Consider the following 55,245-nt stretch of genomic DNA (forward strand, 5'->3'; position numbering starts at 1 on the left):
TTTTAAGACAAGTTCCCGCGTCCAGGGTTGTGCCACCGCCAATGCGCCACATGCCACCGAGCGCCGAAGCCGACAAGGGCTTGACTTCAGCGGTGGACGTTTAACTTCATGGCATTGGCTCTAGAGCCCCTGCGGGTCAGGCTGCCCGGCGTAGTAGGCGGCCAGCGTGGAGGCCTTGAGCTCGGCGAAGGTGCCGTCCTCGATCGCCTCGCGCGCCCGGTCCACCAACGAGACGACGAAGCGCTCGTTGTGGATGGAGATCAGCGTGTGGCTGAGCAGCTCCTTGGCCTTGAACAGGTGGTGGATGTAGGCGCGCGTGTAGTGCGTGCAGGTGTAGCAGTCGCAGCCGGCCTGCAGCGGGGTGAAGTCGTCGCGGTACCGGGTGCCGGAGAGGTTGAACCGGCCGTGGGCGGTGTAGAACGCCGAGTTGCGGGCCACCCGGGTGGGGGAGACGCAGTCGAAGGTGTCGGCGCCGTTCTCGATGGCGGTGAAGATGTCGTCCGGTTCGGAGATGCCCAGCAGGTGCCGCGGCTTGTCCTCGGGCAGCTCCCCGGCACACCAGCCGACGATGGTGCCCAGGTTCTCCTTCTCCAGCGCGCCACCGATGCCGAAGCCGTCGAAGGGCATGGCCGCGAGGTCGGTGCAGGCCTTGCGGCGCAGGTCCTCGTACTGGGCGCCCTGGATGACCCCGAAGAGGGCCTGGTAGGGCTTGCCGGCGCGTTCGTCGGTGAGGCGGAAGTGCTCGGCGAGGCAGCGTTCGGCCCAGCGGCGGGTGCGCTCGAGCGATTCGACCTGGTAGCCGCGGGAGTTGTGCAGCGTGGTCAGCTCGTCAAAGGCGAACATGATGTCCGCGCCGATGCGGTGCTGCACGCCCATCGAGATCTCCGGGGAGAAGCGGTGCCGGTCGCCGTTGATGTGGGACTTGAACCAGACGCCGTCCTCGTCCACGTTGGCCAGGCGTTCCTTGCCGGGGGCGACGGTGTCATCCCCGCCGTCGGCGGTGGAGACCTGCATGTCGATGACCTTCTTGAACCCCGAGCCCAGCGACATGACCTGGAAGCCGCCGGAATCGGTGAAGGTCGGGCCCGGCCAGTTCATGAAGGCTCCCAGGCCGCCGGCGGCATCGAGGATGTCGGCACCGGGCTGCAGGTAGAGGTGGTAGGCGTTGGCCAGCACCGCCTGGGCGCCGAGCTCGGCGACGGATTCGGGTAGCACGGCCTTGACGGTGGCCTTGGTCCCCACGGCGATGAACGCCGGCGTCCGGATGTCCCCGTGCGGGGTGCGGATGACACCGGTGCGGCCGAGCCCGGGGGAGCCGTCGGCGCGTGCCATGCGGGTGCCGACCTCGAAGGAGAAGTCCTTCTGGCGGGGATGCCCGGCGGGTTCGGGGGCGGCGGTGGTCACATCGGCGGTGGGATCGGTGGCAGGCACCCCACCATTTTGCCCCATCCCACGCGGTGACTGTGACGAACGGACCGTCGAATTGGGGTCCGCGGCAGGGGCACGGGTCATAGGGTGGAAGGGAAGGCGAGGCACCGCCGTCGTGCCCCATCCCAACCAGCCGGCCCATGGGCCGAAGCCAATGAACTTGACCATGAACCGAAAGGTGGCCCGTGGACAACCCGTTGACGCTGCGCCGCCTGCTGGTGCTGGGGCCGGGCGACAAGGACCCGTGGATCGGGGTGCGCTGCGGGCTCGGGGTGTTCCTGCCGCTGGCCGTGCTGCTGGCCGCCGACCGCCTGGACCTGGCGATCTTCGCCATCTTCGGCGCGTTCACCAACATCTTCGGCCGCGTTCCCGCCCACCGCGACAGGCTGCGGGCCCAGACCCGCGCCGGCGCGCTCTTCCTGGCCGTCATGGCCGCGTCCTGGGCGTCCAACGAATTCCTCATCGACCACGACACGGTGGCTGGCGGGTGGGTGGTGGTCGGACTGACCACGCTGGTGGCCTGGGCGTGCTCGTTGGCGACCGGGTTCCTGCAACTGCGCCCGTCCGGCTCGCTGTTCCACATCTTCTGCTTCGCCGCCATCGCCTCCATCCCCAGCGTGCCGGGTTTCGGACTCTCGATGGCGACGGCGATCGGCACGATCGTGCTGGGCATCTGCATCGGCCAGCTCGGGCAGATCGCCCCCTCCCGGCGCACCGGCTGGACCGGCTCGGGGCCGCGGCCGCTGACCCCCGGGGTGCGCACGGCCATCCGGATCGAATCGGTGGGCTACCTGCTGGCCGCCGGGCTGGCCGGCGGCGCGGCCCTGCTGATGTCCGGGGTGCTGAGCACGGGGCACCCCTACTGGGCGATGGTCGCCGCCGTCGTCCCGCTGGTGGGGCACACGACCCGCCACCGCATCGCCCGGGGCCTGCACCGTGTGCTCGGCACGATCGCCGGGCTGGCGGTCATGGCGGTGATCATCGTCGCGAACCCCAACCCGTGGGCGATCATCCTCTTCCTCGGGCTCGCCCAGTTCTGCGCCGAAATGCTGATCACCCGCAACTACTTCTGGGCACAGGTCTGCGTCACCCCGCTGGCGTTGGTCGGCACCGCGCTGATGGCGGGGATGAGCACCCAGCTGCTCTACGACCGGATGCTCGAGACCGTGATCGGCTCCGTCATCGGCGTGGCCGTCGCCTTGGCCGGATCCGCGTTGCGGCGCCGGATGCAGGCAGGCGAAGTCGCCACCTGAGCCGCCGCCGGCTGAGCCGAGGCCGCGGCGACGGAGCAGCGTCAGCCGCGTGCCCCGCCGTCGTCCTCGGTGTCCTGCGGATCCGCGTCGTCCGGGGCATCGAGGGACCTCAGCGTCGCCAGTTCGTGGTCGATCATCCGCTGCAGCTCCTCGCGCCCGAGGGTGCGCGAGCCGCCATGGGCCAGCAGATACAGCAGGGCATCGAGCCGCTGGATCCGCCACGAGCGGATGGCCGCTGCATCCCGGGCGGCAGTGGCCCGGTGGATCTCCCGATCGAACAGGTTCGGCTCGTCGAGCTGGCGCTGGCGCAGCTCCGCGGTGAGCTTGGCCTTGAGCGGGTCCTCCTCGAGGTGGTCGGCGACCCGCAGCGACTCGGAGTAGCGGCGGGCCGCCTCGAGATCGCCGTCGGAGGCGGAGAGGTACGCGGCGATCGCCAGGGCCGACTGGATGGACTTCCAGCGCCCGAAGTTCCCGTCGAAGGGCAGCTCGGTCAGCACACCGAGGGCCCGCCAGACATTGGGCCGGTCGTCGAGCTCGACGAAGAGCAGGTGGGCCAGGTCGCGGACGTCCTCCAGCTGCGCCCCGGACTTCTGGTTGAAGCCGCGGGACAGCTTGGCGATGGGGGCGAGCACGCGCTGGTCCCACGGGTATTCGCGGGCGATCTCGATCAGGACGGACTCCGGGGAGCCCTCCTCCACCGGGATCACCGTCAACTCGTCCAGGGTGGCCTCGGGCGGCGGCTCGGCGGTGTGCACGCGGATGGTGGAGCCGCAGGCGATGGTGACCTTCTGGCCGCTCTCCAGCGTGGCCTCCACGAAGGCCGGGGTGCCGAAGCTGTCGGGGACGGTCCGGGTGCTGGCCACCGGCAGGCTCGGGGTGCCCGTGCGGGTGATGAACCGGTTGCCGGGGCCGACCTTCTCGGCGCGGATGGCACGGATGTAGTCGTGCTGCACTGCCACCTCCTACTCGCACCAGCCCGCATGGGCCAGCGCCTGCCGGAGGATGTTGGCGCGCCCACCGGCGAACTCGTCGCGGATCGCCGGGCTCAGCGCCTCGCTCGGGGTCAGCCAGGTCAGTTCGAGGGCGTCCTGGCGGGGGCTGCAGTCGCCGCGGACGGGGATGACGTAGGCCAGCGAGACGGCATGCTGGCGCTCGTCGGTCAGGCCGGTCTCCGAGGGGGAGGGGAAGTACTCACCGACCGTGAACGGGACAGGGCTCAGCGGCAGCTGCGGCATGGCCATCGGGCCCAGGTCCTTCTCCATGTGCCTCACCAGGGCGGCGCGGATCGTCTCGCGGTACATGACCCGGCCCGAGACGAAGGTGCGGGTGAACTGCCCGGCGTCGTCGGCGGTGTAGAGCAGGCCGACCTCGTTGACGTATCCCAGCGGGTCCAACCGGACGGGGATCGCCTCCACGTAGAGGATGGGCAGGCGCTGGCGGGCCTCGAAGAGATCCTCGTCGGAGAGCCAGCCGGGGTAGGGGTCCGGGGTGCGCACGTTCATACCCCCATGTCTATCGCATCCGCCGGTGCACTTCACGGTCCCATCCCGGGCGGAGCCGGATTGGCGGAAACGGGCGTGTGGGATGCGCCACCGGGGAATACCGGCGGCCACCGGCTGGTTTATGGTGGTTTGGAAGACCCGATCACTTTCCCGGGCATCCTCCCACCGTCGATGTACCTCGGCCACGGCTTCGTCCGCGGACGACCAACCAGAGGACCTCTTGTGCTTTCCGATGACCACCCGGTGACCCCGGGACAACCTGCCGCCGCGGGCGCCGCCGTCGTACCCGAAGGACGCCTGGATCCGGCTGCCAAGATGACGATCGGCGTGCTGCTGGTCTCCGCGTTCGTCGTGATCCTCAACGAGACGATCATGAACGTTGCCCTGCCCCAGTTGATGGTCGCCTTCGGTGTCAGCGCCGATGCCGTGCAGTGGCTCGCCACGGCCTTCATGCTGACCATGGCCGTGGTGATCCCGACCACCGGCTACCTGTTGCAGCGCTTCTCCATGCGCACCGTGTACCTGATGGCCATGGGCTTGTTCTCCGCCGGGACCCTGTTGGCCGGCATTGCGCCGGGTTTCGGGGTCCTGCTCGGGGCCCGCGTGGTCCAGGCCTGCGGCACGGCCATCATGCTGCCGTTGCTGATGACGACCATCCTGAACCTGGTCCCGCCCACGCGGCGCGGGACGGTGATGGGCAACGTGTCGATCGTGATCTCCGTGGCCCCGGCCATCGGCCCGACGATTTCCGGGCTGATCCTGCAATACCTGCCGTGGCGGTTCATGTTCCTGATCGTGCTGCCGATCGCCCTGGTGGCCCTGTTCGCCGGAGCCCGCCGCCTGCCGCGGCTCGCCGAAGCCGGCAGCTCGCCGCTGTCGATCCCCTCGATCCTGCTGGCCATCCCCGGCTTCGGCGGACTGGTCTACGGGCTGAGCAAGATCGGCGGCGGCCATGAGGGCGCAGGTCAAGGGCCCGACGCCGGTGCCCTGGTCGCGCTGGCCGTGGCGGTCGTGGCGCTGGCCGCCTTCACCCTCCTGCAGCTGCGCCTGCAGCGCACGGACCGCGCCCTGCTGGACCTGCGCCCGTTCACCTACCGCAACTTCACGCTCGCGTTGATCCTGATGGTCCTGGCCATGGTCTCGCTGTTCGGGGTGATCATCCTGCTGCCGATCTACCTGCAGAACGTGCGCGGGCTCGACACCCTGGGCACCGGGCTGCTCCTGCTGCCCGGCGGCCTGCTGATGGGGCTGCTCGCCCCGTTCGTGGGGCGGATGTACGACAAGGTCGGTCCGCGTCCGCTGATGATCCCCGGGGCCGTGCTGCTGGCCGCCGTGATGTTCTCCTACTCGCAGCTGGCCAGCGACACCCCGATCTGGTGGCTGCTGGTGCTGCACCTGGCGATGTCGCTGAGCTTCGCGTTCATCTTTACCCCGGCGTTCACCACCGGCCTGAACCCGCTGCCGCACCGCCTGCACTCGCACGGCTCGGCCGTGCTGAGCACCTTGCAGCAGCTCGGAGGAGCGGCCGGCACGGCCCTGTTGGTGGGCATCATGGCCTCCTCGACGGCGGGCGCAGCGCTGGGCGGTGCGTCGGCCGTGGAAGCCGAGGTGCAGGGTTTCCGGCACGGGTTCCTCGCCGCGGCAATCGTGAGCCTGTCGCTGATCGTGCTGAGCCTGTTCCTGCGGCGGACGAAGGAGACGGAGGGCGCCGAGTAGCCCGGGCCGGCCGGCCGGCGGGGGCCTGCCGGCGCACGGAGCGCACGGGCCCCAGGCGCCGGCCCGCGGCGGAGGCGGCTGTCCGGGTTTCCGTCGTTAAACGCGCGGCGAAGCGACGGAAACCCGGGCAGCTGTGCCGCCTGCCGGGCAGGGTGGCGCGCAGCCGGTACCTGCCCGGTCCGGCATCTACCAGGCGGCGCGCCAGTACTGCGGTGCCCGGGGGTTTTCGTCCCGGCCGATCCCCAGGTCGCGGGCGGCGATGGCGGGCCAGTACGGCTCGACCAGTGCAGCGCGCCCGATGCTGACCCCGTCGGCCTGCCCGGTGACCAGGATGTGCTCGGCCTGGGCGGGCTCGGTGATCATCCCGACGGCGGTCACGAACGCATCCGTGCCCGCCAGCGCCTCCTTCACGGCGGTGGCCAGCGACACCTGGTAGCCCGGTCCGCTGGGGCCGTGGAAGGCGCCGATGCCGCCGCTGGAGAGATCGAAGGTGCTGGCGCCCAGCTCGCGTGCCTGCCCGGCGAACCGGACGGTGTCGGCGATCCGCCAGCCGCCCTCGACCCAGTCCTCGCCGGAGATCCGCAGGCCCAGGACCTTGTGGGCCGGCCACACCTCGCGCACGGCGGCGATGACCTCGCGGGCGTAGCGCGTGCGGTTCTCGAAGCTTCCGCCGTACTGGTCGGTGCGGTGGTTCGTCAGCGGGGAGAGGAACTGGTGGATCAGGTAGCCGTGCGCTGCGTGCAGCTGCGCGACGTCGAAGCCGGCCTCGTCCGCGCGGCGGGCAGCATCGGCCCAGTCGCGCACCGAGGCCTGGATCTGTTCGACCGTCATCTCGGCAGGTGCGTCCAGCCCGTGGGCGTCGGTTACCGAGGGGGCCAGGGTCTGCCAGCCGCCCTCGGCGGCGGGAACGGTCCCGCGGGCGGCCCCGGGCAGTGCCGGATAGGTCGAGGCCTTGGCGCCGGCGTGCGCCAGCTGGATGCCGGCGGCGGCGCCCTGTGAGTGGATGAAGTCGACGATCGGGGCCCAGGCGTCGCGCTGCGCGTCGTTCCAGATGCCGGTGTCCTGGTCGGAAATGCGGCCTTCCGGGGAGACTGCGGTGGCCTCGGTGTAGACCAGCCCGAAGCCGCCGACGGCCCGCGCTCCCAGGTGCACCATGTGCCAGGCGTGGGGGATGCCGTCCTTTGCGGTGACCGAGTACTCGCACATCGGGGCGAGCACGGTGCGGTTGCGCAGGTCCAGGCCGGGGCCCTCGGGGGTGGACAGGGTCACGGGTTCGAAGAGTCTAGTCACGTCCATGGGCAACCCCGGCCCCGGTGGCGCTATTCCCCCGGCGCCTCCCGGCTGCCCCTGGCTTTCCCGGCAGCTACCCGTCGACGCGGTGGTATCCGTACAGGTCCTGCTGGGCCTCATTCACCCACAGGTCCTCCCCGCCGTCCGGGTGGGGGACCCGGAGGGTGCGCCCATATGATTCGTCGACGAGGTCCGCAGCCAGCCCGGCGGTCAGGAGCCGTGCGTGCAGGACCTGAACGTCGCCGTCGTACTGGAAGCTGGGGACGGCGGCGGCGGTGGAGCCGGAATGCGTGGCGACCAGGCCGCCGTTCTTGGCCCGGAACTGCATCCAGCCGCCGGTGTCGCTGGCGATCTCGGGTCGGGCGCCGATGGCCCGCAGGATGGCTGCGGAGCCGTCGGGGTCCGGCGTCATCCACAGGGCGAGCACCCGCAGTGCAGGATCGGCGGTCGCCGGTTCCGGGCGGGCGGCCTCGACGGTGGCGATGAAGGAGAGCCCGTCGGGGCCGGTGATGGTGGCAGTGCGGCCGTGGCCTTCCTCGGAGAGCACGACGGCGGTGCCCGCTTCCCGGGTGCGCCGGGTGAACTCGTCGAGGTCGCCGACCTCGAAGGCCAGGCGGGCGGTGCCGGCGGGATGTGAGGCGTCGGGGGCGTGGAGGCGGAGGCGGCCGGAGGCGGCGTCGAATTCCTGCCAGCCGGCGGCCTGCACTGCCGCCTCGAGGCCGAGGGCAGCGAGCAGGGCGGCCCAGTCGTCGGGGTGGTCGGTGAACAGGATGGGGGCGACGCGCAGCATCAGTTCTTCTCCTTCAGGTGGTCGGACAGGACGTCGGCGACGTACGCGGAAAGCGAGGTACCGGCGTCGATCGCGGCGTGCTTGACCTCGCGGACCAGGTCGGCGGGCAGGTAGACGTTGAACTGGACCTTGCGGTCCGGATCGGGTGACGGGTCGTGGATCATGGTTAGGATGCTAGCAACCTAGTTGGTCGTCGTCTAGACCTGCTGGCGTCCGTTCTGCTGGAATGGTGCGCATGGCCACCCCACTGCCCGAACTGCTGCTTCCCGACGCTGCCACTTGGCGGACATGGCTCGAGGAGCACCATGCTTCCAGCCCCGGCGTCCGGCTGGTGCTGCACAAGAAGGGCGGGACGGTGACCGGGTTGACCCGGGCCGCGGCGCTGGACGAGGCCCTGTGTTTCGGCTGGATCGATGGCCAGGCCGGCAGCCGGGACGAGGAGAGCTACCTGCTGCGGTTCACCCCGCGGCGACCCGGCAGCGCCTGGTCGGCCATCAACGTCCGGCTCGTCGACCGGTTGGCCGGTGAAGGGCGGATGACCGCTGCCGGGACCGCCGAGGTGCAGGCTGCCCGCACGGACGGGCGCTGGGAGGCCGCCTACTCCGGGCCTGCCAGTGCCCAGCTGCCCCCGGAACTCGTCGAGGCCCTGGAGGGACACCCGGTGGCCCAAGAGGCCTGCGGGCGGCTCAACGGGACCAACCGGTATGCCCTCTACTACCGGATCCACACGTTGAAGCGCCCCGAATCCAAGGTCCGCAAGGCCGCCGAGTTCGTGGAGATGCTTGAGCGCGGGCAGGCGCCGTACGCCCAGCCAGGATTCACCGAGGCGCCGAAACGGACGCGGAAAGGGGTCTAGACACGTCCGGGACAACTACAGCGCTACGCATCCAGCCAGGGAAATCCGCTGGGGTCGGCGTCCATGGCGGCGCTGACCCGGTCGTGGTCATGGGTGCGGACGGCGAAAGGCATGTCCAGGGGCTCCACGACTATTTCCACCATCACCGGGACCGGATCGGTGGCGATCCACTGGCACTCGACGATGGAGCCCAGGGCGGGATCGTCATGCGGGGGCATCCGGGTGAAAGGTCCGCGCGGGACCGCGTAGACCACGCCCCGCGACAGGGGTGGCGTCCCGCTGGCCGGACGCGCATAGGACAAGAAGATCCGTCGCGGTCCCCACGAACCGTCGGCAGCCAAAGGGTGGAAACACGCGTTGAGCAGCCGGAGACAGGACTCGTCCCGCAGTGCGTAGCCCATCGCCCACGTGGGGTCCTCGGTGGCGAAAACAGCCGTGGACTTCGAGTAGACATCGGGCCCGCGGTCCAACGGCGCGGCCGGCTCCAGCGTGGCCAGCCCCGGCGTCCGGGATCCATGTAGCAGCAGGCCGCGTTGATCGACCAGCCGGGCCAGCCGTTCCCACACGGGGCTGCCCGCTGTCGGGACGTCCCGCGTCCATGGCACCTCCACCGGCCACTGCCTCCAGCGTCCTAGCACCGGTAGCGCCGGACGAAGTTCTGCAGCACCCGTGAGGGCCAGGAGACCTCGGCAGATCGGGCGAGCCGGGCGAGCCCGTCGGCCTGGTCCGCCGGGAAGTACCCGGCGTCGCGGTAGACCGCAATGCGGGTGGCCAGCCCGTCGCCGTCGAGTTCGGGGTGGAACTGCGTGGCGTACAGGTTCGTGCGGACCCGGAACATCTGCACCGGGCAGGTGGCCGAGGTCGCCAGCAGCACGGCGTCGGCGGGCAATCGCGACAGGGCCTCCTTGTGGCCCACGAAGGCCTCGAAGCGCCGCGGCATGCCGGCGGTGATCGGATCCGCCGCGCCGGCCGCGGTCAGCTCCACCCGCGTCGTCCCCACGGGTTCGGCGTGGGCGCGGTCGACGGTTCCTCCCTGGTGCGTCCCCAGCGTCCCGACCCCGTAGCAGGCACCCAGGAACGGGAAGTCCCGCTCGACGAGCACATCCAACAGCGCCGCGAGCTCTGATTCAACGCGCAGCTGGGTCATGGACTTGCTGGCTGGATCGTCCGAGGAGTTGAACGGGCCGCCACCCAGCAGGATGCCGGAGTAGTCGCCCGGATCGAGGTCCTGCGGCAGGGGCGCGGCATCCAGGGCGTGGACGGCCAGCTCGCCGGCCGAGAGTCCGGAGGCGGCCAGGAAGCCCCGCACCTCGTCCTCGGCGGCGACCGGGTCGTCGCGGGTGGAGATCAACAGGAACGGCCGGCCGCCGGATGAGGATTCCATGCACGCATCCTACGACCCGTGGGGGTGGAGTGTCGGCGGCCGAGCCACTACAGTGTGATTTGAGTTAGCAACCATTAACCGGTCGGCGTCAGCCGCCCGTTGGGAGGATCAATGCAGATCGCCGGGGCCTCGGCCCTCATCACCGGTGGGGCGTCCGGCCTCGGTGCCGCCACCGCCCGGAAACTCCACGACGCCGGGGCACATGTGGTCCTGCTCGACCTGCCCGGCTCCGCCGGCGAGGACGTCGCCGCCGGACTGGGGGAGCGCGCCCGGTTCGCCGGCGCCGACGTCACCGACGAGGACCAGGTCCGTGCCGCCGTGCAGGCCGCCTCCGACCTCGCGCCGCTGCGCCTGGTGGTCAACTGCGCCGGTGTCGCCACCCCGGGCAAGGTCCTGGGCCGCGACGGGGTCCTGCCCCTGGCCGCCTTCCAGCAGGTCGTGTCCATCAACCTCATTGGCACGTTCAACGTCATCCGACTGGCCGCCGAGGCCATGGCCTCGACCGAACCGCTCACCGATGAGGCCACCGGCACCGCTGAACGCGGGGTCATCGTCAACACCGCTTCCGTCGCCGCCTTCGACGGCCAGATCGGCCAGCCGGCCTACGCCGCCTCCAAGGGCGGGGTCGCCGCGATGACCCTGCCGTTGGCCCGCGAGCTCGCCCGCCAGCAGATCCGCGTCATGGCCATCGCCCCGGGCATCTTCGAGACGCCCATGCTCGCCGGCTTGCCCCAGGAAGCCCAGGACTCGCTCGGCGCCCAGGTCCCGCATCCCTCGCGGCTGGGCAAGCCGGCCGAATACGCGGCCCTGGTCGAGCACATCGTGGCCAACCAGATGCTCAACGGCGAGACCATCAGGCTCGACGGCGCCATCCGCATGGCCCCGAAATAGGCCGCCCCCCATGTCCCTACAGCACGACGCCGGTCCCTCCTCCCGGGCGGAACGCCCGCTTCCGGGGCCCGACTTCCTCGACATCGAGGCCCAACTCGACGAGCGCGAGCGCACCAAGCTCGCCGAGGTCCGCGCCTTCGTGGCCGAACACGTCGCCCCGCATGCCGGGCAGTGGTGGACCGCCGAGCAGTTTCCCTTCCACCTGTTGCCCGGGCTCGGCGCACTGGGCGTGAGCACGCCGACCCGCCACGGGTACTCGCACCTCTTCCACGGCCTGCTCATCGCCGAGCTGGCCCGGGCCGATGCCTCGCTGGCGACGTTCTTCATGATCCACCACGACCTCTTCGTCGAATCGCTCTACGACTTCGGCACCGAGGACCAACGCGCACGCTACCTGGCCGACGCCGCGGCGCTGCGCACCACCGGTGCCTTCGCCCTGACCGAACCCGACCACGGCTCGGACGTGGCCAAGGGGATGGAGACCCGGGCCCGCCGGGAGGGCGAGACGTGGGTGGTCAACGGGGCCAAGCGCTGGATCGGCAACGGCACGTTCTGCGAGCACATGCTCCTCTGGGCCCTCGACGAGGACACCGGCACCGTGCGCGGGTTCATCCTGGACACGTCGCTGCCGGGGGTGACCACGTCCCGGATCGAGAACAAGATCTCGCTGCGCACCGTCCAGAACGCCGACGTCCGGCTCCAGGACGTGCGCATCCCGGAAGCGGACCGCTTCCCCGGGATCGAATCCTTCGCCGACACCAACCAGCTGCTGCGCTCCAGCCGCATCATGGTCGGCTGGCTCGCCGTCGGGCAACAACTGGCCGCGTTCGATGTGGCCCGCGCCTATGTGTTGGAGCGGGAACAATTCGGCCGCCCGCTGGCCGCCTTCCAATTGATCCAGCAGAAGCTGGCGACCATGCTGGGCAACGCCACCGCGTCGATGGCGCTGATGGTCCAGGTCGCCCACGCCCAGGCACGCGGCACCGAGCGGATGGACCAGGCGGCGCTGGCCAAGGCCTTCACGACCGAGCGGATGCGAGAATCGGTCGCGCTGGGCCGTGCTGCGTTGGGCGGCAACGGGATCGTCACCGATCACCGCATGGCCCGGATCTTCTCCGATGCCGAGGCCGTCTACACCTACGAGGGCACCCACGACGTCAACCAGCTCATCGTCGGCCGCGCGGTCACGGGCATCTCGGCCATCGCCTGACGCCGCCCCCGGGTAGCCCGCCCGGGCATCGGGGTTTTGCCCGGAAGGCGACGCCGCGCATTACGCTGGGGCGGTGCCTTCCTTCCGCGTCCAGTTGAACATCCTCGCGCTGCGCCCCGGCCACCCGCCGGAGGCGGTCATGGACACGGCCGTCGCCACCTTGGCCTCCCGCCACCATGTGGAGGCGAACCAGCTCGACATCGTCGGCGGCGTCCCGCGCATCACCCTGCGCTTCACCGTTGAGGAGGAGGAGGAGTACGACGCCGAGTCAGGGCTCGCGCGCTCGGCTGCGGCCCTGATGCGGGCCGGGGTCGAGCAGGTGGCGCGGACGCGGAACCTGGTGGTGCTGCGCCGGGTCCGCGGGCGCTGGTCGCCGGTCTAGAACTCGGTGCGCTGGCCGCGGGCGGCACGGCGCTCGGCGTGGCCGATCTGGTAGCGGCGGTTCTCGGTGGCCAGCAGGACGATGAACGCGCACAACCCGCAGATCAGGGCCACCGGGGTGGAGAACAGCGGGCCGATCAGGCGGTCGAGCATGATCCAGAACAGTCCCCAGGCGTACCCCAGCGCCAGCACGATGCGGCCGCGCTCGGACATCGACAGGGTCGTCGCCGCCCACGTGCAGCCCACGACCGCCAGGACGCCCCACCACGATGCCGGCAGCAACAGGCGGACCCCCGCCTCGGTCAGCGCAATGCTCAAGGTGGCCGGCACCAGCACGAGCGCCCAGCCCATGTACAACGCGGCCGGGCCGTCGACGAAGACGCGCTCCAGGGTCGAGCGGGCGGTGCGCTGGTTCATGCGCCGCACGGCATAGACGAGCACGGCGGCCAGCGCCAGGGAGAGCACCACGGGCACGAAGACCAGTGAGGCCCGGGCACACACCAGCCACAGGGCCCCGAGCAGGCCGGCCCCGGCGGTGAGGTAGCCGATCTCGCGCTGCCGGTAGGACGAGCGCTGGCTGGGATGCCACTGGTAGATCGCATACAGCACGATCCAGATGAACAGCACGCCCCAGATCATGAACGAGTCGATGCCCGGTGCCAGCAGGGCATGGCGCGGCCGGAAGGGCGAGTCGGCGGCGGAGTGCGCGGTGGCCCCGCCGAACCACCCCAGTCCCAGGAAGCCCAGGATCAGGGACACGACGGCCGTGGCCGAGACGACGACGCGCCGGATGAGGTCCTGCCGGGTCTCCTCGGGGTCCGGATCGCGCGAGGGCAGGTTGTAGGGCGGGACGTAGATGGGGCCCTCGTCGTCGACCCAGTAGGGGCTGGTGTTGCGCAGCTCCTCGGAGGTACGGGAAATCGGGTGTGCCGCGGCATCGACGATGGCCTCGCGGGCACTTTCCACCAGTGATTCCAAGTCGGCTCCGGAAGCGGCCTTGCGGGCGGCGGCTTCCTCGGCGGCCTGTTGCGCGGCGGCCTCCTCGGCGGCCAGGCGTGCCGCTTCCTCCGCGGCGCGCTGGCGCTCGGCCGCGGCGTCCGCCTCGGCACGTTCGGCGGCCTCGCGCTCGGCCCGGGTCCGGGACTTCTCCTGGCGGGCCTGTTCGCGGGTGGCGGCCCGCCGACGGGCGTTGCCCCGCTGGGCGGAGATGGCCTTCCGGGCCCGGGCCCGTGTGCGGCCCGCCAGTGCCTTCCAGTTCGGGGCCTCCAGCCCGTCGAGCCAGGAATTCAACCGGACGGTGGCGTTCTCGTCCTCGACGCGGCCATGTGTACCGGGAGCAGCCATGTGCCGGGAGGCAGCGGCGGACTCGTCGACGGTCCCCTCCGGGGCGTGCAGGGGTTTGGGCGGCAGCCCCGTGTGTTCAACCCGGGCCGGCGCCGTCGTCTCCGGGGCCGCCTTCCCGTCAGCGGTGGATTGGGTGGCTTTTCCCGGGGCGTCGTCCGGGGAGGCGTTCGAGGAGGGGGCTGCGTCGGCGGAAGCGGCCGCGGTGGGGGTGGCCGGCTGGGTGGCACGCAGTCGCTGCAGCGCCTCGGAGGCGGCGGACGTCTCCTGGCGTGTTTCTGTCATGACGTGGAATCCCCTTATTGACCGCTGAACTTCATGGCAATGATTCCTCCCCATACCACCGCTCCAAGCGTACCCAATGGGACCGACGCGAAGGAGCAGGCGCAACGCCGCCGCCCCCCGGCTGTGGCCGGATTGTGACCCCCACCAGCACCTTGTCCTCCGGCACCGTGGGGTAACACGGGCGACATCTGCCGTGTTCAGGCGGGGCGACCCGGGAATTCGCACAGGTTCCGTTCGGAGGTGAACGACACCGGCTGCCCGGAGAGCGGGTCCGTGAACGAGATCGAGTGCGCCAGCAGCTGCAGCGGGCGTGCGTAGTCGTCGGGAGCCTGGTCCAGCAGCACCGGGTAGAACGGATCGTTGACGATGCCCAGGCCCAGGGCCGCCATGTGCACGCGCAGCTGGTGCGTCTTGCCCGAATGCGGGCGCAGGCGGAACAGCCCGACGGCGGTTCCTGCGTGGGTGCCCCCGCTCACCCCGGTGCGCAGCAGGTCGATCCGCGTCTCGGCATTCGGTTCGCCCGGCTGGGTCAACGCGAGCAGGTGCCCCTTTTCCTTGGCCATCCTGTTGCGGTACTCCAGCGGGAAGTCGGCGGCGGTGGCCCGGTGGTCCCCGGTGACGTGCCGGACGTCCTCGCCGTGGCGGCCCGGGCGGGAGGTGCCGGAAGCGCCCAGCGAGGTGCCGGAAGCACCGTCGGGGGCACCGGCGTCGTGCCCGGAGCCGGGAACCGTCTCGCCCCATCCGGTGGGCAGCGCCGAGACGCAGCGGTATTCCTTCTCGATCCGGCGGTGTTCGAACAGGATCTGGTAGGCACCGCGGGTGGCGGGGTTGGTGGAGAAGAGGATGACCCCGGCGGTGGCGCGGTCGAGGCGGTGCATGGGGATCAGGTCCGGCCGGCCCAGCCGGTTGCGCAGCCGCACCAGCGCCGATTCCTGCACGAACCGTCCGCCCGGGGTGGTGGGCAGGAAATGCGGCTTGTCCACCACCAGCAGGTTCTCGTCCTGGAACAGGATGGTCTCGGTGACCGGCAGGCGCGGTTCGTCGGGCAGGTTGCGGTAGTACCAGAGGAAGTCGTGCACGCCCAGCGGGGTGGTGGGGGTCAGCGGTTCGGCGCCGAGGCCCACGACTTCCCCGTTCTGGAAGCGCCGGATGATGCCTTCGGGGTCCACGTGGCCGAAGCGCTCGAGCATGTAGTCCATGACGCTCGCCCACGGGCCTTCCCGGGGGATGCGCAGGCGGGTCGCGTTGACGCCGTTGCGCACGGGAAGCGGGGATTGCATGGCCATCCCGCCATTTTCCCACGCGCCGCGGCGTCCCGGGACCGCGCGGGAGACAGCGCGGGAGCCGGACGTGAAGCGGGCGCCGCCGGGGGCGGGCCCGGTCAGGCCCGGGGGTCGGGCTGGCAGACCGGGCAGAAGTACACGTCGCGCTCGTTCAGGTCCATGCCGCGGTCCCGGGGGTCCTGGACCGCCTGCTGGGGCCGGGGCTTGAGCTGGAGGTTGCCCGGGTCGCCGTCGTGCACGATCCCGGGGGTGCGGCCCAGCGGCACGGCCGCGTCGAGCCGGCCCAGCCCGGCGGGCGGGCGCGGCTGGCCGATCTTGCGGTGCTCGACGGTGCCGCCGCAGCGCAGGCACGGCCGGCCGGCCCGCCCGTAGACCCAGTACTGCTCGCGCATCGGCGGGGTCGTGGTCACGCGGCGGGAACGGTCCTTGTTGGCGTGCAGCAGCTGGTGGGACAGGTCGATCAGGTGGTCGGCGTCGGGCACCTGCCCGGTGGGGGTGCGCGGGTGCAGGCGCAGCAGGAACATCAGCTCGGAGCGATAGATGTTGCCCAGCCCGGCGATGACCCGCTGGTCCAGCAGGGTCAGGGCGATGGGCCGCTCCGGCATGGTCTCCAGCCGGCGCCGCACTTCGTCGGCATCCCACGAGGCACCGAGCGGATCGGGGCCCAAGTGCCCGACGGCCTCCTGCTCGTCGACGGTGCGGATGACCCGCAGGAAGCCGAGCTCGAACCCGACCGCCTGGAAGTCGGCGTTCTTGAGCACGCAGCGTGCCTTGAAGGCCGGGGCCCGCCACCGCTCACCGGGGGCGTAGACGTCCCAGTGCCCGTCCATTGACAGGTGGGAGTGGATGCTCACGTCCGCGACGCGGATGAGCAGGTGCTTGCCGCGGGAGATCACCGAGCTGACCGTGTGCGAGGCCAGGTTCAACGTGGCGAAGGCCGGAACCCGGAAATCGCTGGATTGCAGGGGGCGGTTGCTCAGCGCCGCATCGAGCCGGCGCGCCGCACGATAGACACTGTCGCCTTCTGGCACAGCCGGTCACATCCTTCGTCGCCTCACGTTTTTGTGGAGTGGATCACACTATACCGGTCCCCGCCGGACGACTCACGGGCGGAACCGCAGCCCGTTGGGCGAGGAGTGGAAACCGGCGTCCAGCAGCGCCACTGCCAGCGGGGTCTCCGGGATCCGCTGGCCGTTGACCTTCTCCAGCGCGATCCGCTCCACTCGCGCGGTGCGCAGGGCCGCCACGAGGGCGCGGGCGGCGGCGGCCAGTTCGGCGGGGTCGTCGGTGAAGGCAAGCGCGGTCTTGCCGCCGCGCTCCAGGTAGAGGCCCAGCCGCCCGTCCAAGAGCACGACGACGGCACCGGCCTTGCGCCCGGGCCGCTGGCCCGTGGGGGAGACCTCGGAGCCGTCCCCGGGGGCGAGCCCGGGCCAGGCCAGGGCGGCGCCATAGGGGTTGGCGGGATCGGTGGCGGCCAGGGCGACGGCGGCCGGCACCCGCGCCCCGCCGCCGGCCGCCAGTCCCGCCGCGTCCAGTTCGGCATCGCGGACGTGCCCGCGCAGCCGGTCGACGGTGGCGGGGACGGAGAACTGGGCGGCCCCGAGGTGCTCGATGAAGTAGCCGCGCCGGGTCCGCCCGGCCTCCTCCAGCCGGGCCAGGACCCGGTAGAGCATGCCGAAGCCGCCGGGCACGTTCTCGGCCACGACCGACCCGCGGGTGAGCACCCCGTAGCGGTCCAGCAGGAACTCGGCCCCGGCGTGGGCACGCACCGTCGGGTCGGTTTCGGCGGCCGGCAGCAACGACCAGCGCCCGGCCGCCGCGGGCAGGGACGGCACCGCCGCCTGCGCTCCCGGCCCCGTCGGGCGCAGGCCCCCGGCGCCGGCGGCAGTGTGGTGCATCCCGGGCCCGCGCGGGGTGCGCATCCTCCCCAGCCGCGGGGAGCGGGCCCGTGGGGCGGCACCGCGCGGCTTGTGGGCGGTCTTCCCGCCCCCGAGCAGCCCGCGGACCGGGGCGAACGTGTCGTTGCCGATCCGCCCGGCCCACACCAGCTCCCACAACGCGGCCAGCACCGGGGCGTCCTCGCCGGTCACCCCGAGCCCCTCGGTGATCTGCCGGAAGAAGTAGGCCCCGCCGGTGCCGAGCACCCCGAGGATCCGTTCCTGCAGGCCGGTCGGTTCGAAATCCGCGTCCGGGGTGAGCGTCAGCGCCGCATCGGCGGCCGGGTGCAGGCTGATCCAGCCGTCGTTGCCGGCCAGCGACCCGGCCCCGGACCACAGCACCTCGCCGGTGGCCATCAGCTCATCCAGCATGCCCGGCCGGTAGTCTCGCACCCGCGCAGGCAGCACGAACGACTCCCACGCGCTCGCCGGCACCGGCACCCCGGCCAGCTGGTCGATCACGGTGGCCACGCCGTCGAGCCCGCGCAGTTCCTCGCCCACGAACTGCCACGCCGGCAGGAACCGCCCGAACGTGGCGTCGTCCACGGGTTCGACCTCGGCCCGCAGTGCCGCCAGCGACCGCCGCCGGATCCGCCGCAGCACCTCGGCATCGCACCATTCGCTCGCTGCCGGGGTCCCCGCCGCCCGGTTGCCGTCGGCGGGACGGAACTCGCCCTCGACAACCCGCGATTCGGTGGCCAGCCGCTTGAGCACCGAGAGCACGACGGCGGTGCCCAGACCCAGCCGGGCCGCGGCTTCGGGCACGGTGAAGGGGCCGTGGGTGCGTGCATAGCGCCCGACGAGGTCGCCCAGCGGGTCGGCGACCGGTTCGATGAAGGCCAGCGGGACGCCCATCGGCAGCGGGACGCCGAGCCCGTCCCGCAACCGGGCGGCGTCCTCGATGGCGGCCAGCACGGGCTCTCCGGCCAGGTTCAGCCGCAGGGCGCGGTTGGTGCGCACCAACGTGTCCGAGATTTCGCCGGTTTCGGCCACGGATAACGGCGGAAACTCAGGCGCCGACGGCCCGTCCCCGGGGGAATCGGCGTCTGCTGCAGCGGTCTCCGCCCGCAACCGCGCAGCCAGCCCCTCCACGCTCAGCGGCCCGAGCAGCCGCAACAGGTCCGCGGCCCCCTCGACGCCGCGCAGCCGGCGGCCCGGGACCAGGCGCTGCAGTTCGGCCTCCGTCTGCGCGATGACGTTCGGGTCCAGCAGGTCGCGCAGTTCGGTGCGGCCCAGCAGGTCGCCCAGCAGCGTCGGGTCGATCGACAGGGCCGCGGCCCGGCGCTCGGCCAGGGGGGAGTCGCCCTCGTAGAGGAACTGGGCGACGTAGCCGAAGAGCAGCGTCTGGGAGAACGGCGACGGCTGGCGCGTCATCGTCTCCACGATCCGCAGCCCCCGCCCCTCCAGGTCGGTGGCGATGGACCGCAGGGCGGGCAGGTCGTAGACGTCCTGCAGGCATTCGCGGACCGTTTCCAGGATGACCGGGAAGGACGGGTACTTCCGGGCGACGTCCAGCAGCTGGGCCGAGCGCTGGCGCTGCTGCCACAGCGGGGTGCGCTTGGCGGGGTTCTGCCGCGGCAACAGCAGGGCGCGGGCGGCGCATTCGCGGAACCGCGAGGCGAACAGGGCGGATCCGCCGACCTCGTTGGTGACGATCCGTTCCACGTCGTCCGGGTCGAAGAGGAACAACTCTGCCCCGGGCGGCTCGTCGTCCATCATCGGCACGCGCAGCACGATCCCGTCGTCGGCGGCCATCGCCGAACCGTCCAGCCCGTAGCGCTCGTGCAGCCGGGCGCCGACGGCCAGCGCCCACGGAGCGTGCACGGGCAGTCCGAACGGGGAGTGCAGCACCACCCGCCAGTCGCCGAGCTCGTCCTGGAACCGCTCGACCACCAGCGTCGTGTCGCTGGGGATGACCCCGGTGGCCTCCTGCTGTTCGCGGAGGTAGCCGGACAGGTTCGCCGCGGCCCACGCGTCCAGCCCAATCGTGCCCAACCGCCCCGCCGCATCCTCCTCCGATGCCCCGGCGACCTCGCGGCGGAACCGCCCCAGCGCGCGCCCCAGCTCCACGGGCCGGCCCAGGGAGTCGCCCTTCCAGAACGGCAGCTTGCCGGGTTGGCCGAACGCGGGGGAGACCAGGACCCGGTCGTGGGTGATGTCCTCGATCTTCCAGCTGGTCGCCCCGAGCGCGAAGACGTCGCCGACCCGGGATTCGTAGACCATCTCCTCGTCGAGCTCGCCCACGCGCCGCCCGCCGTTGGCCTGCTCCTCGGTGCCGATGAGGAAGACGCCGAACAGCCCGCGGTCCGGGATGGTGCCGCCGGAGGTCACCGCCAGGCGTTGGGTGCCGGGCCGTCCGGCCAGGGTCCCGGCATCGCGGTCCCAGACGATCCGCGGGCGCAGCTCGGCGAACTCGTCGGAGGGGTACTTCCCGGCCAGCAGGTCCAGGGTGGCGTCGAACGCGGAGCGCGGCAACGCGGCGAACGGGGCGGAACGGCGCACGACGTCGAACCACTCCTCCACGTCGACCTCGCCCAGCGCGGCGGCAGCGACGGTCTGCTGCGCCAGGATGTCCAGCGGGTTCGCCGGGATGGACAGCGCCTCGATCTCCCCGGCCCGCATCCGCTCCACCGTGATCGCCGTATTGACCAGATCCGAGCGGTGCTTGGGGAAGAACACGCCGGTGGACACCTCGCCGACCTGGTGTCCGGCGCGGCCCACCCGCTGCAGCCCGGAGGCCACCGACTGCGGGGACTCGACCTGGATGACCAGGTCCACCAGCCCCATGTCGATGCCCAGCTCCAGCGACGACGTCGCCACCACGCAGCGCAGCCGCCCGGACTTCAGATCGTCCTCGATCATCGCGCGCTGGTCCTTGGACACGGACCCGTGGTGGGCGCGCGCCAGCACCGGATCCGCCCCGGAGGACGTCCCGGCCTGCGCCATGATCTGCGCCGGAGCCTGCTTCGGCGGGGTTGCAGGCGCGGGCGGGGGTGCGGCCGCACCGGCCTTCCCCTGCACGACGGCGGTGCCCCCGAAGCCGCTCCCGTCGCCTTCCACCGGCCTCGCCCACGGGTCGAAGCCCTCGAGCTCCTGCCGGCCCTCGTGGATCTCGTTGAGGTTCGCGGTCAGCCGTTCGGCCAGCCGCCGCGAGTTCGCGAAGACGATCGTGGAGCGGTTCGCCTCGATGAGGTCGACGATCTTCTCCTCCACGTGCGGCCAGATGCTCGCCTGCGGCTGCAGCCCGGAGGCCTCGCCGAGGTCGTGGGCCGCCGCCGCGGCCGGCAGGTCCGTCATGTCCTCCACCGGGACCGTGACCGTCAGGTCCCAGGTCTTCTCCGAGGGTGGGGCAACGATCTCCACGGGCCGGTTCCCGCCGAGGAACCGGGCCACCTCGTTCCGCGGTTCCACGGTCGCCGAGAGCCCGATCCGCTGCGCCGGCTTCGCCAGCAGCGCGTCGAGGCGCTCGAGCGAGACGGCCAGATGTGCGCCGCGCTTGGTCCCGGCCACGGCGTGCACCTCGTCGAGGATCACCGTGTCGACGGACGCCAGGGTCTCCCTCGCCCGGGAGGTGAGCATGAGGAAGAGCGATTCCGGGGTCGTGATGAGGATGTCCGGTGGGGTGGAGAGCAGCTTGCGCCGCTCGTTCTGCGGGGTGTCCCCGGAGCGGACGCCGACGGTGATCTCGGGGGCGGGCAGCCCGAGCCGCTTGGCCATCTGGGTGATGCCGATCAGCGGGGCGCGCAGGTTGCGTTCGACGTCCACTCCGAGGGCCTTCAGCGGTGAGATGTACAGGACCCGCGTCTGGCGTTTGGGGACCTTGGGCTTCTTCCCGGCCGCCGTCGGCCCGGCGGGCGCTTCCAACGGCAGCTCGGCCTGCCCGGTGCCGTGCCGGATGAACCCGTCCAGGGCCCACAGGAACGCCGAGAGGGTCTTGCCGGAGCCGGTGGGCGCGACCACCAGGGCGTTCCCGCCGCTGGAGACGGCATCCCAGGCCCCCAGCTGCGCGGTCGTTGGCGCGGCAAAGGCGCCCGTGAACCACTCGCGGGTGGCGGGCGTGAACCTCTCGAGGACCTGGGCTGCCGGGGGCTGATCTGCCATCGCTGAAAGCCTACGCCGAAGCACCGACGGGTTGGCCCCTTCCCGTGGCCGAGGGCGGCCCGCCGCCCTACGAGTGGTGGTACGGCCGCCCCCCGGCGATCTCCTGCGCGCGGTACAGCTGCTCGGCCAGCATGAGCCGCACCAGCTGGTGGGGGAAGACCAGCTTCGACAGGCTCCAGGTGAAGTCCGCCCGCCGGTGCACCGGGGTGTCCACTCCGTAGGCCCCGCCGATGACCAGTACCACGGTGCGGGAGGTGTCCAGCGGCCGCTGCAGGGTCCGCGCCAGGGCGGGGGAGTCGATGTTCGTCCCCCGCTCATCCAGCAGCACGAGGTAGTCCTGGGCGGAGACCTTGGCGAGGATGCGCGCGGATTCCTCGGTCCGGGCGGCATCGCCCTCGCGGGACGAATGCGGAAGCAGCTGCCAGGAGACGTCGAAGGGCTTCTTCATCCGCTTGCCGTAGCGCTCGATCCCGTCCGCCACCCACGACTCGTGCTTCTTCCCGATGGCCAGAATGCGCAGTGTCATGCGACTAGTCTTTCAGCATGGCCCCACCTCCAGCGTCCCCACGGGACGGGCGCCCCACAGGTCCACTGAGGACGACGGCGGAGCACCTCCTGTCCCGACTCGGCCCGTACGGGGCCATGTGGATCACGCTGGCCATCGGTGCCGCCTTCGTCGTCGTCATGACAGCGCTGGCAGCGGAGATCTACGAGGGCGTCGCGGAAGCCGACGACCTGGCAGGATTCGACCACCCCCTGCTCGCCTGGGTCATGACCTGGAGATCCCCGGAACTGAACACGGTCATCACCTGGTTCACGGACACCGGAGGCACCATCGGCATGCCGATCCTCGCCGTGGTCGCGATCATCGCCCTGACCTTCTCCTCCCGGTCCTGGCGTCCGGCGCTGCTCATCATCGCCGCCGCCCTGGGCTCGCTGGCCATGACGGTCGCCGGCAAGAACCTCATCGGCCGCGCCCGACCCGAACTGGCCGATGCCGTCCCGCCCTACGAGACCTCGCCCTCGTTCCCCAGCGGACACACGCTCAACGCCACCGCCATCATCGCGGTCATCGCCTATCTGTGGTTCCTGGAACTGGAGAAGCGGGCGGCCCGGGCATTGATGATCGCCGGGTGTGCCGCCTACATCGTGCTCATCGGGCTCAGCCGCGTCTACCTCGGCCACCATTGGCTCACCGACGTTGCCGTCGCCTGGGTCCTCGGCCTGGCATGGGCCGCCCTGGTCGCCCTGGCCCACCGGGTCTTCCACACGGTCAGACACGTCCGCCGGGACCGCCTGGCGGCCCCCGCGCCCGGCACGACCACCGATCGACAGGACGGACCATGACACCCGCGGCACCACCGGAGACCACCTACACCTTCGACGTGTCGGGGCTGGTCCCCGCTGATCTGCCTGGCGGGTTCTTCGTCGGGTGGCCGTCGCCGCCGTCGCCGGAGAAGCACCTGCAGGTGCTGCGCGGCAGCTACCGGGCGCTGGTGGCGCTGGAGGCGGGCCGGGTGGTCGGCTTCATCACGGCGATTTCCGACGGTGTGGCCACCGCGTTCATCCCCTGGCTCGAGGTCCTTCCCGAGGCCCAGGGGCGGGGAATCGGCAGCGTGCTCGTGCGGCGGATGCAGGACGAACTTGCCGACCTGTACTCGATCGACCTGGTATGCGACGACGGCGTGGCCCCCTTCTATGACCAGCTGGGGTGGCACCGGGCGCAGGCGATGATCCAGCGGAATCCGGGCTACCTCTGAACCACGACCCTCCCCGATGTGCCCTGGATCACAACCGGTTTGATCGGGCAGGTAGGATGGCGCCAGGAGGTCGACGATGAAGAAGCTTTCGCTCACCGCGCTGGGGCGCGAGCACCTGGAGACGGCGAACCGTGTGGCCAGCGGGCGCAGCGCCAGCACCGTCTACGGCGGTCATGAGCAGGTCCTGCGGCAAACGGTGATCGCGCTAACCGCCGGTCAGGAGCTGGACGACCACGTGAACCCCGGCGAAGCCACGGTCATGGTGTTGAAGGGGCGCGTCTGCCTGGTCGCCGAAAAGCAGAAGTGGGAGGGACGGGACCAGGACCTGATCGTCGTTCCCCCGGGGGTGAACTCCATCGAGGCACTCGAGGACTCGGTCCTGTTGCTCACGGTCGCGAAGCTCGACCGGTAAAACGACCGCCGGGAGGTCTTGCCCGGATTCCGGCCTACCTGGACTCGTCGCGCTGAAGCGGGCGCTGGAAGTCGTCGCCCGGCGTCATCCTCGCGCTGGACTCCCAGGCCCTCGCCTATGCTGCGACGTATTCCTGGCGAACGACTCCGCCCGTGGCGGCCGCGATGTAGCCGAAGTCCTGGTCGCAGTTCAGGACGACGGCGTCGTTGGCGACGGCGTACGCCGCGATGAGGCAATCGAATGCCGCCGCAGCGCGCATCAGCCCGTTGGCGCATAGGGCCTGCTGGACGTCGAGTGCGGCTGTTTCGGCCGGGTGCTCCCATGCAGCCAGCAGCTCGTCCATGTCCCCTCTGAGCTCCAGGTACTCCTCGTGCGATCGTGCCGAATGGCAGTACTCCAGCACCTGGGGCGGGCAGGTGATGATGAGGTGTTGAGTGGAGATTTCCCTGAGCCGCTGCGCGATAGCGGCACTGGTGCCGGCCTGCTGCCAGATGCTGTTGTCGACCAGGTAGGTCGTCACGCAGCGCCGTTTTCAGAAGGCGCAGGTGACTGGGCAGGCGGGCTTACTGTTGGGGCGTCGATCTGGCTCGGCTCGAAACGGCGGGAGATGATGCGCTCAACGGCGGCAGGTTGCCGGCGGACTGCGATCAGTGTCCGGAGGGCAAGATCAACGGTCTCACGGTTCGAGGTGGTCCCAGCTAGCTGCTTGGCCTGCTTGAGCTCGTCCCGGTCGATGTCGATAGAGGTGAGGGCCATGATGCCTCCTTGGGTTTATATAAACCACTATATAACTTCGCGGCGAGCGATGTACAGATGCTACTTCGTCGCCGACAAGCATCTGTGGGAAGCGCATTGGATCACGCTGCATCACAACGAGTGGTGCTCAAACTGCGTTCAAACACGTAATCCGGCAAAGCGAAAGGCGCCTACAACGCTGTGCATTCAACGATGTAGACGCCTTTTCAGTGGCGGTGACGGTGGGATTTGAACCCACGTTGGCTTTCACCAAACAACATTTCGAGTGTTGCACCTTCGGCCGCTCGGACACGTCACCAGACTGCACTACTGTAGCGGACGACGTCGGGTCAGCCCAAAACGGGTTCCGCTCTGCCTGCAGCAGAATGGGGTGACATGCCGGGGCCTGCCGGGCCTACGGTGAGGCATGGACCTGCAACGAGATGCCACCTTCCGCACCGGACGCCACATCAATGACGAACAAGGGTCGCCCGAACCGCTGTGGCGGGTGGTTCTGGGCCGGCGCCTCCGGCTGCTGCGTACCGTTCGCGGCGACCGGTTGGCCGATATCGCGCGTCTCGCCGGCATCTCCCCGCAATACCTCTCGGAGATCGAGCGCGGAATCAAGGAACCCTCAAGTGAGATGATCGCCGCGGTCGCCGGCGCGCTCGGCACGACCCTGCTGGACCTGACCTGGCAGGTAGCCGCCGAGCTCCACGCCTCGGCACCGGTCCAGGTCCTGACCTCCACCGGACAGCGGGGCTATTCCACCGTGGCTTACCCGGCCTTTGGATCCTCCGCGGGTACGACGGCAGATCTCGGTTCCCAGCCGGTCCTCGCCCTGGCAGCCTGACCTGCATGGCGCACTGCCCCACCTACCGGCCCAGCTCCAGGGGAGCCGACAGCTGCCGGTCCAGCACCTCGTCCACGAGGCCGTAGGCGAGCGCATCCTCCGCGGTGAACACCCGTTCCCGGTCCGTATCAGCGCGTAGCACCGAGACGTCCTTGCCGGTATGACGGGCCAGCACCCGCTCGGCGGCACCGCGGGTCCGCAACAGTTCATCGGCCTGCAGGATGAGATCCGGAATCGTGCCGCGCCCTTGGCCCGCGGGCTGGTGCAGCACCACGCGGGCGTGCGGGAGCATCATGCGCCGCCCGGCGGCACCGCCGGTGAGCAGCACGGCACCGGCACCGATCGCCTGGCCGACGCAGATGGTGGACACCGGGGACTTCAGGTACTGCATGGTGTCGTAGACGGCCAGCATCGACGGCAGGTCGCCGCCCTCGGAGTTGATGTACAGGTCGATCGGCGTGCCGGGGGAGTCGGAGTCCAGGTGCAGCAGCTGGGCGATCAGCGCGTTCGCCACCCCAGGATCGATGGCCGTGCCCAGGTAGACGATCCGCTCCGTCAGCAGATGGGAGTAGACGTCCATGATGCGCTCGCCGTTGGCGTTGCGGGCCACGACGTTGGGGATCGTGTAGCTGCTCATCGTTCCACCCCCAGCCCCGCATGGCGGTTCCGCGCCAGTGCGATCGTCGCATAGGAGTCCGCCACCTCGTCGATGAAGCCGTACTCGAGGGCCTCGGCAGCGGTGTACCAGCGGTCGTGCAGCGAATCCTCGAAGATCCGCTCCACCCGCTGGCCCGTGTCCTCGGCGATCAGCCCCAGGACGGTATCCCGGGTGTGGCGCAGGTCGTTGGCCTGGACCTCCACCTCGGCCGAGGACCCGCCGATGCCCGCCGAGCCCTGGTGCATCAGGATCCGTGCCCGCGGCAGGGCCCGTCGCTTGCCCGGCGTTCCGGCGGAGAGCAGGAACTGCCCGGCGGAGCAGGCCAGCCCGAGGGCCAGCGTGGAGACGTCGCACGGGATGATCCGCATGATGTCGCGCAGTGCCAACATGGAGGGGACGGAACCGCCGGGGGAGTTGATCCACAGCGAGATGTCCGATTGGTTGTCGTCGGCCAGGGCCATCAGCTGGCCGGCGAGCATGGTGCCGTTGTCGTCGTCGAGGGGGCCGTCGAGGACCAGGACACGGTGCATCAACAGGTGCTGGCGCATGTGGCGGTCGAAGAGGCTGCGGGCTTCTGGTTGTTCACTCATGCCACCAGCGTGCTGCGCGGCCGGTGTTCCTGTCGCCGCCGTGCTGCCGGGAGCAGCAGCGTGCCGCCACCGGCAGAACGACCGCCACGTGGGGGTCCTATGCGCCGGCCAACGTCGGCGGGATGTTGTGGTTCAGCCGCAGCAGGTTCGCCGGATCGTACGCGAGCTTGACGTCCCGCAACCTGGCCAGCTGCGCCTCACCGTAGACCGACGGCTGGTTCGCCGGGGCGCCGGGGACCAGCGGGTTGTCGGCTTCGGCCCCCATGAAGTTCAGGTACTGCGCCCCGCTGGAAAAGGGGCGCATCGCCGTGTCCAGGGACCTGATGAAATCGACGTGGTGCGCATCGTCGGCGGCTTCGTTCCAGAAACCGTAGATGTTGATCCAGTAGCGGGCGTTCCGCGACGGGAACGACGACGAGTGTTCGTCGACGCGCCCGAATGCCCCACCCATGTGGTGGATGTCGAAGGCCGTGCCCAGCCAGGTCTGTTGGGAGGCGAAACGGGTGATGACGTCGACGGCGTCCCCATCCAGCCGGTTGAGGCCGGTGTTCCTCCAGTAGGCCCGGACTCCCCGGGGGAAGAACGCGTCCAGGGACGACTGCCACTGCGGCCACGGCAGGCGGGCGACGTCCGGGACGTCCGGCGGGGCGGCGGCAAGGAGGCGGTCCAGGCAGTCCTGGCCGGCCTGGTGTTCGCTGCCCGCCCACGCGAAACCGACAACGACGACCGGTTCGGCGCCCAGCTCCCAGTCCGGCGGCGGCGTCAGCGACGTGACGATGGAGGTCATCTCATCGGGCACGTCCTCCGTCCAGCGGGCGTAGGCCCGCAGGGCCCGCGTCCAGTTCGCCGCGGAGTACACGAGGTTCCCGCACAACACGGAGGTGGGCAACGGGTGGGCACTGAACGAAAAGGATGTCACGACGCCGAAATTCCCGCCGCCGCCCTTCAGCGCCCACAAGAGGTCGGGGTTCTCCGTGGCGCTGGCCCTGACGGTGCGGCCGTCAACGGTGACGACCTCGGCGGCCACGAGGTTGTCGGCCGTCAGCCCATGCGCGCGGGTCAGCCACCCGAAGCCGCCGCCGAGTGCCAGCCCGGCGATTCCGGTGGCGGAGATGACGCCGACGGGGACCGCCAGTCCGTGCGGTGCGGTGGCGGCGTCGAGATCGGCCAGGGTGGCACCGGGACCGGCGGTCACGATCCGGGTGTCGGGGTCAACGTGCACGTCGTTGCAGGCGGCGAGGTCCAGCACCAGGCCGCCGTCCACCGTGCCGTGGCCGGCGACGTTGTGCCCGCCGCCGCGGATGGCGATCAGCAGGTCGTGATCGCGCGCGAAGGCCAGCGCCGGGGCGACATCGGCCACGGATCCGGCGCGGACGATCACCGCCGGCCGCTTGTCGATCATGGCGTTCCAGACCGCGCGCGCGTCGTCGTAGTCGGCATCATCGGGCAGGACAATGCCGCCGCCGATCGTTTCCCCCAGCTGCCGGTAGTCGGACACGTCAATCGCGTGCTGCGCCATGGCTCCACCTCAGGCAGTGGCCGGGACCCTTCGCCCGGTCCTGTGTCGCATTTTCCGCCGTGGCGGGCCGCCGGTCAATGGCGGGAAGGCTACTTTCTGAGGTCAGCGAAGAAGCCGGTCAGCAGGGCCGCGCACTCGGCCTCGCGGACGCGGGGGAAGACCTCGACCCAGTGGTTCAGGCGCGGCTCGCGCAGCACGTCGAACACCGACCCGGAGGCGCCGGCCTTCTCATCCCAGGCACCGAAGACGACGCGCGGGATGCGGGAGAGCACGATCGCCCCGGCGCACATCGCACACGGTTCCAGGGTCACCACCAGGGTGCACTCGGAGAGCCGCCAGCCGTCGTCGTGCCCGGAATCCCGGAGGGCCCTGGCGGCGGAGCGGATCGCGACGACCTCCGCGTGGGCGGTGGGGTCCCCGGTCGCCTCGCGTTCGTTGCGGCCGGTGGCGACGACCGTTCCGTCGGGGCCGATGACGACCGCGCCGATGGGCACGTCGCCGGTTGCCAGCGCCGCGCGGGCCTCCTCGAGGGCCAGCCCCATCCACCGCGCGTGGTGCGCATCATCTCGGATCACGCTCCCACAGTAGCCGAGCGCCCGGGGCGGGCTGGTAGTTTTAGGGCATGCGCGTACAGGTAGTCGACCACCCGCTGGTGGCCCACAAGGTCTCGGTTCTCCGCGACAAGAACACCCCGTCCCCGGTCTTCCGGCAGCTCACCGACGAACTGGTGACCCTGCTGGCCTACGAGGCCACGCGCGAGGTGCGCACCGTCCAGGTGGAGGTCGACACCCCGGTCGCCACCACCACCGGCACGGCCTTCGCCAAGCCCACCCCGTTGGTCGTGCCGATCCTGCGCGCCGGCCTGGGGATGCTCGAGGGCATGACGCGTCTGGTGCCCACCGCCGAGGTCGGGTTCCTGGGCATGGCCCGCAACGAGAAGACCCTGGACATCGTCACCTACGCCGAGCGCCTGCCCGAGGACCTCACCGGCCGCCAGGTGTTCGTGCTGGACCCGATGCTCGCCACCGGCGGCACGCTGATCGAGTCCATCAAGTTCCTCTTCGACCGCGGCGCCTCCGACGTCACCTGCATCTGCCTCATCGCCGCGCCCGAGGGCCTGGACCGGCTCGAGGAGTCCTACGGCGACGACTCCCGCGTTCACCTGGTGCTCGCCGCCCTCGACGAGAAGCTCGACGAGAACGCCTACATCGTCCCGGGCCTCGGCGACGCCGGCGACCGGCTCTACGGGCTGGCCCACTAGAAAACCGCGCCCACTAGAAAACACTGTACGACGGCGGTGCCTCCTAGCGTCCCAGAGCGCGTTTCTGCTTCATGGCGCCGAGCTGGTTGTCGAAGGGAACTCCCGGCGTCGAGGCTGGACGAGATTCTTGATTCCGTTGTCGCCGACCATGCGGAACTCCTGCGCCGCCTGGAAGATGCGTGACGCGGGATCTGAGTCTCGACGACGCCCTGCATGTGGTCAACCGATTCGGTTTCCACGTGCGCGACGCCGGAATGCTCTCTTCGGCTTTGGCCCGGCCTGCGACGCGGATCATCGGGGAAGAGACTTCCCCGTTCTTGGGGATGAAGGCCGCCGTTCTCCTCGAGTCCGTCCTCAGAAGCCAGCCGCTGCTGGACGGCAACAAGCGGACAGGCCTGACCGTGATGATCATGTTCCTCCGGATGAACGAACACGTTGAGAGGGCTTCTGAGGCGGCGCTTTTCGATTTGGCGGTAGGAGTAGCTGCCGGCGAGATCGGCTCCGAGGAGTCCGCTGCGATCATCAAGCCCCGCCCGGGAACTCGGACAGGGCATCGGCCTGTGAGCGGTCCGGCTCAGCCCCCGAGCCCTTGAAGCCGCCGACCGGCATGACCGGATCCTGCGTGGACAGCTAGACGGCGGACTGGGGCGGCTGGTCCGGGCGCGGGGGCAGGTCGAAGGCGAGCGGCAGCCGGACTTCGAACTCGGTGTGCCCGGGACGGCTCGAGACGTTGATTGTGCCGCCGTGGGATTCGACGATCCCGCGCACGATCGGCAAGCCCAGCCCCACGGTCCCCTCGGCACCGGAGCGCGCGTCGTCGGCGCGGGTGAAGCGTCCGAAGACCTGCGGGAGGAACTCGGCATCGATGCCCTGGCCGTCGTCGGCCACCGTGAGGATGGCGTACCGGTCGTCCGCGGACCGGGCGACGCGGGTCTCGACGGTGGTCCCCTCGGCCGTGTGCTTGCGGGCATTGGAGAGCAGGTTGTTCAGCACCCGCGTCAACTGGGCGGTGTCACCGCGGACGACGACGGGTTCGTCGGGGAGGACGAGACGCCACCGGTGGGCGGGGGCCGCGACCCGGAAGTCCCGTGAGGTCTCCATGGCCAGCTGGCTCAGGTCGACATCGACGGCGGTCGACTGCTGCCCCTCGTCGAGCCGGGCCAGCAGGAGCAGGTCCTCCACCAGCGATCCCATCCGGTGGCTCTGCTCCACCACGCGGCCCAACGAGGTACGGCCATCCGCGCTGAGTTGCTCGGTGGCCGCGACCAGTTCCGAATAGCCGCGCACTGCGGCCAGGGGAGTGCGCAGCTCGTGGGAGGCGTCGGCCACGAAGCGCCGCATCCGTTCCTCCGAGCGTTGGCGCACTTCCAGCGCCGACTCCACGTTGTCCAGCAGGGCGTTCAACGCGTGGCCCATGTTCCCGGCCTCGGTGCCGGGCTCGGCATCGGAGGGCATGACGCGCTGGGCCAGCCGGACCTCGCCGGCGTCCAGGGGCAGTTCGGCGACCGATCCGGCAACAGCCGAGACGCGTTCAAGCTGGACCAGCGACCTGCGCACGATCACCGAGCCGATGAGGCCGGTGGCAACCAGCCCCGAGGACGCGACCAGCAACATGGTGATGTCCAGCGAGACCAGGGTGCGATGGGTGTTTTCCACCGGCAGGCCGGTGATGAGGATGGCGCCGCCGTGTTCCGTCGAGGGGCCGGAGGGTGCGGTCACGGCCATGAGGCGGTACCGGCCGACGGAGAGGTCCTTGCTCACCGGGGCTTCGTCGGGGACGACAGTGGATAGCTGCTGGGCATCCTTCTCGTTGAGCTGTTGGCGCACTCCGGTTTCCCGGTCCAGGACCCCGCCGATGAGGATGGTGTTGCCCACGATGCGGGCGTTCAGCGTCCCCGAGCCCTGCCCGGGGGCGTTCAGGGGATCGGGGACGTCGTTGCCCTGGCCATCCGATTTGCCGTCGAAACTGGCGGCGCGGTTGGACGCCTGCTGGAGCTGTTCGTCCAGCTGCCCGTAGAGGCTGTTGCGCATCACGGTGTGCGTGAAGATGCCGATCACCATGCAGATCAGGGCCAGCAGCGCGATGAGCGCGGCCAGCATGCGCGCACGCAGCGACCAGCGCTGGCCCGGTTGCCCGCCGGGACGGTGGTCGGGCCGGGTCGGCGGGTTCGTGGGCTTGGGTGGGACCGTCCAGGTCACGGCGCGGGCTTCAGGACATACCCCGCGCCGCGGACCGTGTGGATCATGGGCTCGCGCCCGGCGTCGATTTTCTTGCGCAGGTAGGAGATGTACAGCTCGACGATGTTGGCCTGGCCGCCGAAATCGTATTGCCACACGCTGTCCAGGATCTGGTTCTTGGACATCACGCGCCGGGCGTTCTCCATCAGGTAGTGCAGCAGGTCGAACTCGGTGGCGGTGAGGTTCACGACGTCCCCGCCGCGGCTGACCTCGCGCATGTCCAGGTTCATGACCAGGTCCCCGACCACGAGTTCGGCCGCGTCGGCCTTGCCTGCTCCGGAGCGTTCGACGAGCCGATGCAGCCGCAGCAGGACCTCTTCGAGGCTGAACGGCTTGGTGACATAGTCGTCGCCACCGAGCGAGAGGCCCTCGATTCGGTTCTCCACCGCATCCTTGGCGGTCAGGAACAGGGCCGGGACCTCGGGTTGGAAGGCACGGATCTTGCGCAGCACCTCGGGCCCGTCGAAGCCGGGGAGCATCCAGTCCAGCACGAGGATGTCGGGACTGAAGGAACGGGCCTCCTGGACGGCGGAGGGGCCGTCGCCGGCAACCTTGACCTGCCACCCGAGCATCCGCGCCCCCATGCTGACCAGTTCGGCCAGCGAGGGCTCGTCGTCGACCACGAGCGCACGGATGGGGGTGCCATCGGGATGTTCCAGGCGCGGGAGCTGGTTCGGGGAGAACTGCGAGTTGGTCATGATTCGATACTCCTCTGCACCTATAGGGCCGGGCTGGGATGAAGCTGTGACCGGGCTGTGAGCCCCGTGCCTCCTACAGTACCGGCGCATCCCCGCAGCACGACGCCCGAATCGCCCACCGCGGCCCCCGGATAGTCAAGCTCATGACCCCCGAAAGCCGGTGTCACGCATAACTATGCATACTTCGTTTTAGGGTTCTCATTCGTGTCTTCGGGTGGTCAGATCGAACACCCAAAGCGCCCTTCGTTGCCCACCTCGTCGCATCCAAAAGGTTCACTTCAGAAATGTGCACAATGTGAATCAACTCACAAAGAAGCGTTTTCGTCTCAGTATGTGGACAGATGCGATGAATATTACTTGCGGGTTCGTTTTATTACGGCAAGACTGGTCCCGTGAACATCGATCCAGCAGCACTCGCGGCCACCGGCCCCCGTTGGGGCCATGGAGTCGGACGTGCGCGCAGCTGTTGTCGAATGTCGGCCTAGCTTCTTCCCACCAGCAGAAGATCCGAAGCACGGCTGATCCGGATGTCGCCACCTCCACGACGCCCCGGACAGCTCCCCAAAGACAGTTCACCGACTTTTCGCACAGTTAGAGGTTCCACCATGTCCGTCACGTCCGGATACGTCCACATCTCCATCCGCAACGCGCAGAACCGCGCAGCGGCAGCCCAGCGCCAAGGCGTCCACGGCGAGTACGGCGCCCCGCAGGGGTACCGCCAGCTCCATGCTGTCCCGTCGCCGCAGGAGCGCCACCCGCTCACCGCCCCCACCCCCGTCGTCGCGGGCAACGGCACGCCCGGTCCGCAGGCCGTCGAACGCGACACCGAGGCCCGCGGTTTCGTGCTCTACGTCGGCCTGGACGAGGCCACTGCCCAGGACCAGGGGACGTCGCTGGGCAAGCTGGCCACGCAGGTGCGCTCGTACCTGCAGAGCCTGTCACCGGACGCCCAGACCCACGCCGCCGTCGCGCTGGCCCCGGCCAACGCCCCGGGGGAGAGCATCGACGTCGTGCGCCAGGCGCTGGGGGACCCGACAGTGGCCCGCCGCCCGCGCACCGAAACGGCCCGCCAGCAGCCGGCCGCCACCCGCCCCTCCGGCGTGCTGATCGACCTCTCACGCCGCGAGGTCCACCTGGACGGGCAGACGCTGAACCTCACGTTCAAGGAGTTCGAGCTGCTGAACTACCTGGTGGAGAACGGCGCCCGCACCGTTGGCCGCGACGAGTTGCTGACCAACCTGTGGCGCAACGCCGAAGAGGTCCCGAACGAGCGCACCATCGACGTGCACATCCGCCGCCTGCGCTCCAAGCTCGGCCGCCTGGCCAACACCGTGCGCACCGTGCGCGGGCAGGGCTACCGCTTCTACGAGCACCCCGAGGTCATCGTCTGGGCCGCCCCGGAGTACAGCATCTGATCCAGCAGGAACCACTACGACGGCGGTGCCCCCTTCGGCGGGGCACCGCCGTCGTGCTCTCTGCGGGGTGTGCCGGCACCTAAGCTGGATCCATGAGCCAGCACCACCTGAAGCGCCTGATGCTCCTGCGCCATGCCAAGGCCGAGTTCCCCTTCGGGGTCGCGGACCACGACCGGCCGCTGGCCACCCGCGGCACACGGGAGGCCCCGTCCGCAGGCGCCTGGATGATGGCGAACGGGTGGATTCCTGACTACATCCTGTGTTCGGACGCGCTGCGCGCCCGCTCCACGTGCGCGTGGGTGTCCAGCGAGCTAGGGGAGAAGGGCCCGACGCCGTACCAGGACTCCCGCGTGTACGGTGCGTCGGCGACGCAGCTGGTCTCCCTCATCAACGAAACCCCCGAGACCGTGTCCACGCTGCTGGTGCTCGGACACCTGCCCACCGTCCAGGAGGTGGCCATGGCGCTGGCCTCGGTGGAGTCGGAGGAGGAACCGGTGATGGAGCTGGCCACGCGCTATCCGACGTTGGGGCTGACCCTGCTGGAAACCCAGAAGCCCTGGGCCGAGCTCGACGGCCGCGACGCCCGTGTCACCGGGTTCGTCGTCCCGCGCCCGTAGCGCGGGATCAGCCGACGGCGGCGAACGCCATCACGGCGTCCACGCACTGCCCGATGCCGCGCTCCGGGTGGAAGACCTGGCGGTCCCGTCCCATGATCAGCACGGCGCCGAAAATGGCCGTGGCCAGTGCCGCGGGGTCGGCCCGTTCCACGGCCGGGTGGCCGCCGGCGGTGCGCAGGCGGTCCAAGGCGGTGCGGATGACCGCGATGATCTCCTCGCGCAGCTCCTCCAACGTGTCGGCCCACTCGCTGCGGGACTGCCATTGCTCGCTGACCCACAGCTGCGCAAAGGAGGGGTAGGCCTCCATGAATTCGAGCGAGGCCGTGACCATGTCGCGGAACCCGGCGACCGGATCGGGATTCGCCACGCCCGCCTCCAGCCGCTCGAAGAGCACATCGGCCCCGAAGCGGATCAGCTGCCCGATCAGCTGGGCCTTGGACCCGAAGTTGTAGTACACGGTCCCCTTCGACACACCCGCCGCTGCGGCGATCTCGTCGACCGTCACGCTGTGGTGGCCGCGCTCGCCGATCAGCGACATGGAGGCCGCGAAGAGACGGTGCTTGGAGTCGGTGGCGCGGACGCGCTGGCGCCCGGTCATGCCGCCAGCTCCGGGTGCAGCGTCTTCAGGGTCCAGGTCTTGCCGCGGTGCACCGCCAGCACGCTCATCAACAGGCCGACGGCCGCGTAGCCCAGCAGCGCCAGGACCAGCGGGAGCAGGCCATCGAGCGATGCGCCGTACATCAGGTGCCGCAGGCCGGTGATCACGTGCCCCATGGGCAGCAGCTTGTGCGCCACATGCAGGGGGTCGGGGGTGGTTTCCCAGGGGAAGGTGCCGCCGGCCGACACGAGCTGGAGCACCAGCAGGACCAGGACCACGAGCTTGCCCGGTGTGCCGAGCAGGGCGCAGATGCCCTGGACCAGGGCGGTGAACGCGATGCTGGCGACCAGGAACAGACCCCAGGTCAGCCAGGGGTGCGCGGTCTGCAGGCCGAGGCCGAAGAGCACCACCCCGTAGAGGACCGTGGCCTGGACCATCGACAGGAACAGGAAGGGCAGCCATCCGCCGATGGCGATCTTCCAGCTGGCCGCATTCGAGGCCAGCGCCCGGTGCGTCACCGGCCGCATGATCTGCACCAGGATGAAGGCGCCGATCCACACCGCCAGGGTCATGAAGAAGGGTGCCAGTCCTTCCCCGTAGGTCGCGGCACTGGCCTGGTCGGTGTTCGCGACCGAGACGGGGTCCCCGATGACGTTCGAGACCTGCGTCTTCTGCCGGTCCGAGGGGTTCGGGACCTGGTCCGTGCCGTCGGAGAGCTTGTCGGCCAGCGTCCCCGAGCCGTCGACCAGCTGGTCGGCCCCGGAGGAGAGCTCGTCGATGCCGCCGCGCAGGTCCGTGGTGCCCTGCTGGAGCGATCCGATTCCGTCCACAAGCGATGCGGCTCCGGTGTCGAGCTGTTTCGCCCCGGAGAGGGCATCTTGTTGGCCGGCGAGCAGGGTGTTGGCTCCTCCGGCTAGTTTCCCGGCCCCGGAGGAGAGCTGTCCGGCCCCATCGGCCGCGTCGGAGATGCCGCCGACGAGGGCGGGCGTGGAATCGGCAAGCGTGTCGGCGCCGTTGGCCAGGGTGCCAAGCCCCCCGCTGAGCTGGGAGGCTCCGGTGGCGACCTGGCGGGAACCGGCGGCGAGCTGGTCGATCTGCGACTGCGCGGTGAGCAGTTCCTTCTTCGTCTGCTCGGCCCGGGCGGTGACCCCGGAATCGGCGGCGAGCTTCTTGACGGAGGCGCGGGCGGCTTCGGCGTCTTCGGCCGTGATCACGCCGTCGTCGATCAGCTGTTGGACCGTGTCGTCCAGGCGTTGGTCGGCATCGGACTGCAGTGCCTTGATGGTGTCGACGGCCCCGCCGACCTTGGCGCTGAGTTCCTCGTTGCCGTCGGCCACCTGGTCGGCACCAGTGGCCAGCTCCTTGCCCGCGGCGTTGGCCGAGGCCGCCCCGTCGGCGAGTTGGCGCGTCTTCTGGGGCAGCGTCGCGGTCTTCGATTCTAGGGTTCCCAGCCCGCTGGAGAGGCGGTCGGCGCCGTCGTGCAGGTCCCCGGCGCCGGAGGCCAGTGCGCCGGTGCCGGTCACCAGCTTCTGCTCGCCGGCCACCAGCGAGGAGGTGCCGTCCTGGAGCTTCCGTGCCCCAGCGTCCAGCTTCCCGGCCCCGGCATCAAGTTCCTTCGCCCCCTCCGCGAGGGTGCCGATGCCGTCGTCGAGCTTGACGGTGCCGTCGTGCAGGTCCCCGGCGCCGTCGGCTGCCTTCGCCATCTGGGAGTGAATGCGCCCGTAGCCGGTCAGCAGGGTATCGGCCGTCTCGGTGCCCACCTCCTTGGCTACGGTGTTGTGGACCTCGCCGGCGAGCTTGTCGGCGAAGGTGCCGACCATGTAGTTGTTCGCGTCGTTGGTGGTGACCTGGAGGATGGCCTGGCGTGCTGCGTCGAAGTCCTCGGGGGAGGCCAGGTTGCTCGAGAAATCTGCGGGAATGGTCATCGCGAAGGCGTATTCCCCGGTCCGCACGCCCTCTTCCGCCTCGGACTCGGATTCCACCACGTGCCATCCGAACGTTGCGTCCTCGAGCAGGGAATCGACGACCTCGTCCCCGACGTGCAGCTCCTTGCCGTCCTGCTGCGCCCCCTGGTCCTCGTTGACGAGCGCCACCTTGACGTTGTCCAGATGTGAGTAGGGGTCCCAGTTCGCATACAGGTAGAGCGCGCCGTAGAGCAGTGGCACCAGCGTCATGGCGATGATCGCCATCCACGGCAGGACGCCGCTGGTCATGCGCTTGAGTTCGGACAGGGCCAGGCGAAGTGTGGTCACGCGGGGATCTCCGTGGGGTCGGGAAGGTTGTCGCGGCCGGCCTTGGCGACGCGGCCGGACCAGCCTTCGGGGATGGTGCCCACGACGGCGATGAGTGCCGGGTGCCGCCGCCCCGCGGCCGTCTGGGCCAGGTGGTCGACCCAGTCGGCGTCGGGGATGCCGTGGCGGTCGGGGGTGTCGCACACCAGAAGGCCGGTCTGGTGTTCCTCGAGGGCCAGATGGGTGAGGATACGCAGGCGGTCCAGGGGGTCGATGGCGTCGAGGTACTCCCCGGCCAGTTCGGTGAAGCGGTGCCGTTCGAGCCATGCGTCGATGCTGCTGCGGCGCCAGAAGGGCCCGGGGTGCAGTGCCAGGTCCTCGGCGACCAGGTCCCTGACTTTCACGTGCGATTCGGGCTCGTTGATCTCCGGGGAGTCCACGATCATGCTGATGCGGCGGACGCCCGCCAGGGATGCGTCACCCTCCCACGCCACCACGCCGGAATCGGGCCGCATGCGGGCGCTGAGCCCCAGGGACAGGGCGGTGCGGGTGGCTTGGGGTTCGGCGTGGACGAGGAGCAGTTCGCCGGGCGCGGCCGTCAGGCTGGTGGGTTCGACGAGCGGCGCGTGGCGACCGGCGATGGAGAGTCCGTCTGCAATGAGCATGCTTCCAGCTTAAATCAAACTGACCGGTCAGTTCAATTAGTGGACGTGTGGTTTCCGTCGCGTGCCGCCGCGGAAGGGTCGCTGGTCGGCGCGGCGACGCTCGATCGGCGCAATGCCGGACGTCGAGGCAATCCAGGCGCCTGCTTCCGGAAGGGGGCGGGGTCGAACTCGGCGACCTGTTTCTGCTGCAGTCCCGGGGCCGGGGACGGGCCCCGGGGCGTGCCCTGCCGTGCTGGATGGGTGCGGGTGGCCGAAAGGCCGGGATCCACCGAGAGGGGGTGGTTCGGGGAATGCTGGCCAAGCAATGGGTCGGGGTGCGGATTCCGGCAGTGCCTGCCTGCTGAAACTACAGTGCGTGCTTGATGGAGGCGTCGCCGCGACAAGCCCCGGAACGGCCAAAGGCCCCGCCGAAGCGGGGCCTTTCTGTTGGTGCGCCCAAAGGGATTCGAACCCCTGACCTTCTGTTCCGTAGACAGACGCTCTATCCAGCTGAGCTATGGGCGCTCGGTCCGCGACCACGTCGTTGACCTCGAATAACTATACAGACACCGGGGCGCGACGCAAAATCGGACCAGGTGAACGTGCTGCACCGCACAGTCGTGACTCATTCGAATAGACCGGTCTATGTGACCTTCGTCACATAGTGAAGAAGATGAACCCCGGGATTCCGGGGAAATGCGCTGCTCCACCCGGGCGGTGGGGCTGTGCCGCTGTAGCACTGCTGCCCGGTCCGCGTGGTCGAGCCATAGCATCGATAAGACCAGCAACAGCCCAATGGAGGGAATGGACATGAGCGAGCGCTCCGATCAGACGGTCCTCGACGCGGAGCGTCAGACGGCACCGACGACCCACGCAAAGCTACTCGCATGGGTTGCCGACATCGTGGAGCTCACGCAGCCGGACCAAGTCCACTGGGTCGACGGCAGCCAGGAGGAGGTCGACGGCCTCACCGGCGAGCTGGTCGACGCCGGGACCCTCGTCCGACTCGACGAGGCGAAGTTCCCGAATTCCTTTGCCGCCTTCTCCGATCCGAAGGACGTGGCCCGGGTCGAGGAGCGGACCTTCATCTGCTCGACCGAAAAGCGGGACGCCGGGTTCACCAACAACTGGATGGACCCGAAGGAGATGACCCCGATCCTGCAGAACCTCTTCAAGGGGTCCATGCGTGGGCGCACCATGTACGTCATTCCGTTTGTCATGGGACCCCTGGACGCGGAGAAGCCGCAATTCGGCGTCGAGGTCACCGACTCCGCCTACGTGGTCGCTTCCATGCGCATCATGGCACGCATCGGCGACGACGTGCTGCGCAAGATGGAGGCCACCGAGGCGTTCTTCGTTCCGGCAGTGCACTCGGTGGGTGCCCCGCTGGAGCCGGGCCAGGCCGACGTGCCATGGCCGTGCAACGAGGAGAAGTGGATCGTGCACTTCCCCGAGGACCGCTCCATCTGGTCCTACGGATCCGGCTACGGCGGCAACGCGCTGCTGGGCAAGAAGTGCTTCGCCCTGCGCATCGCCTCCGTCATGGCACGCGACGAGGGCTGGCTGGCCGAGCACATGCTGATCCTCAAGCTCACCAGCCCCCAGGGCAAGAGCTACAACGTCGCCGCCGCGTTCCCGTCGGCCTGCGGCAAGACCAACCTGGCCCTGCTGGACCCGACGGTCGAGGGGTGGAAGGCCGAGACCCTAGGCGATGACATCAACTGGATGCGCATCGGCAAGGAGGGCGAACTGCGCGGGGTCAACCCGGAGTACGGCCTGTTCGGCGTCGCCCCCGGCACCGGCTGGGCGACCAACCCCAACGCCATGCGCGCCATCACCAAGGGCAACTCGATCTTCACCAACGTCGCCCTCACCGATGACGGCGGCGTCTGGTGGGAGGGCATGACCGACGAGGTCCCCGCCCATCTGACCGACTGGCTCGGCAACGACTGGACGCCGGAGTCCGGCACCCCCGCGGCCCACCCGAACTCGCGCTTCTGCACGCCGATCAACCAGATCGACATGCTCGCCGAGGAGTTCTACAACCCGGACGGCGTCGAGATCCACGCGATCCTCTTCGGCGGCCGCCGCAAGACCACGATCCCGCTGGTGACCGAGGCCCGTTCGTGGACCAACGGCATCTTCATGGGCTCCACGCTCTCCTCGGAGACGACCGCCGCCGCCGCCGGTGCCGTCGGACGGGTCCGCCGCGACCCGATGGCGATGCTGCCCTTTATCGGCTACGACGCCGGGGACTACCTCAACCACTGGGACTCCATCGAGGCCAAGGCCAACCCGGAGCGCCTGCCGCGCATCTTCCTGGTCAACTGGTTCCGCCGCACGCCCGAGGGCGGCTTCGCCTGGCCCGGGTTCGGCGACAACTCACGCGTGCTGAAGTGGATCATCGAGCGCATCGAGGGGACCGCCGACGCCCGCGAAACCCCGATCGGCTACGTGCCGACCGGCGAATCCATGGACCTGTCCGGCCTGGACGACTTCACGGCCGCGGACGTCGAGGTCGCCGTCGCCGTCGACCCCGAGGAGTGGAAGCAGGAACTGGCCGGCATCGAGGAGTGGTACGCGAACTTCGGGGAATCGCTGCCGCGCTCGCTGCAGGACGAACTGGCGGGACTGAAGCAGCGACTGGCCTAGCAGGACGCCCACCCCGACGGCGGGGAGCCTACCCGGCACCCGGGTAGGCTCCCCGCCGTCGTGCGTGGTCCGGAACCGGGCGGTGATCCACACGCCGAGGGCATGGGCGACTTTTCACCTAGCAGACTGGCATGATGGAGGCATGATCCTCGCACGCTTGATCCTCGGGCTGCTTAGCCTCTCGCCGATGACCGGTTACGACCTGAAGAAGCACTTCGACTCGAGCATCAACCACTTCTGGAATGCCGACAAGGCCCAGATCTACCGCACGTTGTCCCAGTTGGTCACCAGCGGATTGGCGACCGTGCGGACCGTTCCGCAGGAGAACTACCCGGCACGGCAGGAACACCACATCACCGCGGCCGGCCGCACCGCCCTGCAGGACTGGCTCACCGGCGGGCTCGACCGCCAACCCGCCCGCGAACCGTTCCTGGGCCGCATCTTCTTCGCCGGTGGACTCGAGCGCGACGAGATCGTGGCCCTGCTCGCCGCCCGCCGCGCCGAAGCCGAGGAACTCCACGCGTCCTACCGGACATTGCGTGCCGAACTCGACGACGCGGCCCTGGCCGAGCGCCGCGGCTACCTGATGGCCGCCACGCTGGACCACGGCATCGTGCACGTGGAGTCCGAATTGTCCTGGCTGGACCGCGTCGAAGGGAACCTGCCATGAGCGAGCGCCCCACCACCCCGCAGGCAGCCGGCGGCAACGACGCCGTCGACCGGCTCGATCCTGCCGGCTATCCGGAAATCCACCGCCCGCTGCGGGCGCGCGCCGATGGCAAGCCGGCCCAGACGCTGGTGTTCCTGCACGGGGGAAACGTCGCGAACTGGATGTGGGACCCGCAGGTGAAGGCGTTCCCGGCGTACCAGGTCTTCACCCCGCACCTGCCCGGTTTCGGGGCACGGGCCGAGGAGGACTGGCGCGGGCTCGACAGCGCCGCAGACGATGTCGCCGCCTTTGTCGCCGAGGAAGTCGAGGACGGACGTGTCCACCTGGTGGGGCTTTCGCTCGGAGGGATGATTGGGCTGCGGGCCATCGCCCGGCATCCGGAGCTGTTTGCCAGCGCCCTGTTCTCCGGCGCCTCCACCCGGCCGCTGGGGGCCGGCGCCCGGATGTCGGCGGCGGCCCAGCTGCGCTTCGGCGACGCCGAATGGTTCTGGAAGGTCCAGGCCGGGGCGTACGGCATCCCCGGCAACGCCCGCAGGATCTATTCCGACCATGGGCTGACGCTGCGCCCGGAGAACATGAAGGCCATGTTGGACGAGGTCGCCGCTGGCGGGCTGCCGGAGGGGCTGGGGGATTACGCGGAACGCCTGCTGATGGTTGCCGGCTCGCGGGAGCCGTCCGTGGTGCGCAAGGGGTTCGCCGATGTGGCCGCCGTGCGTCCGGATACCGTCTTCCGCCTGGCCCCGGGCATGCACCACCAGTGGAGCATCGAGGACCCGCTGTTCTTCAACGCCATGGTGCGCGCCTGGATCGAGCGCGGCGAGATCCACCCGCGGCTGGAACCGGTCCCCGGGCTCCCAGCGGGGAACTGATCGGTGCGGGCACGAAAAGTCGGGCCCGCACAGGTGCCGCGACCCGAGGCCCGAATCACCCTGCGGGCGGAGCGGAACGGAACGGAGCGGAACGGCCCGCGACCTGGCCAAAACCAGATCACGGGCCGCCCATGGTGCGGAGTTCCCCCGGTGCCGCGCCTCCCCAGTGCGCCCCGCCGTCGTCCTCCGCAGTCTGTGGGGTCAGGCAGCCAGCCAGAGATCGGGACCGAAGACCTCGTAGTGGATGTTGGTCGCCGGGATGCCCGCGGCAATCGCCTGGCTGCGCACGGCCCGCATGAACGGCAGCGGCCCGCACAGGTACATGCGCGCGTCGGCGGGCAGCTCGACGCCGGTGAGGTCCATGAAGCCCTCGGCGGCGGCGGTGTCCTCCGACTTGGTGCTCACGTCCTCGAGCCAGAGCTTCAGCTCGGCGTTGGGCAGCTGGTCCACCGCGGAGCGCATCTGCTCCTTTAGGGCCCAGTTGTCCTCGCGCTGCTCGGCGTGGAGCACCAGGACCTGGCGCTCGGACTCGAGCTCGGCCAGGGACTGCAGGGCCGAGGCGCTGGGGGTGCAGCCGATTCCGGCGGTGGCGATGATGATCGGGCCGCCTTCCATGTCCAGGGTGATGTCGCCATAGGGGTTTGACAGCTCGACGATGTCCCCGACCTCCAGGGTGGCGTGCATGAACGGGGAGACCTCGCCTCCGGTGTCGAGCTTGGTGGTCAGCACGCGCTCGGTGGTGGAGGAGACGGCGTCCGAGAGCGAGTACTGGCGGACCTGGCGCAGCCCGTCGGCCAAGGGCAGGCGGATGCTCACGAACTGGCCCGGCTTGGCGACGGTGACGGCGGTGTCGTCGACCGGGGCGAAGCGGAAGGTGACGCAGTCGGTGCCCACGGACTCGCGGCTGGTCAACCGCCACGGGGCGTAGATGCGGTCGTTGGCCTGCTCCGCGTAGAGGCCCTTCTCGATCTTCACCAGCGCATCGGCCATCAGCCAGTACACCTCGCTCCAGGCGGCGACGACCTCGTCGGTGGCTGCCTCGCCCAGGTCCTCGGCGATCGCGGCGAAGAGGTGCTCGAAGACGATCTGGTACTGCTCCGGCTGGATGCCCAGCGACGTGTGCTTGTGGGCGATGCGCGAGAGCACCGATTCGGGAAGCGACTCGGGGTGCTGGACCAGGTGGGTGGCGAAGGCGGCGATGCTGCCGGCGAGGGCCTTCTGCTGGGCCCCGTTCTGCTGGTTCGCCCGGCTGAACAACCCGTCGAGCAGTTCCGGCCGGGCGGCGAACATGCCCGCGTAGAACTTCTTGGTGATCTCGCCGATCCGCTCGCCGATGACGGGCAGGGTGGCTTCGATGACGGGGCGGGATGTTTCTGAGAGCATCGGATCTCCTGGAGTCGATTACTTGCCCCTGATCGGCAAGTATTATGCTTTAGTTCTACACGGCGTAGAACTCGGGTGCAAATCGCTACGGGATCCGCGGCAGCGGCAGCCGGGCCAGAGTCGGGGACGCGGCGAGTTCGCGGATGGTGGTGGCGTCCAGTTCGCCGTAGAACGCCTCGCGGGCCCGGCCGAAGGCGGTGCGCAGCCGGCAACCGGCGATCAGCGGGCAGCTGGTTCCGTCCTCCCGGGTGCAGTCGACGACGTCGGGTTGCTCGTCCAGGGAGCGCAGGATCGACCCGGGCCGCGCATCCAGGCCGGCGGTGCTGATGCGCACGCCGCCGGTGCGGCCGCGCTGGACGTCGACATGGCCCAGCTGCCCCAACCGCAGCACCGCCTTGCTGACCTGGTTGTAGGGGATGCCGATGGCCGCGGCGATGTCCCGGCTGGTCAGCTGCTGCTCCGGGCGGGCGGCCAGGAGCATGAGAATCCGCAGGCAGACATCCGGGAAGGCGTTGATCCTCATCGCCGCAGGGCAGGCATCAGGCCCAGATCTGCAGTTCGCCCGGCTCGGGTGCGGGGTCCTCGAACGTCCAGTCCCCGCCCTCCGCGGCCGGCGGGGTGTAGGGCTGCACGACGGCGACGGCACCGCCGAGGCTGTGTTCGGCCAGGACGTGGACGGCGTCCCGGTCCTCTTGCATCAAGGTGACGTCGGAGACCAGGGCGACGGCGGTGAACTGTTCGCGCTGGCCGGCCAGCAGGGTCACGAGGTCCTCCATCATCGCCTCGGCGTCGATGTCCGCCTCCGGGTCCTCCTCGTTTTCGGGCGGCTGGACGGCCAGCAGGCGCAGCTCGCCGTCCTCTTCGGCGTCGGGCTCGAGGCCGATCGCGAAGGGCAGGAAGACGCCCTGGGTCTCGAGCTGTTCACGGGCCACGCCCAAGGCGGTGCCGAGGACCTTGTTCAGGTCCTGGTGGGCTGCGTCGCCGAGTTCGGCCAGCCGGTTCTCCGGGGGGTTCTCGCTCATGCTTGGCTCCTGACGGTGGTGAGGACGGCGTCTCGGACGCGTTCCATGGTCTGGGTGTCGACCGCTTCCCCGTTGTAGCGCAGGAAGGGTTCGGTGTTGGACGGACGCAGGTTGAACCAGAAGGATCCGTCCGTCGCGCTCACCGTGGTCCCATCCAGCGTACCGACCACGGTGTCCTGCGTCGAAAACTCCTGCAGCACCCTAGCGACGGCGCCGTCCTTGTCGGCGACCTCGGAATTGATCTCTCCGGAGGAGAAGTACGGTTCGTACTCCGCGGCGAGTTCACCCAGGGGCAGGTCCTGGGAGCCGAGGGCGGCCAGCACGTGCATGGCCGCGAGCATGCCGGTGTCGGCGTTGAAGAAGTCGCGGAAGTAGTAGTGGGCGCTGTGCTCCCCGCCGAAGACCGCGCCCTCGGCTGCCATGACGGCCTTGATGAAGGAGTGGCCCACGCGCGTGACCACCGGGCGGCCGCCGTCGTGCTCCACCAGTTCCGGGACGGCACGGGAGGTGATCAGGTTGTGGATGATGACCGGGGTGTCCTCGCCGGCGGCCCGGGCGCGCGCGATCTCACGGCGGGCCACCAGGGCGGTGATGGCCGAGGGGGAGACCGGGGCGCCCGCCTGGTCGATGACGAAGCAGCGGTCGGCATCACCGTCGAAGGCCAGGCCGATGTCGGCCCCGTGCTCGACGACGGCGGCCTGCAGGTCCTTCAGGTTCGCCGGCTCCAACGGGTTGGCCGGGTGGTTGGGGAAGGTGCCGTCCAGGTCGAAGTACAGCGGCACGATGTCCAGCGGCAGCCCCGGCAGCAGGGTGTCGCCCAGGACCGCCGGGGTGGTCATGCCCGCCATGCCGTTGGCCGCGTCGACGACGACCTTCAGCGGCCGGATGCCGGACAGGTCCACCAGCGAGCGCAGGTAGGCGGCGTAGTCGGCCAGCACGTCGAGCGTGTCGATGGCGCCCTCGGGAGCGTCGCCGGAGACCGGCAGGCCCTCGACGAGGTAGGTCTGGGCCAGGTCGCGGATCTCGTACAGTCCGGTGTCCGAGGAGACCGGGACGGCGCCGGCCTTGGCCATCTTCATGCCGTTGTACTGGGCGGGGTTGTGGCTGGCGGTGAATACGACGCCGGCGGCGCCGAAATTGCCGCAGGCGAAGTAGAGCTCGTCGGTGGAGATCAGCCCGAGGAGCGAGACGTCGGCTCCGCGGTAGGAGGCGCCGCGCGCGAACGCCGCGGAGAAGGCAGGGGAGGAGGGGCGCATGTCCCCGCCGACCAGGACGCGCTTCCCGGCCAGGCCCAACACGTCCACGAAAGCCGCGCCGACCGCCTCGACGGCCTCCTCGGTGATGGTTTCGCCGACGATGCCGCGCACGTCATAGGCCTTAAAGGACTGGGAGAGATCAATCGCGTCGTTCACGCGTTCGAGCATAGCCGGTAGTCCCTTGCGTACGCGATGAATCCACAGGGGGCCGGGCGCCGGTGTCCACCCGTGGGTGGGCGCTGGAATACTGGGGGCATGGTTGAAACGCGGAACAGGCAATTGCACGACGACGCCACCGAGGTGCTGCGCCGGCTCGTCGGGCGCCCGGACGCACAGTTCCACGAGGGGCAGTTCGAGGCGATCGAGGCGCTGGTCGACGGCGGACGCCGGGCCCTGGTGGTCCAGCGCACCGGCTGGGGAAAGTCGGCCGTCTACTTCGTGGCGTCCCTGCTGCTGCGGGCCCGTGGTGCCGGACCGACGCTGATCGTCTCCCCGTTGCTGGCGCTGATGCGCGACCAGGTCGCCGCCGCGGCACGGGCCGGGGTGCGTGCCGAGGCCATCAACTCGGCCAACGCCGTGCAGTGGCGGGAGATCACCGCCAAGCTCGACGCCGACAAGGTGGACGTGCTGCTGGTCTCGCCGGAACGGCTGAACAACCCGGCTTTCCGCGAGCAGCAGCTGCCGGACCTGGTGGCCCGCATGGGTCTGCTGGTCATCGACGAGGCGCACTGCATTTCCGACTGGGGCCACGACTTCCGGCCCGACTACCGCCGCATCCGGGACCTGATCGGCGCGCTGCCGGGCAACGTCCCGGTGCTGGCCACCACGGCCACGGCGAACGAACGGGTCGTGCATGACGTGCAGGAACAACTGGCCGTCGGCGGCGGGGAGGTCTTCACCCTGCGCGGCGCCCTGGCGCGCAAGTCGCTGCGGCTGGGCGTGCTGCGCCTGCCCAGCCCGCGCCTGCAGCTGGCCTGGCTGCTGACCCACCTGGACGAGTTGCCCGGCAGCGGCATCATCTACACGTTGACCGTCTCGGCTGCCGAGGACATCTCCCGGCTGCTGCGCGAGGCCGGGCACGATGTGCGCTCCTATACCGGGCGCACGGATCCGGAGGAACGGGCGGCCTCCGAGCAGGCGCTGAAGGACAACCAGGTCAAGGCGCTCATCGCCACCAGCGCCCTGGGCATGGGCTTCGACAAGCCAGACCTCGGGTTCGTCGTCCACGTTGGGGCGCCCAGCTCGCCGGTGGCCTATTACCAGCAGGTTGGCCGTGCCGGCCGCGGCACCGACAACGCCGACGTGCTGCTGCTGCCCGGGCCGGAGGACCGCGAGATCTGGCGGTACTTCGCCACCTCCTCGATGCCGGACGAGGAACGGGCCCGTGCGGTCCTGTCCGAACTCGAGGCTGCCGGTGGCGCCGTATCCGTCCCGGCGCTCGAGGCCCGGGTGAACCTGCGCCGCTCCCCGTTGGAGCTGCTGCTCAAGGTCCTGGCAGTCGACGGCGCCGTCGAACGCGTCGGCGGCGGCTGGGTGCGCACCCGCGAACCCTGGGCCTACGACGCCGAACGCTATGCCCGGGTGGCCGCTGCCCGGGTGGACGAGCAGAATTCGATGCTCGACTACGAAACCACCGCCGGATGCCGCATGGAGTTCCTCTCGCGGGAGCTTGACGACCCGGCCGCCGCGCCCTGCGGGCGCTGCGACAACTGCGCCGGCCCCTGGTACAGCGACGCCATCGGCGACCAGGCCCGAGACCGGTCCCAGGCGGCACTGGGCCGGGTCGGGGTGCAGCTCGAGCCGCGCGCCATGTGGCCCGGCGGCATGGACCGGCTCGGCGTCCCGCTCAAGGGCAAGATCAAACCGGCGGACCAGGCGCGTCCGGGCCGGGCCCTGGCCCGGCTGACCGACCTGGGCTGGGGAGCCCGCCTGCGGACCCTGCTGGCGGCCTCGGCCGAACAGGTCGTCGACGCGCTCATCGAGGACGCGATGCTGCGCGCCTGCGTGCAGGTGCTGTCGGAATGGGACTGGGCCGAGCGGCCCGCGGCAGTGGTCGGCATGCCCTCGCGCACCCGGCCCCAGCTGGTCGGGTCGTTTGCCGCCGGTATCGCCCGGATCGGCCAGCTGCCCTACCTGGGGACCCTTGACTACCCCCATGGCGGACCGCGCGGGGGATCGGGCGGCAACAGTGCGTTCCGCCTCGCCGCCGTCTGGGACCAGCTCGCCGTCGGCCCCGATCTGGCGGCGCAATTGGCGGCCCTGCAGGGGCCGGTCCTGCTGGTCGACGACTATGTGGACAGCCGGTGGACCATGACCGAGGCCACCCGGGTACTGCACGACGCCGGGGCCAACGCGGTCCTGCCCTTCGTCCTGGCCGTTTCCGGCTGACGGGGCCGGCCCACGCCCTAGACTTGGACCATGGAGACGTTGTTGTGGGTCCTGGTTCCCCTGCTGCTCATCGCCCTGGGCTGGTGGCTGCTGACGCGGCTGCGCCGCAAGACCAGCGCCGAGGTGAATGCGGCCACCGGACCCGAGTCGGCCCGCCGCGCCGCAGGACAGCTTGGGGCCGAGGCGCACCGCGCCGTCTACCGGCACCTGGCCCAGGGGAACTTCATGGGGGCGGTGCAGGAATACCGCGCGGCTACCGGTGACGGCGTCAAGGCCAGCATCATCGCCGTGCGCAGTCTCGAGGCCCACCCACAGGTCTACCGGGACCCGCAGACGATCGCCGACGCGGACGCCGGGACGCCGGAGGACGGCCCGACGCCGAGAGGGGAGGCGACGGCGCAGGCAGCGTCGGCGGACGAGCCGGCGGACGGGCACGGCCCGGCGCGGAACGACGGCCAGACCGCCGGCGAAACCCCCAGCGACCGCCAGGCACCCGCACCCGCCGCAGGCCAGGCACCCGCCGCCTCCGGCGGGGATCCGGCAGCGGTGTCCGGCGACCTGCAGGATCCGGGCGGGGAGTTCACCATTCCCGACGAGTGGGCGGAGAAGTTCGGCAGCGGTGCGAGCCGCAAGACCTCGAACTTCCGGATCTCGGCCGAGCAGGACGGCGAGGTGCGCGAATTCGGCACCGACGAGCTGCCGCCAGCTGAGTTCGACCAATTCCAGTCGCTGCTGCGCGACCACGACCTCGACGGGGCGGCGGACCTGTTGGCCAAGTTCTCCGGGCTGGAACGCGATTCCATCCAGCAGCTGCTCGAGACGGCGCCGGTGGACGGCGATCCGGCGTCGATGGGCGACAACATCTCCGACTTCAGCTTCGAGGGTGACGGGCCGCAGGGGCACGTGCAGTTCAGCGCCAGCGACCTGCCCGGCGAGGACAAGGGCCGGTTCCTGGGCTTCATGCGCTCCGGGGAAGTGGGACGCGCCGCCGAGATCGTGCACCGCCACACGGGCCTGCCCGTGGACATGGTCGAGCAGCTGCTGACCGCTTTCGGCCAGAAGTAGGCACAAAAAAACCCCTAGCGGGCTAGGGGTTTTTCAGCGGAGACGGGGGGATTTGAACCCCCGGTCGAGTTTAACCCCGACCCTTCATTAGCAGTGAAGTCCATTCGGCCGCTCTGGCACGTCTCCAGCGCTGCAATGCAGCCCCCCAAGACTACCGATAACTGCCCCCGAATTTCAAAAGCGCGCCTCGCCGACCACCGCGCGCCAGAGGAACTCGTAGCTGGTCGCCAGCATCTCGGCGCTCTGCCGGTTGTCCGAGGCCCCCGCGTGGCCGCCCTCCAACGACTCGCGGTACCAGATGCCCGGGACACCGGCGGTGAGCATCTTCGCCGCCATCTTGCGTGCCTGGACCGGGCCCACGCGGTCATCGCTCGTGGCGCTCCAGATCAGCGCCTGCGGGAAGCGGGTACCGGCGGCAAGGGTGTCGTCGAGCAGGTGGTAGGGCGAAAACCCGCGGATGAACTCCCAGTCCTCCGGCCGGTCCGGGTCCCCGTATTCGGCGATCCAGGAATGCCCGGCGGACAGGCGTGTGTAGCGGCGCATGTCCAGCAGCGGCACACCGCAGGAGATCGCGCCGAACAGTTCCGGGTACCGCGTGAGCATGTTCCCCACCAGCAGGCCGCCGTTGCTGCGGCCGGTGGCGGCCAGGTGTTCGGGACGGGTGAGACCGCGGGCCACCAGGTCGCGGGCGATCGCGGCGAAGTCCTCGTAGGCACGTGGCCGCTCCGCCCGCAGGGCGGCACGGTGCCACGCGGGCCCGTATTCGCCCCCGCCGCGGATGTTGGCCAGCACGTAGACGCCCTCGCGGTGCGGACGAGGTTCCCGGCGCAGCCAGGCCCGGCCCACCACCCCGGAGTACGACGGCGTCATGCTGGTTTCGAAGCCACCGTAGCCATTCATGAGCACCGGATTGCCGCCGTCGTGCGCCAGATCCACGGGGCCGACCTGGAAATAGGGAACCCGTGTCCCGTCAGCGCTGGTGGCGAAATGCTGCTGGACCTCCAGGCCGGTGGCATCGAAGCGTGCGGGCGAGGACTTGACCTCGACCGGCGCGCCGGCACCGAGGGTGCCCCGGGAGAGGGTCGGCGGGGTCAGGAAGCCGCTGGCAACGAGCCAGTAGTCGTTCGCCGTCTCCGGGTCGTCCTCGTCGACCGCGCCCACCGACAGGTCCAGGTGCGCGCCGCCGTCGATCTCCAGTGGACGCAGCTGCCATCCAGCGGCGGGGTCGGCCACCAGGACGCGCGAGGAGACGTGGTGCAGCACGGTCAGCAGCAGGTGGTCGGCGGTGAAGGAGGCGGACTGCAGCGAGGTGGCCGGATCCGGGGTGAAGACCGGGGTCGGCGTGTGGTCTCCGGCGAGGAACGCGTCGACCGGTGCCACGGCCAGTGAACCGGCCGGGACGGTGCGCCCTTCGCTTTCCCAATCCTGCTGGGGCCGGAACAGCAGCCACTGGCGGTGGACGTCGACCCGCACGTGGGTGGGGACCTCGACCGGAACCCAGCGTCCCTCGCGCAGCAGCGAGGTGCGGGTATTGAAGAAGTCGATGACGTCGGTGGCGGTGACGTGCCGGTACCCGGGGGTCTGGTCGACGGAAACCTGGGCCAACACGTGCGAGGGATCGACGGCAAAGACCTCCGGTGCCGCTGCCGGGTCGGTGCCGCGCTCGATCCGGCGGACGGTGCGCGGGTAGCCGGAGCGGGTCAGCGACCCCTCGCCGAACCCGGTGGCCACGTACCAGGCATCGGGGCCGTCCCAGGCGACGCGGGTCTTGCCGGCCGGCAGCCTGAACCCGCCGGGCACGAAGCCGGCGGTTTCCAGGTCGAATTCGCGCACCTCGACCGCGTCCCCGCCGTCGGGGGACAGGCGCACCACCGCGCGCCGGTAGGGAGCGCCGTCGTCCGGGCGCAGCAGCTGGGCGCCGGCGAAGACCCAATCGGTCCCCTCGGCCGCAGCGAGCGCATCGACATCGAGCAGGACCTCCCAGTCGGGGGAGTCCGAGCGGTAGGACTCCCAGCTCGTGCGTCGCCACAGGCCCTTGGGATGGCCGGCATCGCGCCAGAAGTTGTAGTAGAAGGCGCCGTGCTTGGTGGGCATCGGGATGCGGTCGTCCGCGTCGAGGACCTCCAGCAGCGAGGATTCCAGGGCCCGGTAGCCGTCGTCGTGCAGCATCGCCTCGGTCTCGGCATTGCGGCCCCTGACCCAGTCCAGGGCCTGCTGGCCGTGGATGTCCTCCAGCCAGAGCCAGGGGTCGTGCGGTTCGGCAGTGTCTGGAAGGGCCGGTGGGGCGTCCGCGGTGCTGTCCATGGGCACAGTCTACGAGCCGGCCGTGCCGGTCCCGTGCCGGGCGGTACGCTGGGAAGCCCGGGCAGCCTGCGGATCGGCGGGGCCTCGGGGCGGATCCCGCACAGCGAACGCGAAGGAGCACAGATGGCAGCAACCCCTTTCGGCGTCGTGGTCGTCGGTGCCGGCCCTCGGGGGACCTCGGCCCTGGAACGGTTGCTGGCCCGGCTCGACGAACACGCTGCCGCCGCGGACGCCGACGCGGTGCAGGCGAGCCGGCCCCTGGACATCACGGTGGTGGACCCCTGCGAGCCCGGTCCCGGCCACGTCTGGGCGCCCGGGCAGCCGCGCTATTACCTGATGAACACCCCGGCGCTGTTCCCCACGGTCGCCCCGGCCCGGGGGCCCGGCGGCGGGGCCGGGCTCACGTTCGAGCAGTTCCGGACCTCCGGCGGCGACGGCGCCGACCTGGACGACGTCGAACGGGCGGAACTGGCGGCCCTGCCGTCCGAGGGCTTCCCGGGCCGGGCCCTCTACGGGGCCTACCTGCGTCATGTCTTCGCGCAGGTCCGGGACCAACTCGCCTCCCATCCGGCCGTCGCCTCGTTCCGGGTGGTCCGCGACGAGGTGGTTGCCCTGCACCGCGAGGCCAACGGCTACCGGCTGGTCCTCGCCGGAACCGCATCAGACGGGACCGCGCAGGAAGGCCCGCGCGAACTCGTGGCCGAGGCCGTGGTGCTCGCCGTCGGGCACGTCCCGGCGCAGGCGAATCCGCAGCAGCGGGCCGCGGGGGAGCGGGCCACCGCCGTCGGACTGCACTACCAGGGGCCCAACGTGCCGGCCGACGTCGACTGGGGCGCCTACCCCGCAGGCGAGCCGGTGCTGGTGCGCGGACTGGGGCTGAACTTCTTCGACGCCATGACCGCGCTGACGGTGGGCCGGGGTGGCCGCTTCGAGGGCACCGGCGCCGGCCCCGGACGCGCGCTGGAGTACCGGCCCAGCGGACGCGAGCCCCGGCTGCACGCAGCCTCCCGCCGCGGTGCGCCGTACCGGGCGAAGCCGTGCATCGACACCTACCTGCCGCTGTCGGTGTCGTTGCGCCACCTGGGCTTCGACGCGGTCCACGAGCTCGCCGCCGACGGTGCGCCCGGCGAACCCAGCGGCAAGGTCGGCTTCAACGCCCACATCTGGCCGCTGCTGCACCGCGACGTGCTGCGGACCTACTACGCGACGCTGGTCCGGGTGGACCCGGGACTGTTCGACGACCCGGCCGGGTTCCTCACGGAGCTGGACGACGTACTCGATGCCCCACACGTCCACGGCCAGGAGGTCTGGCGGACGGTCGCCCGGGAACTGGTCCAACGCGCCGCCCCCGGGGCCGCCTGGCTCGACGTCCCGGGGCTGGGCCACCCGTTCGCCGACCGCGGCTTCGTCGGCCACGACGCCTACCAGGCGGCGGTGCTGGAGTACCTGGAGGCCGACGCCGCCTCGTCGGCGCGCGGGGAGGACGACCCGTTGAAGATGGCGATCGGCGCGTTGAATGCCGGCCGCGGCATCGTCAAGCGCTTCGTGGCCGAGGGCCTGCTCGACGACGCGAGCCGGCTGGAGGAGCTCGGCCGCTGGTTCGAGCCCCTGGTGGAGGGCCTGGCGAGCGGTCCGCCGCTGCAGCGCATCGAGGAACTCGTGGCCCTGGCGCGTGCCGGCGTCGTGCAGTTCATCGGGCCGGACCCGGTGTTCTCACTCGACGAGGAGGCCGGGTACTTCGCGGCGTCCTCGCCCTGGGTGCAGGACGAGCCGGTCACCGCGCGCCACATGTTCGAGGCGATGATGCCCGCCAACCGGGTGGCGCAGACCGCATCGCCCCTGCTGGAGCAGCTGCAGGCCGAGGGCCTGGCCCGGCCGCGCCCCATGCGCACCGCGGAGGGCGAGCAGGTCCACGGTTCGGGGTTCGACGTGGTCGGGGAACCCTACCGGCTCGTCGATGGCGGCGGGGTGCCGCACCGCGGGGTCTTCGTGCTCGGGCTGCAGCTCTCCAGCGTCCAGTGGGGCACGGCGATCGCCGCGGAGGCCGGCGCGGGATGGCACGACGGCGCCCGCACCCTGGGCGATGCGGACGCCGTGGCCACGGAACTGCTCAGGATGGCCGCGCTGGACTGACGCCGGCGCGCAGGTCACGCAGGGCCCGCTGGTCCCGCGGCGTCTTGCGGGCCGCGTCGGCGATGTCCCACAGCAAGACGCCGGCGGTGCAGGCCAGGACGATGACCGCTACCGGCCCACCGGCCTCGGGCCACCAGTCCACGGCCGAGGTGAAGGCCGGGTTGAACAGGGACCCCGAAGCGGCCAGGACGATGACCGGGACGGCGAAGGCCAGGTCGATGACGGCCTTGGCGGTGAAAAACGCCCACGTCCAGCCGCGCGCACGGTAGCGCAGCCACTCCAGGGTGGCTCCGGCCAGGAGCACCACGATCAGGTACGGCAGCCAGAACGCCCACAGGGCCGGGTCCAGCAGCGGCACCGCGCTGCCCTCGGCATCGTGGATCGGGGAACGGAAGTGCTGCCAGACGAGGTAGGCCGCCGTTCCAACCAGCAGGACGATGGAGGCCGCGGTGTCCCCGAGCCGGGCGGGCCCCTGCTGCGGCAGGTCGCGCAGCATCTCCGGGCTCCAGTCCACTGGGCTCCTCGTGGTTCCGGCGCGTTCGACCAGGGCGAAGGCCCCCGTCGTCCAGAAAAGCACATGGCCCGTGGTGGAGAGCGCGGTCAGGACCGTGGCGGACGCGGTCTCGCCCGGGTCCCCGTTGAAGAACAGCGTCCCCAGGAAGACGGCGATCGTCACCACCGGCACGATCGTTCCCAGCAGGATGGCCAGCAGGCGGACGTAGTCCGGGTAGAGCCCGGGGCCGATCAGCTGCAACTGCCGACCTGAATACCCGGCGGCCAGGCGGACCGGGTCGCCGAGCTCGAGGAGGGCCTCGCGTTCGGCAACTGCGGGTTCGCTGCCGTCCTCGCGGCGGGCGGTGACCAGATCGTCCACGGCGGCCGCGACCTCGAGCTCGACATCGGCGCGCTGGGCGGCCGGGACGCGGCGCGAGACGGCTGCGACATAGCGTTCGGAGAGGGTGGCCATGATGGTTCCTAGTGTTCGGTCGGAGATGCGGGGGTGCCGCCACGCAGGGCGGTGATGGAGTCGTGGAGGGACTGCCATTCGAGAAGCATCTGCTCCAGCAGTTCGGTTCCGGCGCGGCTGGTCCGGTAGAACTTGCGGGGCCGGGATTCCTCGGTGTTCCACTGCGCTTCGAGCAGGCCCTGCTTTTCCAGCCGCCGCAACAGCGGATACAACGTGTTGGCATCCACGGCGAGTCCGGCCCGGCCGAGGGTATCGAGCAGCGCATACCCGTACCCCGGGGTGGTCAGGGTGGCCAGGCAGGCCACCACCACGGTGCCGCGGCGCAGCTCCTGCAGGTGTCCGGCCAGGACCTCATCGTCGCTCATGGCTGAAACGGTAGTGTGTCTCGCACACTACCGTCAATGGCACCCCATGGAGTTCCCCGTCCGCCGCCGACACGACGAGGGCCGGCGCCCGGACACGTGGGTCGTGTCGGGCGCCGGCCCCTGCTCGTGCGGCCGGTTCCTAGTGCCGGCCCTTCCCGTGGCCCGGGCCGTCGAGCTCCAGCCCGACGACCAGCGGGTCATGGTCCGAGGCCCGGTACGGATCGGGTGCGTAGAAGTCGGTGACGTTGTAGTTGTACCGGCTGTATTCCAAGGCGATCGGCTCGTCCGCGTTGA

General features: G+C 70.3%; 52 protein-coding genes and 3 tRNA genes (1 of these 55 only partly in view). 20 read left to right on the forward strand and 35 right to left on the reverse strand.

The genetic code is table 11. From position 1 onward, the window contains the following. Positions 1–120: 120 nt before the first annotated feature. Positions 121–1,431 carry a tRNA guanosine(34) transglycosylase Tgt gene (gene tgt / locus AB8M85_RS16025; protein WP_372699842.1) on the reverse strand — a complete coding sequence of 437 codons (1,311 nt, stop codon included), beginning with the start codon at positions 1,429–1,431 and terminating at the stop codon, positions 121–123. 182 nt (positions 1,432–1,613) lie between these two features. Here tgt and AB8M85_RS16030 point away from each other — a divergent pair, with 182 nt between their 5' ends. Then, on the forward strand, positions 1,614–2,681 hold the full coding sequence (locus tag AB8M85_RS16030) for an FUSC family protein (RefSeq protein ID WP_372699843.1): 1,068 nt from the start codon (positions 1,614–1,616) through the stop codon (positions 2,679–2,681). Positions 2,682–2,722: 41 nt separating this feature from the next. Here AB8M85_RS16030 and AB8M85_RS16035 read toward each other — a convergent pair whose 3' ends face one another. Further along, positions 2,723–3,634, reverse strand: a complete 912-nt coding sequence (locus tag AB8M85_RS16035; RefSeq protein WP_372699844.1) for a DUF6707 family protein — start codon at positions 3,632–3,634, stop codon at positions 2,723–2,725. 9 nt (positions 3,635–3,643) lie between these two features. Continuing rightward, positions 3,644–4,183 (reverse strand): NUDIX hydrolase family protein, encoded by a 540-nt coding sequence (locus tag AB8M85_RS16040; protein WP_372699845.1) that lies wholly within the window; start codon positions 4,181–4,183, stop codon positions 3,644–3,646. Positions 4,184–4,354: 171 nt separating this feature from the next. On the opposite strand from AB8M85_RS16040, the gene AB8M85_RS16045 reads away from it, so the two are divergent. Further along, positions 4,355–5,899: an MDR family MFS transporter gene (locus AB8M85_RS16045; protein WP_372699918.1), complete on the forward strand. Its 1,545-nt coding sequence runs from the start codon at positions 4,355–4,357 to the stop codon at positions 5,897–5,899. A gap of 186 nt (positions 5,900–6,085) precedes the next feature. Here AB8M85_RS16045 and AB8M85_RS16050 read toward each other — a convergent pair whose 3' ends face one another. From AB8M85_RS16050 to AB8M85_RS16060, 3 genes are all read right to left on the reverse strand, one after another. Beyond that, positions 6,086–7,195, reverse strand: coding sequence for an NADH:flavin oxidoreductase/NADH oxidase (locus tag AB8M85_RS16050; protein ID WP_372699846.1), 1,110 nt, complete (start codon positions 7,193–7,195; stop codon positions 6,086–6,088). Positions 7,196–7,262: 67 nt separating this feature from the next. Then, on the reverse strand, positions 7,263–7,979 hold the full coding sequence (locus AB8M85_RS16055; protein WP_372699847.1) for a VOC family protein: 717 nt from the start codon (positions 7,977–7,979) through the stop codon (positions 7,263–7,265). Beyond that, positions 7,979–8,143, reverse strand: coding sequence for a CopG family transcriptional regulator (locus AB8M85_RS16060; RefSeq protein WP_372699848.1), 165 nt, complete (start codon positions 8,141–8,143; stop codon positions 7,979–7,981). Before AB8M85_RS16060 ends, AB8M85_RS16055 begins: the two co-directional genes overlap by 1 nt. 71 nt (positions 8,144–8,214) lie before the next feature. Here AB8M85_RS16060 and AB8M85_RS16065 point away from each other — a divergent pair, with 71 nt between their 5' ends. Continuing rightward, positions 8,215–8,835 (forward strand): YdeI family protein, encoded by a 621-nt coding sequence (locus AB8M85_RS16065; protein ID WP_372699849.1) that lies wholly within the window; start codon positions 8,215–8,217, stop codon positions 8,833–8,835. Positions 8,836–8,858: 23 nt separating this feature from the next. Here AB8M85_RS16065 and AB8M85_RS16070 read toward each other — a convergent pair whose 3' ends face one another. Continuing rightward, on the reverse strand, positions 8,859–9,446 hold the full coding sequence (locus AB8M85_RS16070; protein ID WP_372699850.1) for a hypothetical protein: 588 nt from the start codon (positions 9,444–9,446) through the stop codon (positions 8,859–8,861). 20 nt (positions 9,447–9,466) lie between these two features. After that, the gene (locus AB8M85_RS16075; RefSeq protein ID WP_372699851.1) at positions 9,467–10,219 is read right to left on the reverse strand and encodes a glutamine amidotransferase; all 753 of its coding nucleotides are present in this window, start codon (positions 10,217–10,219) and stop codon (positions 9,467–9,469) included. A 111-nt stretch (positions 10,220–10,330) separates the two neighbouring features. Here AB8M85_RS16075 and AB8M85_RS16080 point away from each other — a divergent pair, with 111 nt between their 5' ends. From AB8M85_RS16080 to AB8M85_RS16090, 3 genes are all read left to right on the forward strand, one after another. Then, the gene (locus tag AB8M85_RS16080; protein WP_372699852.1) at positions 10,331–11,110 is read left to right on the forward strand and encodes a 3-hydroxyacyl-CoA dehydrogenase; all 780 of its coding nucleotides are present in this window, start codon (positions 10,331–10,333) and stop codon (positions 11,108–11,110) included. A 10-nt stretch (positions 11,111–11,120) separates the two neighbouring features. Then, a complete protein-coding gene (locus AB8M85_RS16085) occupies positions 11,121–12,320 on the forward strand; it encodes an acyl-CoA dehydrogenase family protein (RefSeq protein WP_372699853.1) in 1,200 nt (399 codons plus the stop codon). A 73-nt stretch (positions 12,321–12,393) separates the two neighbouring features. Continuing rightward, positions 12,394–12,702, forward strand: coding sequence for a hypothetical protein (locus tag AB8M85_RS16090; protein ID WP_372699854.1), 309 nt, complete (start codon positions 12,394–12,396; stop codon positions 12,700–12,702). Here the strand turns inward: AB8M85_RS16090 and AB8M85_RS16095 are convergent. The 5 genes from AB8M85_RS16095 to rlmH all read right to left on the reverse strand — a co-directional run bounded on the left by AB8M85_RS16095 (position 12,699) and on the right by rlmH (position 22,174). After that, a complete protein-coding gene (locus AB8M85_RS16095) occupies positions 12,699–14,327 on the reverse strand; it encodes a hypothetical protein (RefSeq protein WP_372699855.1) in 1,629 nt (542 codons plus the stop codon). The two genes, AB8M85_RS16090 and AB8M85_RS16095, sit on opposite strands and share 4 nt — an antisense overlap. Positions 14,328–14,524: 197 nt before the next feature. Then, positions 14,525–15,607, reverse strand: a complete 1,083-nt coding sequence (locus AB8M85_RS16100) for a pseudouridine synthase (RefSeq protein WP_372699919.1) — start codon at positions 15,605–15,607, stop codon at positions 14,525–14,527. Positions 15,608–15,708: 101 nt separating this feature from the next. After that, entirely contained in the window at positions 15,709–16,641 is a 933-nt protein-coding gene (locus tag AB8M85_RS16105; protein ID WP_372699856.1) for a DNA-formamidopyrimidine glycosylase family protein, read from the reverse strand. Positions 16,642–16,713: 72 nt separating this feature from the next. Further along, on the reverse strand, positions 16,714–21,648 hold the full coding sequence (locus AB8M85_RS16110) for a DEAD/DEAH box helicase (RefSeq protein ID WP_372699857.1): 4,935 nt from the start codon (positions 21,646–21,648) through the stop codon (positions 16,714–16,716). A gap of 67 nt (positions 21,649–21,715) precedes the next feature. Further along, entirely contained in the window at positions 21,716–22,174 is a 459-nt protein-coding gene (rlmH, locus tag AB8M85_RS16115; protein WP_372699858.1) for a 23S rRNA (pseudouridine(1915)-N(3))-methyltransferase RlmH, read from the reverse strand. 17 nt (positions 22,175–22,191) lie between these two features. On the opposite strand from rlmH, the gene AB8M85_RS16120 reads away from it, so the two are divergent. The 3 genes from AB8M85_RS16120 to AB8M85_RS16130 all read left to right on the forward strand — a co-directional run bounded on the left by AB8M85_RS16120 (position 22,192) and on the right by AB8M85_RS16130 (position 23,820). Further along, on the forward strand, positions 22,192–22,995 hold the full coding sequence (locus tag AB8M85_RS16120) for a phosphatase PAP2 family protein (RefSeq protein WP_372699859.1): 804 nt from the start codon (positions 22,192–22,194) through the stop codon (positions 22,993–22,995). After that, the gene (locus tag AB8M85_RS16125) at positions 22,992–23,408 is read left to right on the forward strand and encodes a GNAT family N-acetyltransferase (RefSeq protein WP_372699860.1); all 417 of its coding nucleotides are present in this window, start codon (positions 22,992–22,994) and stop codon (positions 23,406–23,408) included. The genes AB8M85_RS16120 and AB8M85_RS16125 overlap by 4 nt, the downstream gene beginning before the upstream one ends. A 76-nt stretch (positions 23,409–23,484) precedes the next feature. Next, on the forward strand, positions 23,485–23,820 hold the full coding sequence (locus AB8M85_RS16130) for a cupin domain-containing protein (RefSeq protein WP_372699861.1): 336 nt from the start codon (positions 23,485–23,487) through the stop codon (positions 23,818–23,820). Positions 23,821–23,935: 115 nt separating this feature from the next. On the opposite strand, the gene AB8M85_RS16135 is transcribed toward AB8M85_RS16130, so the two are convergent. From AB8M85_RS16135 to AB8M85_RS16145, 3 genes are all read right to left on the reverse strand, one after another. After that, complete coding sequence (locus tag AB8M85_RS16135; protein WP_372699862.1) at positions 23,936–24,340, reverse strand: VapC toxin family PIN domain ribonuclease; 405 nt, start codon at positions 24,338–24,340, stop codon at positions 23,936–23,938. Beyond that, positions 24,337–24,576, reverse strand: coding sequence for a type II toxin-antitoxin system VapB family antitoxin (locus AB8M85_RS16140; RefSeq protein ID WP_372699863.1), 240 nt, complete (start codon positions 24,574–24,576; stop codon positions 24,337–24,339). Before AB8M85_RS16140 ends, AB8M85_RS16135 begins: the two co-directional genes overlap by 4 nt. A gap of 210 nt (positions 24,577–24,786) precedes the next feature. Beyond that, a tRNA-Ser gene (locus tag AB8M85_RS16145) sits at positions 24,787–24,874 on the reverse strand. Positions 24,875–24,982: 108 nt separating this feature from the next. Between AB8M85_RS16145 and AB8M85_RS16150 the strand changes: the two genes are divergently transcribed. Beyond that, positions 24,983–25,408 carry a helix-turn-helix domain-containing protein gene (locus AB8M85_RS16150; RefSeq protein ID WP_372699864.1) on the forward strand — a complete coding sequence of 142 codons (426 nt, stop codon included), beginning with the start codon at positions 24,983–24,985 and terminating at the stop codon, positions 25,406–25,408. Positions 25,409–25,430: 22 nt separating this feature from the next. Here AB8M85_RS16150 and AB8M85_RS16155 read toward each other — a convergent pair whose 3' ends face one another. The 4 genes from AB8M85_RS16155 to AB8M85_RS16170 all read right to left on the reverse strand — a co-directional run bounded on the left by AB8M85_RS16155 (position 25,431) and on the right by AB8M85_RS16170 (position 28,717). After that, complete coding sequence (locus tag AB8M85_RS16155; RefSeq protein ID WP_372699865.1) at positions 25,431–26,045, reverse strand: ClpP family protease; 615 nt, start codon at positions 26,043–26,045, stop codon at positions 25,431–25,433. Continuing rightward, entirely contained in the window at positions 26,042–26,656 is a 615-nt protein-coding gene (locus AB8M85_RS16160) for a ClpP family protease (protein WP_372699866.1), read from the reverse strand. Before AB8M85_RS16160 ends, AB8M85_RS16155 begins: the two co-directional genes overlap by 4 nt. A gap of 97 nt (positions 26,657–26,753) precedes the next feature. Continuing rightward, entirely contained in the window at positions 26,754–28,175 is a 1,422-nt protein-coding gene (locus AB8M85_RS16165) for an FAD-binding oxidoreductase (protein ID WP_372699867.1), read from the reverse strand. 89 nt (positions 28,176–28,264) lie between these two features. After that, positions 28,265–28,717 (reverse strand): nucleoside deaminase, encoded by a 453-nt coding sequence (locus tag AB8M85_RS16170; RefSeq protein WP_372699920.1) that lies wholly within the window; start codon positions 28,715–28,717, stop codon positions 28,265–28,267. Positions 28,718–28,797: 80 nt separating this feature from the next. Here AB8M85_RS16170 and upp point away from each other — a divergent pair, with 80 nt between their 5' ends. Together upp and AB8M85_RS16180 are read left to right on the forward strand one after the other, a co-directional pair. After that, positions 28,798–29,436, forward strand: coding sequence for a uracil phosphoribosyltransferase (gene upp / locus AB8M85_RS16175; RefSeq protein WP_372699868.1), 639 nt, complete (start codon positions 28,798–28,800; stop codon positions 29,434–29,436). A 179-nt stretch (positions 29,437–29,615) separates the two neighbouring features. Next, positions 29,616–30,029 carry a type II toxin-antitoxin system death-on-curing family toxin gene (locus AB8M85_RS16180; protein ID WP_372699869.1) on the forward strand — a complete coding sequence of 138 codons (414 nt, stop codon included), beginning with the start codon at positions 29,616–29,618 and terminating at the stop codon, positions 30,027–30,029. Between the two features lie 37 nt (positions 30,030–30,066). On the opposite strand, the gene AB8M85_RS16185 is transcribed toward AB8M85_RS16180, so the two are convergent. Next, a complete protein-coding gene (locus AB8M85_RS16185) occupies positions 30,067–31,635 on the reverse strand; it encodes a sensor histidine kinase (RefSeq protein ID WP_372699870.1) in 1,569 nt (522 codons plus the stop codon). Further along, positions 31,632–32,372: a response regulator transcription factor gene (locus AB8M85_RS16190; RefSeq protein ID WP_372699871.1), complete on the reverse strand. Its 741-nt coding sequence runs from the start codon at positions 32,370–32,372 to the stop codon at positions 31,632–31,634. The genes AB8M85_RS16185 and AB8M85_RS16190 overlap by 4 nt, the downstream gene beginning before the upstream one ends. 605 nt (positions 32,373–32,977) lie before the next feature. On the opposite strand from AB8M85_RS16190, the gene AB8M85_RS16195 reads away from it, so the two are divergent. Continuing rightward, entirely contained in the window at positions 32,978–33,787 is an 810-nt protein-coding gene (locus AB8M85_RS16195) for a winged helix-turn-helix domain-containing protein (RefSeq protein ID WP_372699872.1), read from the forward strand. Positions 33,788–33,879: 92 nt separating this feature from the next. Further along, entirely contained in the window at positions 33,880–34,404 is a 525-nt protein-coding gene (locus AB8M85_RS16200; RefSeq protein WP_372699873.1) for a histidine phosphatase family protein, read from the forward strand. A gap of 7 nt (positions 34,405–34,411) precedes the next feature. Here AB8M85_RS16200 and AB8M85_RS16205 read toward each other — a convergent pair whose 3' ends face one another. From AB8M85_RS16205 to AB8M85_RS16220, 4 genes are all read right to left on the reverse strand, one after another. Continuing rightward, complete coding sequence (locus AB8M85_RS16205; RefSeq protein WP_372699874.1) at positions 34,412–35,002, reverse strand: TetR/AcrR family transcriptional regulator; 591 nt, start codon at positions 35,000–35,002, stop codon at positions 34,412–34,414. Further along, positions 34,999–37,254, reverse strand: a complete 2,256-nt coding sequence (locus tag AB8M85_RS16210) for a YhgE/Pip family protein (protein WP_372699875.1) — start codon at positions 37,252–37,254, stop codon at positions 34,999–35,001. Before AB8M85_RS16210 ends, AB8M85_RS16205 begins: the two co-directional genes overlap by 4 nt. Then, the gene (locus tag AB8M85_RS16215; RefSeq protein ID WP_372699876.1) at positions 37,251–37,898 is read right to left on the reverse strand and encodes an ABC transporter ATP-binding protein; all 648 of its coding nucleotides are present in this window, start codon (positions 37,896–37,898) and stop codon (positions 37,251–37,253) included. Before AB8M85_RS16215 ends, AB8M85_RS16210 begins: the two co-directional genes overlap by 4 nt. A 427-nt stretch (positions 37,899–38,325) precedes the next feature. Beyond that, positions 38,326–38,402: transfer RNA gene (locus AB8M85_RS16220), tRNA-Arg, on the reverse strand. A gap of 285 nt (positions 38,403–38,687) precedes the next feature. Between AB8M85_RS16220 and AB8M85_RS16225 the strand changes: the two genes are divergently transcribed. From AB8M85_RS16225 to AB8M85_RS16235, 3 genes are all read left to right on the forward strand, one after another. Further along, complete coding sequence (locus AB8M85_RS16225; protein ID WP_372699877.1) at positions 38,688–40,529, forward strand: phosphoenolpyruvate carboxykinase (GTP); 1,842 nt, start codon at positions 38,688–38,690, stop codon at positions 40,527–40,529. 142 nt (positions 40,530–40,671) lie between these two features. Then, positions 40,672–41,199, forward strand: a complete 528-nt coding sequence (locus tag AB8M85_RS16230; RefSeq protein ID WP_372699878.1) for a PadR family transcriptional regulator — start codon at positions 40,672–40,674, stop codon at positions 41,197–41,199. Further along, complete coding sequence (locus tag AB8M85_RS16235; protein WP_372699879.1) at positions 41,196–42,068, forward strand: alpha/beta fold hydrolase; 873 nt, start codon at positions 41,196–41,198, stop codon at positions 42,066–42,068. The genes AB8M85_RS16230 and AB8M85_RS16235 overlap by 4 nt, the downstream gene beginning before the upstream one ends. Before the next feature lie 201 nt (positions 42,069–42,269). Here AB8M85_RS16235 and AB8M85_RS16240 read toward each other — a convergent pair whose 3' ends face one another. The 4 genes from AB8M85_RS16240 to AB8M85_RS16255 form a co-directional block, all read right to left on the reverse strand. After that, a complete protein-coding gene (locus AB8M85_RS16240) occupies positions 42,270–43,451 on the reverse strand; it encodes a globin domain-containing protein (RefSeq protein ID WP_372699880.1) in 1,182 nt (393 codons plus the stop codon). A gap of 85 nt (positions 43,452–43,536) precedes the next feature. Continuing rightward, positions 43,537–43,974: an Rrf2 family transcriptional regulator gene (locus AB8M85_RS16245; RefSeq protein WP_372699881.1), complete on the reverse strand. Its 438-nt coding sequence runs from the start codon at positions 43,972–43,974 to the stop codon at positions 43,537–43,539. Between the two features lie 16 nt (positions 43,975–43,990). Continuing rightward, a complete protein-coding gene (locus tag AB8M85_RS16250; protein WP_372699882.1) occupies positions 43,991–44,473 on the reverse strand; it encodes a hypothetical protein in 483 nt (160 codons plus the stop codon). Then, positions 44,470–45,885, reverse strand: a complete 1,416-nt coding sequence (locus AB8M85_RS16255; RefSeq protein ID WP_372699883.1) for a phosphomannomutase/phosphoglucomutase — start codon at positions 45,883–45,885, stop codon at positions 44,470–44,472. Before AB8M85_RS16255 ends, AB8M85_RS16250 begins: the two co-directional genes overlap by 4 nt. Positions 45,886–45,984: 99 nt before the next feature. On the opposite strand from AB8M85_RS16255, the gene AB8M85_RS16260 reads away from it, so the two are divergent. Then, positions 45,985–48,117, forward strand: a complete 2,133-nt coding sequence (locus AB8M85_RS16260) for an ATP-dependent DNA helicase RecQ (protein ID WP_372699884.1) — start codon at positions 45,985–45,987, stop codon at positions 48,115–48,117. 30 nt (positions 48,118–48,147) lie between these two features. Further along, positions 48,148–49,182: a hypothetical protein gene (locus AB8M85_RS16265; protein ID WP_372699885.1), complete on the forward strand. Its 1,035-nt coding sequence runs from the start codon at positions 48,148–48,150 to the stop codon at positions 49,180–49,182. 37 nt (positions 49,183–49,219) lie between these two features. Here AB8M85_RS16265 and AB8M85_RS16270 read toward each other — a convergent pair. Both AB8M85_RS16270 and AB8M85_RS16275 read right to left on the reverse strand, forming a co-directional pair. Continuing rightward, positions 49,220–49,308 (reverse strand) — tRNA-Ser (locus AB8M85_RS16270). Positions 49,309–49,356: 48 nt separating this feature from the next. Continuing rightward, entirely contained in the window at positions 49,357–51,486 is a 2,130-nt protein-coding gene (locus tag AB8M85_RS16275) for a prolyl oligopeptidase family protein (RefSeq protein ID WP_372699886.1), read from the reverse strand. A gap of 123 nt (positions 51,487–51,609) precedes the next feature. Here AB8M85_RS16275 and AB8M85_RS16280 point away from each other — a divergent pair, with 123 nt between their 5' ends. Further along, entirely contained in the window at positions 51,610–53,619 is a 2,010-nt protein-coding gene (locus tag AB8M85_RS16280) for an FAD/NAD(P)-binding protein (protein ID WP_372699887.1), read from the forward strand. Here AB8M85_RS16280 and AB8M85_RS16285 read toward each other — a convergent pair. The 3 genes from AB8M85_RS16285 to AB8M85_RS16295 all read right to left on the reverse strand — a co-directional run. Next, positions 53,597–54,586 (reverse strand): hypothetical protein, encoded by a 990-nt coding sequence (locus AB8M85_RS16285; protein WP_372699888.1) that lies wholly within the window; start codon positions 54,584–54,586, stop codon positions 53,597–53,599. The genes AB8M85_RS16280 and AB8M85_RS16285 overlap by 23 nt on opposite strands. Before the next feature lie 8 nt (positions 54,587–54,594). After that, positions 54,595–54,951, reverse strand: coding sequence for a PadR family transcriptional regulator (locus AB8M85_RS16290; RefSeq protein ID WP_372699889.1), 357 nt, complete (start codon positions 54,949–54,951; stop codon positions 54,595–54,597). Positions 54,952–55,090: 139 nt separating this feature from the next. Continuing rightward, positions 55,091–55,245, reverse strand: the end of a protein-coding gene (locus tag AB8M85_RS16295) for an ExeM/NucH family extracellular endonuclease (protein WP_372699890.1). 2,434 nt of this gene lie beyond the right edge of the window; only the last 155 of its 2,589 coding nucleotides appear in the window; its start codon lies beyond the right edge, outside the window — the gene reads right to left on this strand; it ends in the stop codon at positions 55,091–55,093.

It is taken from the genome of Arthrobacter sp. JSM 101049, assembly GCF_041679245.1.
In the GTDB taxonomy this organism is placed as follows: domain Bacteria; phylum Actinomycetota; class Actinomycetes; order Actinomycetales; family Micrococcaceae; genus Arthrobacter_H.

What these genes read in the sequence shown, in the direction of transcription:
- AB8M85_RS16040 (WP_372699845.1), bottom strand. Translation starts at nt 4,183, where the DNA reads ATGAACGTGCGCACCCCGGACCCCTACCCCGGCTGGCTCTCCGACGAG.
- AB8M85_RS16045 (WP_372699918.1), top strand. Translation starts at nt 4,355, where the DNA reads ATGTACCTCGGCCACGGCTTCGTCCGCGGACGACCAACCAGAGGACCT.
- AB8M85_RS16050 (WP_372699846.1), bottom strand. Translation starts at nt 7,195, where the DNA reads ATGGACGTGACTAGACTCTTCGAACCCGTGACCCTGTCCACCCCCGAG.
- AB8M85_RS16055 (WP_372699847.1), bottom strand. Translation starts at nt 7,979, where the DNA reads ATGCTGCGCGTCGCCCCCATCCTGTTCACCGACCACCCCGACGACTGG.
- AB8M85_RS16060 (WP_372699848.1), bottom strand. Translation starts at nt 8,143, where the DNA reads ATGATCCACGACCCGTCACCCGATCCGGACCGCAAGGTCCAGTTCAAC.
- AB8M85_RS16065 (WP_372699849.1), top strand. Translation starts at nt 8,215, where the DNA reads ATGGCCACCCCACTGCCCGAACTGCTGCTTCCCGACGCTGCCACTTGG.
- AB8M85_RS16075 (WP_372699851.1), bottom strand. Translation starts at nt 10,219, where the DNA reads ATGGAATCCTCATCCGGCGGCCGGCCGTTCCTGTTGATCTCCACCCGC.
- AB8M85_RS16080 (WP_372699852.1), top strand. Translation starts at nt 10,331, where the DNA reads ATGCAGATCGCCGGGGCCTCGGCCCTCATCACCGGTGGGGCGTCCGGC.
- AB8M85_RS16085 (WP_372699853.1), top strand. Translation starts at nt 11,121, where the DNA reads ATGTCCCTACAGCACGACGCCGGTCCCTCCTCCCGGGCGGAACGCCCG.
- AB8M85_RS16095 (WP_372699855.1), bottom strand. Translation starts at nt 14,327, where the DNA reads ATGACAGAAACACGCCAGGAGACGTCCGCCGCCTCCGAGGCGCTGCAG.
- AB8M85_RS16100 (WP_372699919.1), bottom strand. Translation starts at nt 15,607, where the DNA reads ATGCAATCCCCGCTTCCCGTGCGCAACGGCGTCAACGCGACCCGCCTG.
- AB8M85_RS16110 (WP_372699857.1), bottom strand. Translation starts at nt 21,648, where the DNA reads ATGGCAGATCAGCCCCCGGCAGCCCAGGTCCTCGAGAGGTTCACGCCC.
- rlmH (WP_372699858.1), bottom strand. Translation starts at nt 22,174, where the DNA reads ATGACACTGCGCATTCTGGCCATCGGGAAGAAGCACGAGTCGTGGGTG.
- AB8M85_RS16120 (WP_372699859.1), top strand. Translation starts at nt 22,192, where the DNA reads ATGGCCCCACCTCCAGCGTCCCCACGGGACGGGCGCCCCACAGGTCCA.
- AB8M85_RS16125 (WP_372699860.1), top strand. Translation starts at nt 22,992, where the DNA reads ATGACACCCGCGGCACCACCGGAGACCACCTACACCTTCGACGTGTCG.
- AB8M85_RS16130 (WP_372699861.1), top strand. Translation starts at nt 23,485, where the DNA reads ATGAAGAAGCTTTCGCTCACCGCGCTGGGGCGCGAGCACCTGGAGACG.
- AB8M85_RS16140 (WP_372699863.1), bottom strand. Translation starts at nt 24,576, where the DNA reads ATGGCCCTCACCTCTATCGACATCGACCGGGACGAGCTCAAGCAGGCC.
- AB8M85_RS16150 (WP_372699864.1), top strand. Translation starts at nt 24,983, where the DNA reads ATGGACCTGCAACGAGATGCCACCTTCCGCACCGGACGCCACATCAAT.
- AB8M85_RS16155 (WP_372699865.1), bottom strand. Translation starts at nt 26,045, where the DNA reads ATGAGCAGCTACACGATCCCCAACGTCGTGGCCCGCAACGCCAACGGC.
- AB8M85_RS16160 (WP_372699866.1), bottom strand. Translation starts at nt 26,656, where the DNA reads ATGAGTGAACAACCAGAAGCCCGCAGCCTCTTCGACCGCCACATGCGC.
- AB8M85_RS16165 (WP_372699867.1), bottom strand. Translation starts at nt 28,175, where the DNA reads ATGGCGCAGCACGCGATTGACGTGTCCGACTACCGGCAGCTGGGGGAA.
- AB8M85_RS16170 (WP_372699920.1), bottom strand. Translation starts at nt 28,717, where the DNA reads ATGGGGCTGGCCCTCGAGGAGGCCCGCGCGGCGCTGGCAACCGGCGAC.
- upp (WP_372699868.1), top strand. Translation starts at nt 28,798, where the DNA reads ATGCGCGTACAGGTAGTCGACCACCCGCTGGTGGCCCACAAGGTCTCG.
- AB8M85_RS16190 (WP_372699871.1), bottom strand. Translation starts at nt 32,372, where the DNA reads ATGACCAACTCGCAGTTCTCCCCGAACCAGCTCCCGCGCCTGGAACAT.
- AB8M85_RS16195 (WP_372699872.1), top strand. Translation starts at nt 32,978, where the DNA reads ATGTCCGTCACGTCCGGATACGTCCACATCTCCATCCGCAACGCGCAG.
- AB8M85_RS16200 (WP_372699873.1), top strand. Translation starts at nt 33,880, where the DNA reads ATGAGCCAGCACCACCTGAAGCGCCTGATGCTCCTGCGCCATGCCAAG.
- AB8M85_RS16205 (WP_372699874.1), bottom strand. Translation starts at nt 35,002, where the DNA reads ATGACCGGGCGCCAGCGCGTCCGCGCCACCGACTCCAAGCACCGTCTC.
- AB8M85_RS16215 (WP_372699876.1), bottom strand. Translation starts at nt 37,898, where the DNA reads ATGCTCATTGCAGACGGACTCTCCATCGCCGGTCGCCACGCGCCGCTC.
- AB8M85_RS16225 (WP_372699877.1), top strand. Translation starts at nt 38,688, where the DNA reads ATGAGCGAGCGCTCCGATCAGACGGTCCTCGACGCGGAGCGTCAGACG.
- AB8M85_RS16230 (WP_372699878.1), top strand. Translation starts at nt 40,672, where the DNA reads ATGATCCTCGCACGCTTGATCCTCGGGCTGCTTAGCCTCTCGCCGATG.
- AB8M85_RS16235 (WP_372699879.1), top strand. Translation starts at nt 41,196, where the DNA reads ATGAGCGAGCGCCCCACCACCCCGCAGGCAGCCGGCGGCAACGACGCC.
- AB8M85_RS16240 (WP_372699880.1), bottom strand. Translation starts at nt 43,451, where the DNA reads ATGCTCTCAGAAACATCCCGCCCCGTCATCGAAGCCACCCTGCCCGTC.
- AB8M85_RS16245 (WP_372699881.1), bottom strand. Translation starts at nt 43,974, where the DNA reads ATGAGGATCAACGCCTTCCCGGATGTCTGCCTGCGGATTCTCATGCTC.
- AB8M85_RS16250 (WP_372699882.1), bottom strand. Translation starts at nt 44,473, where the DNA reads ATGAGCGAGAACCCCCCGGAGAACCGGCTGGCCGAACTCGGCGACGCA.
- AB8M85_RS16260 (WP_372699884.1), top strand. Translation starts at nt 45,985, where the DNA reads ATGGTTGAAACGCGGAACAGGCAATTGCACGACGACGCCACCGAGGTG.
- AB8M85_RS16265 (WP_372699885.1), top strand. Translation starts at nt 48,148, where the DNA reads ATGGAGACGTTGTTGTGGGTCCTGGTTCCCCTGCTGCTCATCGCCCTG.
- AB8M85_RS16275 (WP_372699886.1), bottom strand. Translation starts at nt 51,486, where the DNA reads ATGGACAGCACCGCGGACGCCCCACCGGCCCTTCCAGACACTGCCGAA.
- AB8M85_RS16280 (WP_372699887.1), top strand. Translation starts at nt 51,610, where the DNA reads ATGGCAGCAACCCCTTTCGGCGTCGTGGTCGTCGGTGCCGGCCCTCGG.
- AB8M85_RS16285 (WP_372699888.1), bottom strand. Translation starts at nt 54,586, where the DNA reads ATGGCCACCCTCTCCGAACGCTATGTCGCAGCCGTCTCGCGCCGCGTC.
- AB8M85_RS16290 (WP_372699889.1), bottom strand. Translation starts at nt 54,951, where the DNA reads ATGAGCGACGATGAGGTCCTGGCCGGACACCTGCAGGAGCTGCGCCGC.